Annotated in this window: 44 protein-coding genes and 1 tRNA gene; 16 read left to right on the top strand and 29 right to left on the bottom strand. The window is 42.2% G+C overall.

The window, feature by feature from the left end:
- Nucleotides 1-187 precede the first annotated feature (187 nt).
- The 7 genes from tuf to PN447_RS16430 form a co-directional block, all read right to left on the bottom strand.
- Nucleotides 188-1,417: an elongation factor Tu gene (gene tuf / locus PN447_RS16460; RefSeq protein WP_271764090.1), complete on the bottom strand. Its 1,230-nt coding sequence runs from the start codon at nucleotides 1,415-1,417 to the stop codon at nucleotides 188-190.
- Between the two features lie 22 nt (nucleotides 1,418-1,439).
- The gene (gene fusA, locus PN447_RS16455) at nucleotides 1,440-3,518 is read right to left on the bottom strand and encodes an elongation factor G (RefSeq protein ID WP_271764089.1); all 2,079 of its coding nucleotides are present in this window, start codon (nucleotides 3,516-3,518) and stop codon (nucleotides 1,440-1,442) included.
- A 141-nt stretch (nucleotides 3,519-3,659) separates the two neighbouring features.
- Complete coding sequence (rpsG, locus tag PN447_RS16450) at nucleotides 3,660-4,130, bottom strand: 30S ribosomal protein S7 (protein ID WP_271733706.1); 471 nt, start codon at nucleotides 4,128-4,130, stop codon at nucleotides 3,660-3,662.
- Nucleotides 4,131-4,492: 362 nt separating this feature from the next.
- Entirely contained in the window at nucleotides 4,493-4,876 is a 384-nt protein-coding gene (gene rpsL / locus PN447_RS16445; protein ID WP_271733705.1) for a 30S ribosomal protein S12, read from the bottom strand.
- A 96-nt stretch (nucleotides 4,877-4,972) separates the two neighbouring features.
- Nucleotides 4,973-5,308 carry a HesB/IscA family protein gene (locus tag PN447_RS16440; protein ID WP_271764088.1) on the bottom strand — a complete coding sequence of 112 codons (336 nt, stop codon included), beginning with the start codon at nucleotides 5,306-5,308 and terminating at the stop codon, nucleotides 4,973-4,975.
- Between the two features lie 323 nt (nucleotides 5,309-5,631).
- Complete coding sequence (locus PN447_RS16435) at nucleotides 5,632-6,051, bottom strand: phosphomannose isomerase type II C-terminal cupin domain (protein WP_271733703.1); 420 nt, start codon at nucleotides 6,049-6,051, stop codon at nucleotides 5,632-5,634.
- A gap of 251 nt (nucleotides 6,052-6,302) precedes the next feature.
- The gene (locus PN447_RS16430) at nucleotides 6,303-8,330 is read right to left on the bottom strand and encodes a phosphodiester glycosidase family protein (protein ID WP_271764087.1); all 2,028 of its coding nucleotides are present in this window, start codon (nucleotides 8,328-8,330) and stop codon (nucleotides 6,303-6,305) included.
- 798 nt (nucleotides 8,331-9,128) lie between these two features.
- Here PN447_RS16430 and PN447_RS16425 point away from each other — a divergent pair.
- Nucleotides 9,129-13,796, top strand: a complete 4,668-nt coding sequence (locus tag PN447_RS16425) for a glutamate synthase-related protein (RefSeq protein WP_271764086.1) — start codon at nucleotides 9,129-9,131, stop codon at nucleotides 13,794-13,796.
- A 211-nt stretch (nucleotides 13,797-14,007) separates the two neighbouring features.
- Here PN447_RS16425 and PN447_RS16420 read toward each other — a convergent pair whose 3' ends face one another.
- Complete coding sequence (locus PN447_RS16420) at nucleotides 14,008-14,940, bottom strand: polysaccharide deacetylase family protein (RefSeq protein WP_271764085.1); 933 nt, start codon at nucleotides 14,938-14,940, stop codon at nucleotides 14,008-14,010.
- 931 nt (nucleotides 14,941-15,871) lie between these two features.
- Here PN447_RS16420 and PN447_RS16415 point away from each other — a divergent pair.
- The gene (locus PN447_RS16415; protein WP_271764084.1) at nucleotides 15,872-17,185 is read left to right on the top strand and encodes a hypothetical protein; all 1,314 of its coding nucleotides are present in this window, start codon (nucleotides 15,872-15,874) and stop codon (nucleotides 17,183-17,185) included.
- Nucleotides 17,186-17,399: 214 nt separating this feature from the next.
- Entirely contained in the window at nucleotides 17,400-18,746 is a 1,347-nt protein-coding gene (locus tag PN447_RS16410; RefSeq protein WP_271764083.1) for an ArnT family glycosyltransferase, read from the top strand.
- Between the two features lie 246 nt (nucleotides 18,747-18,992).
- Here the strand turns inward: PN447_RS16410 and PN447_RS16405 are convergent, their stop codons facing one another.
- Nucleotides 18,993-20,408 carry a DUF2079 domain-containing protein gene (locus PN447_RS16405; RefSeq protein ID WP_271764082.1) on the bottom strand — a complete coding sequence of 472 codons (1,416 nt, stop codon included), beginning with the start codon at nucleotides 20,406-20,408 and terminating at the stop codon, nucleotides 18,993-18,995.
- A 177-nt stretch (nucleotides 20,409-20,585) separates the two neighbouring features.
- Here PN447_RS16405 and dxr point away from each other — a divergent pair, with 177 nt between their 5' ends.
- Together dxr and PN447_RS16395 are read left to right on the top strand one after the other, a co-directional pair.
- The gene (gene dxr / locus PN447_RS16400) at nucleotides 20,586-21,794 is read left to right on the top strand and encodes a 1-deoxy-D-xylulose-5-phosphate reductoisomerase (protein WP_271764081.1); all 1,209 of its coding nucleotides are present in this window, start codon (nucleotides 20,586-20,588) and stop codon (nucleotides 21,792-21,794) included.
- A gap of 411 nt (nucleotides 21,795-22,205) precedes the next feature.
- The gene (locus tag PN447_RS16395) at nucleotides 22,206-22,394 is read left to right on the top strand and encodes a hypothetical protein (RefSeq protein WP_271764080.1); all 189 of its coding nucleotides are present in this window, start codon (nucleotides 22,206-22,208) and stop codon (nucleotides 22,392-22,394) included.
- Nucleotides 22,395-22,431: 37 nt separating this feature from the next.
- On the opposite strand, the gene PN447_RS16390 is transcribed toward PN447_RS16395, so the two are convergent.
- The 4 genes from PN447_RS16390 to PN447_RS16375 all read right to left on the bottom strand — a co-directional run bounded on the left by PN447_RS16390 (nucleotide 22,432) and on the right by PN447_RS16375 (nucleotide 26,056).
- Nucleotides 22,432-22,929 (bottom strand): acyl-CoA thioesterase, encoded by a 498-nt coding sequence (locus PN447_RS16390; RefSeq protein ID WP_271764079.1) that lies wholly within the window; start codon nucleotides 22,927-22,929, stop codon nucleotides 22,432-22,434.
- Nucleotides 22,930-23,150: 221 nt separating this feature from the next.
- Nucleotides 23,151-23,492, bottom strand: a complete 342-nt coding sequence (locus PN447_RS16385; RefSeq protein WP_271733692.1) for a DUF1815 family protein — start codon at nucleotides 23,490-23,492, stop codon at nucleotides 23,151-23,153.
- A gap of 694 nt (nucleotides 23,493-24,186) precedes the next feature.
- A complete protein-coding gene (locus tag PN447_RS16380) occupies nucleotides 24,187-24,402 on the bottom strand; it encodes a DUF2839 domain-containing protein (RefSeq protein WP_271764078.1) in 216 nt (71 codons plus the stop codon).
- Between the two features lie 103 nt (nucleotides 24,403-24,505).
- Entirely contained in the window at nucleotides 24,506-26,056 is a 1,551-nt protein-coding gene (locus PN447_RS16375) for a helicase C-terminal domain-containing protein (RefSeq protein ID WP_271764077.1), read from the bottom strand.
- Nucleotides 26,057-26,173: 117 nt separating this feature from the next.
- Here PN447_RS16375 and PN447_RS16370 point away from each other — a divergent pair, with 117 nt between their 5' ends.
- The 3 genes from PN447_RS16370 (at nucleotide 26,174) to lysS (ending at nucleotide 29,311) form a co-directional block, all read left to right on the top strand.
- A complete protein-coding gene (locus tag PN447_RS16370) occupies nucleotides 26,174-27,136 on the top strand; it encodes a M48 family metallopeptidase (protein WP_271764076.1) in 963 nt (320 codons plus the stop codon).
- Nucleotides 27,137-27,298: 162 nt separating this feature from the next.
- Entirely contained in the window at nucleotides 27,299-27,730 is a 432-nt protein-coding gene (locus PN447_RS16365) for a hypothetical protein (protein WP_271764075.1), read from the top strand.
- A 63-nt stretch (nucleotides 27,731-27,793) separates the two neighbouring features.
- Nucleotides 27,794-29,311, top strand: coding sequence for a lysine--tRNA ligase (lysS, locus tag PN447_RS16360; RefSeq protein ID WP_271764074.1), 1,518 nt, complete (start codon nucleotides 27,794-27,796; stop codon nucleotides 29,309-29,311).
- Between the two features lie 174 nt (nucleotides 29,312-29,485).
- Here the strand turns inward: lysS and PN447_RS16355 are convergent, their stop codons facing one another.
- The 3 genes from PN447_RS16355 to PN447_RS16345 all read right to left on the bottom strand — a co-directional run bounded on the left by PN447_RS16355 (nucleotide 29,486) and on the right by PN447_RS16345 (nucleotide 33,012).
- A complete protein-coding gene (locus tag PN447_RS16355; RefSeq protein ID WP_271764072.1) occupies nucleotides 29,486-30,082 on the bottom strand; it encodes a glyoxalase-like domain protein in 597 nt (198 codons plus the stop codon).
- A gap of 207 nt (nucleotides 30,083-30,289) precedes the next feature.
- The gene (locus PN447_RS16350) at nucleotides 30,290-31,111 is read right to left on the bottom strand and encodes a hypothetical protein (RefSeq protein WP_271764071.1); all 822 of its coding nucleotides are present in this window, start codon (nucleotides 31,109-31,111) and stop codon (nucleotides 30,290-30,292) included.
- Between the two features lie 467 nt (nucleotides 31,112-31,578).
- A complete protein-coding gene (locus tag PN447_RS16345; protein WP_271764070.1) occupies nucleotides 31,579-33,012 on the bottom strand; it encodes a sensor histidine kinase in 1,434 nt (477 codons plus the stop codon).
- Nucleotides 33,013-33,154: 142 nt separating this feature from the next.
- On the opposite strand from PN447_RS16345, the gene ppk1 reads away from it, so the two are divergent.
- Both ppk1 and PN447_RS16335 read left to right on the top strand, forming a co-directional pair.
- Entirely contained in the window at nucleotides 33,155-35,365 is a 2,211-nt protein-coding gene (gene ppk1 / locus PN447_RS16340; protein ID WP_271764069.1) for a polyphosphate kinase 1, read from the top strand.
- 157 nt (nucleotides 35,366-35,522) lie between these two features.
- On the top strand, nucleotides 35,523-35,927 hold the full coding sequence (locus PN447_RS16335) for a response regulator (RefSeq protein ID WP_271764121.1): 405 nt from the start codon (nucleotides 35,523-35,525) through the stop codon (nucleotides 35,925-35,927).
- 288 nt (nucleotides 35,928-36,215) lie between these two features.
- On the opposite strand, the gene PN447_RS16330 is transcribed toward PN447_RS16335, so the two are convergent.
- Nucleotides 36,216-36,398, bottom strand: a complete 183-nt coding sequence (locus PN447_RS16330; RefSeq protein ID WP_271733679.1) for a hypothetical protein — start codon at nucleotides 36,396-36,398, stop codon at nucleotides 36,216-36,218.
- Between the two features lie 227 nt (nucleotides 36,399-36,625).
- Here PN447_RS16330 and PN447_RS16325 point away from each other — a divergent pair, with 227 nt between their 5' ends.
- Nucleotides 36,626-37,177 (top strand): DUF2854 domain-containing protein, encoded by a 552-nt coding sequence (locus PN447_RS16325; RefSeq protein WP_271764068.1) that lies wholly within the window; start codon nucleotides 36,626-36,628, stop codon nucleotides 37,175-37,177.
- A 49-nt stretch (nucleotides 37,178-37,226) separates the two neighbouring features.
- On the opposite strand, the gene PN447_RS16320 is transcribed toward PN447_RS16325, so the two are convergent.
- The gene (locus PN447_RS16320) at nucleotides 37,227-37,487 is read right to left on the bottom strand and encodes a chlororespiratory reduction protein 7 (RefSeq protein WP_271764120.1); all 261 of its coding nucleotides are present in this window, start codon (nucleotides 37,485-37,487) and stop codon (nucleotides 37,227-37,229) included.
- A 133-nt stretch (nucleotides 37,488-37,620) separates the two neighbouring features.
- Nucleotides 37,621-38,826 (bottom strand): histidine kinase, encoded by a 1,206-nt coding sequence (locus PN447_RS16315; protein ID WP_271764067.1) that lies wholly within the window; start codon nucleotides 38,824-38,826, stop codon nucleotides 37,621-37,623.
- 1,204 nt (nucleotides 38,827-40,030) lie between these two features.
- Between PN447_RS16315 and PN447_RS16310 the strand changes: the two genes are divergently transcribed.
- Nucleotides 40,031-41,401, top strand: coding sequence for an S-layer homology domain-containing protein (locus tag PN447_RS16310; protein WP_271764066.1), 1,371 nt, complete (start codon nucleotides 40,031-40,033; stop codon nucleotides 41,399-41,401).
- Between the two features lie 48 nt (nucleotides 41,402-41,449).
- On the opposite strand, the gene PN447_RS16305 is transcribed toward PN447_RS16310, so the two are convergent.
- Nucleotides 41,450-41,521 (bottom strand) — tRNA-Thr (locus PN447_RS16305).
- Nucleotides 41,522-41,554: 33 nt separating this feature from the next.
- Here PN447_RS16305 and PN447_RS16300 point away from each other — a divergent pair.
- Nucleotides 41,555-41,812 (top strand): DUF3493 domain-containing protein, encoded by a 258-nt coding sequence (locus PN447_RS16300; RefSeq protein ID WP_271764065.1) that lies wholly within the window; start codon nucleotides 41,555-41,557, stop codon nucleotides 41,810-41,812.
- Between the two features lie 288 nt (nucleotides 41,813-42,100).
- On the opposite strand, the gene PN447_RS16295 is transcribed toward PN447_RS16300, so the two are convergent.
- The 7 genes from PN447_RS16295 to radA form a co-directional block, all read right to left on the bottom strand.
- Nucleotides 42,101-42,373, bottom strand: coding sequence for a hypothetical protein (locus tag PN447_RS16295; RefSeq protein WP_271764124.1), 273 nt, complete (start codon nucleotides 42,371-42,373; stop codon nucleotides 42,101-42,103).
- A gap of 922 nt (nucleotides 42,374-43,295) precedes the next feature.
- Nucleotides 43,296-46,460, bottom strand: a complete 3,165-nt coding sequence (infB, locus tag PN447_RS16290) for a translation initiation factor IF-2 (protein WP_271764064.1) — start codon at nucleotides 46,458-46,460, stop codon at nucleotides 43,296-43,298.
- Between the two features lie 418 nt (nucleotides 46,461-46,878).
- Nucleotides 46,879-47,148, bottom strand: coding sequence for a YlxR family protein (locus tag PN447_RS16285; RefSeq protein ID WP_271764063.1), 270 nt, complete (start codon nucleotides 47,146-47,148; stop codon nucleotides 46,879-46,881).
- A 150-nt stretch (nucleotides 47,149-47,298) separates the two neighbouring features.
- The gene (nusA, locus tag PN447_RS16280) at nucleotides 47,299-48,576 is read right to left on the bottom strand and encodes a transcription termination factor NusA (RefSeq protein WP_271764062.1); all 1,278 of its coding nucleotides are present in this window, start codon (nucleotides 48,574-48,576) and stop codon (nucleotides 47,299-47,301) included.
- A 253-nt stretch (nucleotides 48,577-48,829) separates the two neighbouring features.
- On the bottom strand, nucleotides 48,830-49,291 hold the full coding sequence (gene rimP / locus PN447_RS16275; RefSeq protein ID WP_271764061.1) for a ribosome maturation factor RimP: 462 nt from the start codon (nucleotides 49,289-49,291) through the stop codon (nucleotides 48,830-48,832).
- 575 nt (nucleotides 49,292-49,866) lie between these two features.
- Complete coding sequence (locus tag PN447_RS16270) at nucleotides 49,867-51,300, bottom strand: hypothetical protein (protein ID WP_271764060.1); 1,434 nt, start codon at nucleotides 51,298-51,300, stop codon at nucleotides 49,867-49,869.
- A 202-nt stretch (nucleotides 51,301-51,502) separates the two neighbouring features.
- Nucleotides 51,503-53,026, bottom strand: coding sequence for a DNA repair protein RadA (gene radA / locus PN447_RS16265; RefSeq protein WP_271764059.1), 1,524 nt, complete (start codon nucleotides 53,024-53,026; stop codon nucleotides 51,503-51,505).
- Nucleotides 53,027-53,196: 170 nt separating this feature from the next.
- Here radA and rpaB point away from each other — a divergent pair, with 170 nt between their 5' ends.
- From rpaB to PN447_RS16250, 3 genes are all read left to right on the top strand, one after another.
- Nucleotides 53,197-53,925, top strand: a complete 729-nt coding sequence (gene rpaB, locus PN447_RS16260) for a response regulator transcription factor RpaB (RefSeq protein WP_200989741.1) — start codon at nucleotides 53,197-53,199, stop codon at nucleotides 53,923-53,925.
- 68 nt (nucleotides 53,926-53,993) lie between these two features.
- Nucleotides 53,994-54,656 (top strand): cofactor assembly of complex C subunit B, encoded by a 663-nt coding sequence (locus PN447_RS16255; RefSeq protein ID WP_271764058.1) that lies wholly within the window; start codon nucleotides 53,994-53,996, stop codon nucleotides 54,654-54,656.
- A 6-nt stretch (nucleotides 54,657-54,662) separates the two neighbouring features.
- The gene (locus tag PN447_RS16250; RefSeq protein ID WP_271764057.1) at nucleotides 54,663-55,181 is read left to right on the top strand and encodes a DUF456 domain-containing protein; all 519 of its coding nucleotides are present in this window, start codon (nucleotides 54,663-54,665) and stop codon (nucleotides 55,179-55,181) included.
- 5 nt (nucleotides 55,182-55,186) lie between these two features.
- Here the strand turns inward: PN447_RS16250 and nblB are convergent, their stop codons facing one another.
- Both nblB and ltrA read right to left on the bottom strand, forming a co-directional pair.
- Complete coding sequence (gene nblB, locus PN447_RS16245; RefSeq protein ID WP_271764056.1) at nucleotides 55,187-55,849, bottom strand: phycobilisome degradation protein NblB; 663 nt, start codon at nucleotides 55,847-55,849, stop codon at nucleotides 55,187-55,189.
- Nucleotides 55,850-55,907: 58 nt separating this feature from the next.
- Nucleotides 55,908-57,671: group II intron reverse transcriptase/maturase (gene ltrA, locus PN447_RS16240; RefSeq protein ID WP_271764055.1), on the bottom strand; the 1,764-nt coding region annotated here is incomplete at its 5' end.

Raw genomic sequence — 57,671 nt, 5'->3', positions numbered from 1 at the left:
ATTATCGGGGATAGTGACTTTTTCTGCCCGGCCTGGCGAAGGCTTTGGGGTGAGACTCTCACAATTCCCCTTCTGCTGAGATTAGCCGCAGCATAGGTGATTACTTGAACAAGCAATCAAAGAAGGAAGATAAAGGAGCACCGATAGATTATCTACCAGCGCTCCTTGCTTATAGAACAAAAAGGTGTTACTTCAGAATTTTGGATACGACACCGGCACCAATAGTGCGTCCACCTTCACGAATTGCGAAGCGCATTCCTTGCTCAATAGCAATCGGGTTGATCAATTCTACTGTCATTTTGATGCGATCGCCCGGCATCACCATTTCTGCGTCGCTACCATCATCAGAAGTAAAGGATTTGATAGTGCCGGTTACATCAGTTGTCCGTACGTAAAACTGAGGACGATAGCCGGAGAAAAATGGGGTTTTACGGCCGCCTTCTTTCTCTGTCAAGACGTATACTTCACCTTCAAATTGAGTGTGAGGAGTAATAGAACCTGGTTTGGCAATTACCATCCCGCGCTCGATGTCAGTTTTTTGGATACCGCGCAGGAGCACACCGGCGTTATCACCAGCCATACCTTCTTCGAGACTCTTCTTAAACATCTCGATCCCAGTTACAGTGGTGTTGCGAGTGTCTCTAATGCCCACTAGTTCAACATTATCACCGACCTTAACTTTACCACGCTCAATCCGACCAGTGGCCACAGTACCACGACCTGTGATCGAGAATACGTCTTCCACTGCCATCAGGAAGGGTTTATCTACAGCACGGTCGGGAGTAGGAATGTAGGAATCTACTGCTTCCATGAGCGCGTAGATTTTGTCCACCCACTCATCTTCTCCCCGTTGAGTCTTGGGGTTAGCCGTCATTTTTTCCAATGCTTTGAGACCGGAGCCTGTGACGATGGGGATATCGTCACCAGGGAAATCGTAGCTAGATAATAGCTCCCGGACTTCTAGTTCTACCAACTCTAGTAGTTCTGGGTCATCTACCATGTCTTCCTTGTTCAGGAACACCACCAGACTGGGTACACCTACCTGCTTTGCCAATAGGATGTGTTCACGGGTTTGGGGCATGGGGCCATCTGCAGCGGAAACTACGAGAATACCACCATCCATTTGAGCCGCACCAGTGATCATGTTTTTCACATAATCAGCGTGTCCTGGGCAATCTACGTGAGCATAGTGCCGATCGCCGGTTTCATACTCAACGTGAGCCGTATTGATGGTAATCCCCCGTGCTTTTTCCTCTGGGGCATTATCAATTTGATCGTAGCCTTTACCTGTAGCTTGACCCAGCGCTGCCAGAGTCATAGTAATGGCTGCTGTTAAAGTAGTTTTACCATGATCAACGTGACCAACTGTACCGATATTAACGTGGGGTTTCGTCCTTTCAAACTTTGCGCGTGCCATGAATGCTCGTTTCCTTTTTTAATTAAGCGTTCCCTTTGCTTTTCGCTATGATTGCTTCAGCCACGTTGCGAGGTACTTCTTCGTAGTGGCTAAATTCCATCGAGAAGATACCCCGACCTTGGGTCTTCGAGCGGATATCAGTAGCGTAGCCAAACATTTCTGCCAATGGGACTTTAGCAGTTACCTTGGCTAAACCATCATCAGATCCCATACCTTCAATTTGTCCACGACGAGAGTTAAGGTCGCCCATCACATCCCCAAGGAAGTTTTCGGGTACTTCAACCTCAACTTTCATCATAGGTTCTAATAGTACAGGAGAAGCTTTCAATACTGCCTCTTTCATTGCCATTGAGCCAGCGATTTTGAAAGCCATTTCTGAAGAGTCTACATCGTGGTATGACCCATCCACCAGAGTTGCTTTGACATCAATTAGTGGATATCCAGCTAATACACCGGATTCGCAGCTTTCTTTCATTCCTTGTTCTGCGGGTCCGACATATTCTTTTGGTACGACACCACCCACAATTTTAGAAACAAATTCAAAGCCCGTACCCGGTTCGCCTGGTTCCAAATCGATCACAACGTGACCATATTGACCTTTCCCACCACTTTGGCGAATGAATTTCCCTTCAATTTTGGAGACTGATTTCCGAATCGTTTCGCGGTAAGCTACCTGCGGCGCGCCGACATTCGCTTCTACTTTGAATTCACGTAACATCCTGTCTACCAGAATTTCCAGGTGTAGTTCTCCCATTCCCGCGATTACGGTTTGGTTGGTTTCTGGATCTACACTGACACGGAAAGTGGGGTCCTCTTCAGACAGAGATTGCAGAGCTTTAGAAAGCTTGTCCATGTCATTCTTGGTTTTGGGTTCAACCGCTACCGAGATTACCGGCTCAGGAATGAATAGAGATTCCAGGATTACTGGCGATCCCTCATCCGTTATGGTATCACCCGTCAAGGTCTCTTTTAATCCCAATGCGGCTCCCAAATCCCCAGCCCGCATTTCATCCACATCCATGCGCTCATCTGCTTTTAGAACCACCAGACGGGAAATACGCTCCTTCTTGTTCTTGGTAGCGTTGAGAACATAACTACCTTTCTTCAGAACACCAGAATAAACCCGAACAAAGGTGAGACGACCGTAGGGATCAGCCATAATCTTAAAGGCTAGAGCTGATAGAGGTTCTTGGTCATCAGCTCTACGCTCAACAACCTCACCTGTAGGTAATGTACCTTGGATAGCTGGTACTTCAGTTGGTGCTGGTAGATAATCTACCACTGCATCCAGCATCAACTGCACACCTTTGTTTTTAAATGCCGAGCCGCACAGTACTGGCACAATCGTACCGGCAATTGTCCCTTGACGCAGCGCACCACGAATTTCATCTTCTGTAAGTTCTTCTCCCTCGAAGTACTTACTCATCAGAGTGTCATTGGTTTCTGCCACAGCTTCTACAAGCTTGGTGCGGTACTCTTCTACCTGGTCTTGCATTTCGGCGGGGATATCTGTTTCTTCGATATCTGTTCCCTCGTCGTTGTTGTAAATATAGGCACGCTGGCGTACCAGATCAACGATTCCTCTCAAGTCATTTTCACTACCAATTGGTAGTTGAATGGCAATGGCATTAGTCCGCAGGCGATCGCGCATTTGTTCGTGAACTCTGTAAAAGTTCGCCCCTGTGCGATCCATTTTGTTTATGAAAGCTATGCGGGGGACTTTGTAGCGGTCTGCTTGTCGCCAAACTGTTTCCGACTGCGGTTGTACGCCACCCACAGAACAAAATACCGCGATTACACCATCCAACACGCGCATAGAACGTTCTACTTCGATTGTGAAGTCAACGTGTCCGGGAGTATCGATAATGTTAATTTGATGATCTTTCCAACTGGTACTGATAGCAGCAGCAGTGATGGTAATTCCCCGTTCACGCTCCTGCGCCATCCAGTCTGTCACGGCTGTTCCTTCATGAACCTCGCCAATTTTATGAATTATGCCAGAGTAAAACAATATTCTCTCGGTTGTCGTTGTCTTGCCCGCATCTATATGCGCCGCAATACCGATATTGCGTACTCTCTCTAGCGGGATCGTACGTGCCACAGTAGCCTCCTATTATAGTTTTTGCCTCATGATATCTTGTATATTACTCTTTGTTAAGGTTCTATACTTCTACGGAAAACCGTATTTTTTTGTGCGTAGGCGATATACCGCTGTTATATCCACGATATACCCCTACTTTTCTTAGTAACGATAGTGTGCAAAAGCCTTGTTGGCTTCTGCCATCCGGTGTGTTTCTTCCCGTTTGCGAATTGCATTCCCGGTCTCGTTGGCAGCATCCATTAACTCATTAGCTAATTTACTTGCCATTGTGCGTCCGGGCCTAGACCTGGAAAATTTAACTAGCCAGCGCAAAGCTAGGGTTGTACCCCTGTCTGAACGGACTTCCATCGGTACTTGATAGGTGGCTCCGCCTACTCGACGCGCTTTTACTTCTACCAAAGGCGTGGCGTTGCGTACTGCTCTTTCAAAAGTTTCCAGTGGCGGAGCGCCAGTGCGATCTTCAATAGTTTTCATGGCATCATAAACCAGCCTAGCAGCCAGTGATTTCTTTCCATGACGCATCACCCGCCGGATTATCATGCTGACCAGGCGACTGTTATATACGGAATCAGGCGGAACTGGACGCCTTTGAATAACACCACGACGAGACATACTTCACCTTTACTTCGGATTTGGCAACGAAATTATATGCTATCAGACACTAGGTATATGGGCGGTTAAAGCCGCCGTTTTAACTTTGTCTTTTTTTCTCCACGCCAGATTAGGCGACGACATCATAAACTTTAATATTTTAGATGCAACCGCTGCAATTGCCTACGGCACTGGCGATAGGGTAGCGCGGCTTAGGCTATAGCCAATCGCTTGGCAGGATAATGGTTTAAATTACCTAATTTTCACTGCTTAATACAGGGTTTAGCAAGACTTTGTGGCCACATAAATCACCACTATTTAGCTATCGCACCCTTTCAACCTATAGGATGAATCATCATCCTCGACGATTAATTGCCTATTTCCTATTTCTTCGTTCCTTTCGGGAGCTTGGTTCCGTACTTGGAACGCCCTTGCTTACGGTCTTTAACTCCAGCTGTATCTAATGTTCCACGGATAATGTGGTATCTCACACCTGGTAAGTCTTTCACCCGACCGCCACGAATCATTACTACTGAATGTTCTTGCAAGTTATGACCGATACCTGGAATATAGGCTGTGACCTCAAATCCTGATGTCAGTCTTACCCTTGCTACTTTACGTAGAGCGGAGTTGGGCTTTTTCGGTGTAGTTGTATATACCCTTGTACAAACACCCCGACGTTGTGGGCATTGCTTTAGAGCTGGAGACTTAGTTTTCTGACGCGCTTTTTCGCGTTCGGTACGTATGAGTTGCTGTATTGTTGGCATGAGTTACAGCGCGTAAAGCTGCTTAGAGGTCTAACTTTTAACAAATCCTGATTATATCTTTTTTTGGGTTTTTATGTCAAACTGATATTTTTCTATTTAAAATCTGGCCGTAATCATGGAGAAGGACATACCACAGCCACAGGTGGCTATGGACTGAGGATTGTGGAAGCGAAAACCACCACCCATTAAATCTTCTGAATAATCTAATGCCAACCCATTTAAATAATTCAAGCTTTCATGATCTATGACAACCTGAATACCGCTCACGTCAAAAACGCGATCGTTCATCGTGACATTTTGCTCAAAAGACATATCATAAAACCATCCTGAACAGCCCCCTACCTTAATTGCTAATCTGAATAAAGAATTTGGCTGCTGTTTTAACTGTAATCGCCCAATTTCACTGATTGCGGCTGGACTCAGATGAATCATGGAATTAGTTATGGCTTACGCCAGGCTAAGTTATCGACAGTAAAAAACCCCATTTTAAAATATTACAGACAGTTGAAGTCTAAAAATCACGATGACAAAAAATTTTGGTTTGATTTTTTGCTGGGCTAAAATCAGCCTATAGGTGACTGGGCAGTGCTACTGGTGTATGTCTTCTTAATTCGTGAATTAATATTAACATCCTGTGTATCTCACTGAAAAGATTAGTCCCCGCCAAACGGGGAGTAATCTCAGTCTAATCGGTACTGAGGTATGAGGAAAATACTGAGTATACTATACCTACAGCTTTTGCAGTCGTTACAATTTTAACCATCATTACGAGCATAGTCGTCTTGATAGCGAATAATATCATCCTCGCCTAAATATTCACCATTTTGGACTTCAATTAACACCAAAGGAATCACTCCCGGATTTTCCAGACGGTGGGATGTACATTGGGGTACATAGGTTGACTCATTGTTCCTCAGTAGCACCTCCTTATCTCCACAAAGAACCCTAGCAGTACCAGAAACAACAATCCAGTGTTCACTGCGGTGATGGTGCATTTGCAGGCTGAGACGGTGTCCCGGTTTGACCTCTATGCGTTTAATTTTATATCCCCGCCCTTCCTCCAACACTGTAAAAGAACCCCAAGGGCGCAGCTCGGTTGCAGCAATCCCTTTATTAGAGATGGACACGGGTAGAGATAGATTATTAGTTTGTGTGGTTTCTGGAAATTGCGCCATAGTTACCTCAGTTGGTCTACAAACAAACCGTTACTAATCGTTGGATGAAGGGTAAAACTGATCCTTGAGATTTGCACCTTGCTAAACATAACAAAATTAAAACAGGAGGGTGCAAAAATAAGTCCTTCAACCAAAACTTCTATACCAACTCTTCACACCACAAGAGTGGCGATGACCTGAGCTTAAAAAACATGAGCCCGACTGCATTAATCATTCCAAACCTAGAATCCTCACCCTTAGCTTCTTACTCCCTACTCTTGTTCTAAGAAAACCCCAATACCGTTGTGGACACGTGCAGCAGTATTACTCGAACGGTCCAGTAGTTGTCCTCCCAGATAAAGACCAGTAGAACTCCCACCGTCTAAATTCAGAGCGTTCACACAACCAATATTCTTCATTAATTGGGCGTGTTCGGCTAGGGTGGGGCCTAGTCCACCAGCACGATTGTGTACAGCAGCAATGATTACTGATCCGCTTGCTGTGGTGCAAATACCACTACGAGCAGCTTTTTGTCTACTAAAAGCTGGACTGAACTTTTCCCCAGCAGCATCCAGGACAATTTGATTATTTTGTACTAATAGGGGACCGGCTCCCATAATGTGGGGATAGCGGTTAAAGTTGGGGGAATTTGTTGTGCTGGTAATGCTAACTGGTGTACCAATAGGTAATTGTGACGCCCCTAAATACGCACGTAAGGTTAGTAGGTAGCCGTCTTGGGGAATGGTAAATGTTGTTTCACCAGCCTTACCACCTGGTAGCTGATTTGTGACTCGGTTTTGTTGGACAATAACAATGATTTCGTTATCCGTTAGGGGGGTGTAGCTAGTTCCCCATGTGTTGGTGTAACGAGCAATACCACTCTGCACATAACCACTATTTAAAAATAGAATCGGCAACTTTTGATTATTGTCAATGATTAACGTTTCTTCTAAAGTGAGACGACCGAAGTAAAACTCCCCGGAGTCATTCCAGGCGATCGCCCCCCGGTTAAGAATTGGACCTGATAGCCACTGACCACCCCGACGAATTGCCCCCAAAGGTAATCGATTATTGCGGTTGAAATAACCAGCATTAATTGCGGCCACAGCTGAAGACTGCTCTGCCATTTGGATGAGTGGTGCTGTACCGGTTTGACTGGTGGTGTCAGTCCCAATGGGTTGTAAACGTAACCCACTTTGACGGGGATTAATATCTAACCAAACTACGGGAAAGCGTTCTGTACCTAAAGTGACAAATTGCTGCCGCCAGCGCAATCCTGTAGCCCAGTTAATATCTCGTTGTACCAAGGCATCGGGACGAAGATCAATGACCAGGCGGTTGGGGTTTGCTAAGGTCATAATCTGGGGAGCCATACCAAAGGGTACACTCAGACTGATAATTGTGCGATTGTTAACTACCTCTAATTTTCTCACTATTGATCTGTCCACCTTACCCCCATGAGGATTTTCCGGGGTTGCTGATGTTGATGGGGCATAGCGTTGGCTTAAAGCAGCATCGGCGATCGCATCTAGAGCCACTACCCACTCTCTATTGGGTGGTGCTGTAGATTCTGCTTCTGTTTCACTGGTTATAGTTCCCCCTGGGGAGACTTGCCAAGGTGATGGACGATCTAAATCCAAGACAATGCGAGCTGAATGAAAGGGAGGAAGACTAACCCCTGGAAGCTTGCGTGGCGTAGCTATAGATTGTTGACTTTGACGAATATTTTTTATTTGAGCTTTTGGCGTGGCGATTGCCATGAGATTACCATTAGCTTGTAACACCCAACCTACTGTTTGAGTAAAATCAGTAATATCCATATAGCGATGGCCTTGCAGCAGCCTTGTAGCTAAAACCGATGGTTTCTGGTTTGATGAGAACCATTCTATTGGTTGGCTAGCAGCACTGTTGCTGCTCAAAAAATCAACTCCAACGATCTGCCTCAGAGCACCGTCACTCAAAAAAGTTTTCACTCGCCCATCTGTTCCTCTCTCCTGTAACCAAGCCCCTGGTAAGGTACGACCATTGAGGATAATTTGCTTACCAGACGCTAACACACCACTGGTGCTGGTGCAGCAAGGTATGTTTTGCGTCACCGGGCTGGTATTAATCCAGGATTCCTCAGCTCTACTAGACCATTTAGTACATAAGCAGAATATAATAATTACTACTGCTGTTGGTGCTATAGACCGGAACATCCTCGAAGGCAACCGATAGCTTGCGTGGCGTAGCCATAGCCACCTTTGATTACTGCTGTTGGTGAGAGCACAATAATGTTTTTTACTATGATGTTGTGACATTTTTACCTCAATACTATTGATAGCTTAGGTGGCTTAGGCATAGACTACTTGCAGCACAGTAAGTTTCACGGGAATCTTAAGAAATAGTGATTGAATTTTTGCATAAATGTGATAATATATAAATTGGATATCTATCTCTTGTCAACTTAAAAAGTAATCACACCATTAAAAACACTATTACTGAGTGTTTTAAGTATCACTTTATCCAGTCAAGCTGTATAAAAAACTAGTTTGGCTGCTGCCAAGCCAGTGAAGATATCTAAACATTCACGGATGGTTGCTATTTGAGTGAGGTCTGTCTTGTAGCAAGATGGATCAAATCATCATCAAACAATGAAATATATACAACAGATATTTTGAGTAATTGTCAAATGTGTATGTTGTATAATACGCTGATTTTGGGGATGAATCAGGATTATTCCGCACTTGAAAACTAAGTTGTGTTATGGGTAAGCCAAACAAGTTTTACTTGAACTCTAATTTTTTTTCATCTGGGAATAGAAAGTTGAACCAAAAAATAGCTTGAGAATATCAACCAAAAGTATAAAAAAAAACCGCAGGTATTTGCAAAAGGTTAAACAAGAAAAAACCGAAGTGAAAAATTTTCTCTAAATTTATTTCGGTGATTTATATATTTTCCAGGTAAAACGATTTTTCCCACAGTCTAAGCTTGGTTCTGCTAGAGCGGGGCTACGTCAAAGACTAGGGTAATTGCTTACGCTAGGGTAGCGTGGCGTAAGCCATATTCTTCTCACAAATATTGGCAACATTTGTGACTAACCATCTCAAGAACAGTCTATGAAAGATAAAGCGATGCATCAATCACAAACACAGAAAATTTCAGATATTCAAACTGTCAAACCATTAGATGGACCAAGGTGGTTAGTAGAAGAACGAGATGCTTGTGGTGTAGGTTTTATTGCTCATCGCCGCAATTATGCCAGTCACGAAATTGTCACAAAAGCTTTAGATGCTTTAACCTGTTTAGAACACCGCGGTGGTTGTAGCGCTGACCAAGATTCTGGTGATGGTGCAGGAATATTGACAGCCATCCCCTGGGAGCTATTTGAAAAAGACTATTCCCGGGAAAATGTGGGGGTAGGAATGTTATTTCTACCACAAAGTAGCGAAATAGCGGCAAAAATTAGAGGTATAGTCGAGGAAATAGCGGCAGCAGAAAAATTAACCGTACTGGGTTGGCGAGTAGTACCAGTGCAAGCTAATTTACTGGGGATACAAGCAAGAGAAAATCAACCCCAGATAGAACAGGTTTTTCTAGGATCAGCAGATAAAAGTGGGGATGAACTAGAAAGAGAACTATATATCACCCGCCGGCGAATTTTCAAGGCTACTCAGCATATTTCCGCAGAATTCTATATTTGCTCTTTGTCTAATCGGACAATAGTCTATAAAGGCATGGTGCGCTCTGCTATCTTGGGAGAATTTTATCTCGATTTAAAGAATCCAGCCTACAAAAGCGCCTTTGCCGTTTACCATCGCCGATTTAGCACTAATACCATGCCGAAGTGGCCTCTGGCTCAACCCATGCGTTTATTGGGTCACAACGGCGAAATTAACACTTTGTTGGGTAATATTAACTGGATGATGGCACGGGAATCTAGCCTGAATCATCCAGTATGGGGCGATCGCTCCAACGAATTTAAGCCCCTAGTTCATATCGACAACAGCGACTCAGCCACCTTAGATAACGTTCTGGAATTAATGGTACGTTCAGGACGTAGCCCCTTGGAAGCCTTAATGATTATGGTGCCAGAGGCATACCAAAATCAACCTTCTTTGCGTCAATATCCCGAAATTATCGATTTTTACGAATATTACAGCGGACTGCAAGAAGCATGGGACGGACCAGCACTGTTAGTATTTAGTGATGGTGAAAAAGTTGGCGCCACACTAGACCGTAACGGATTAAGACCCGCTCGTTATCTAATTACCAAAGATGATTACATCCTTGTCGCTTCCGAAGCTGGAGTAGTAGAAATTCCTGAAGCCAATATTCTGGAAAAAGGTAGACTCGGACCAGGACAAATGATTGCTGTGGATCTGGTCAACCATGAAATCCTCAAAAATTGGGAAATTAAACAATACATCGCCCAGCAGCATCCCTATGGAGAATGGTTAAAACAATATCGCCAAGAACTCAAACAGCTAGTACATCAAACTCCCAGCAATGGGAATAGTCATTCCAGCACCCCCCAAAATATCAGCGGTGTAGCCATAGGAAGCTATGAACAAACCCTACTGCGTCATCAATTGGCCTTTGGCTATACCACAGAAGATGTAGAAATGGTAATTCAACCCATGGCCGCTGAGGGTAAAGAACCGACTTTCTGCATGGGGGATGATATTCCTTTAGCTGTGCTGTCGGAAAAACCCCACCTACTGTATGACTACTTCAAGCAGCGTTTTGCTCAAGTGACAAATCCAGCCATTGACCCCTTACGGGAAAGGTTGGTAATGTCCTTAAATGTGGAACTGGGAGAACGGGGAAACTTATTAGAAGTTAAACCAGAACACGCCCGCAAACTCAAGTTAGAATCCCCTGTGTTGATGGAGACAGAACTAGAAGCGATTCGGCTATCAGGGTTTGCAACGGCGGAATTATCAACCTTATTTGCGATCGCCCAAGGACCAGAAGGATTAAAAGATGCTGTACAGTCTTTAAATGCACAAGCTGCCGCATCTGTCAAGGCTGGAGCAAAGATTTTGATCCTCAGCGATTGCCCAGAAGGAGATAATGGCATTAGTGCTGAATATACTTACATTCCTCCCTTACTAGCAGTAGGGGCAGTACATCATCACCTCATACAGCAAGGTCTACGAACTAAAACCTCCTTGATTGTGAAAACAGCCCAGTGCTGGAGTACACATCACTTCGCTTGTTTGATTGGCTATGGAGTTGATGCGGTTTGTCCTTACACAGCTTTGGATACTGTCCGCGACTGGTGGTGGAAACCCAAAACCCAAAACTTTATGGACAGGGGTAAAATCGCCAAGCTCACCCTAGAAGAAGCTTTAGGAAATTATCGCCAAGCGGTAAACTCCGGTTTACTAAAAATTCTCTCAAAAATGGGAATATCCTTACTGTCCAGTTATCAAGCGGCGCAAATTTTTGAAGCCATTGGTATCGGTGGGGATTTATTAGCATTGGGATTCTGTGGTACAACTTCCCGCATCGGTGGGTTAAGCGTCAAGGAATTAGCAGAAGAAGTGCTTTCTTTCCATCGCAAAGCTTTCCCGGAACTGACCGCGAAGAAGTTAGAAAATTTGGGTTTTGTTCAGTATTTCCCTAAGGGAGAATACCATATGAATAACCCAGAAATGGCCAAGGCGCTCCATAAAGCCGTGGATGGTAAACAATATGACCACTACGAAGTTTACAAGCAGCACCTACAAGGACGACCAGTAACAGCTTTGCGTGATTTGTTGGACTTCCAAAGCGATCGCGCACCCATCCCTTTAGAAGAAGTAGAATCAGTCAGTGAGATTGTCAAACGCTTCTGTACTGGTGGGATGTCTTTAGGTGCATTATCAAGAGAAGCCCATGAGACTTTGGCTATAGCCATGAACCGCATTGGTGGCAAATCTAACTCTGGGGAGGGTGGCGAAGATCCAGTACGGTATAAAGTCCTCAATGATGTAGACCCATCCGGTAAATCACCGACTTTACCTCATTTGCATGGACTGCGCAATGGTGACACAGCTTCTAGTTCCATAAAGCAAGTAGCATCCGGACGCTTTGGGGTCACACCAGGATATTTAAGCAGCGCCCAACAAATTGAAATCAAAATCGCCCAAGGGGCAAAACCCGGGGAAGGTGGACAACTACCAGGAGCAAAAGTTAGTCCTTACATTGCTATGTTAAGGCGATCTAAGCCCGGTGTAACCTTGATTTCACCCCCACCCCACCATGATATTTATTCCATTGAGGATTTAGCACAGCTAATTTTTGACCTGCACCAAATTAATCCCACAGCACAGGTATCTGTAAAGCTGGTGGCGGAAATTGGGATTGGGACTATTGCGGCGGGTGTAGCTAAAGCTAACGCCGATATTATTCAGATATCTGGTCATGACGGTGGTACTGGAGCCTCACCACTGAGTTCTATTAAACACGCAGGTTCACCCTGGGAACTAGGGTTAACTGAAGTACATCGTGTATTAATGCAAAATGCCCTGCGCGATCGCGTGATTTTGCGTGTAGACGGTGGGCTAAAATCTGGTTGGGATGTGGTCATGGGCGCTTTGATGGGCGGTGAAGAATTTGGTTTTGGTTCCATCGCCATGATTGCCGAAGGTTGTATTATGGCGCGCATCTGCCACACTAATAACTGTCCTGTGGGTGTTGCTTCTCAAAAAGAAGAACTCCGCAAACGGTTTACAGGAATGCCAGAACATGTAGTCAATTTCTTCTATTTCATCGCTGAAGAAGTTCGCCATTTACTAGCAAGACTCGGCTACCGCTCTTTATTAGAAATTGTCGGACGAGGTGATTTGTTGACCACACGAGATGGGGCAAAAGTTAGCAAAACCCAAGCACTCAACCTCGACTGTTTACTACATCTCCCTGATGTTAAAAATAACCGTACCTGGTTACTACATGAAGAAGTCCACAGTAACGGTGTGGTGCTAGATGAGCAATTCCTGGCTGACCCGGATATTCAAAGGGCGATAACCCAAAATACCACTGCTACCAAAACCCTGGCGGTAGTTAACACAGATAGAACAGTGGGAGCACGGTTAGCCGGTGCGATCGCTTCTCGCTATGGTGACAGTGGTTTTCAAGGACAAATTAACCTCAATTTCCAAGGTAGTGTGGGGCAAAGCTTTGGTGCTTTCAACCTCCCGGGCATGATTTTGACCTTGACAGGAGAAGCTAACGACTATGTGGGTAAGGGGATGCACGGTGGTGAAATCATCATCAAACCCCCAGGGGATGCTACCTACGCAGCATCACAAAATGTCATAGTTGGTAACACCTGCCTTTATGGTGCCACGGGTGGTACATTATTCGCCAACGGTTTAGCCGGTGAACGCTTCGCTGTACGTAACTCCAAAGGTATGGCAGTTATTGAAGGTGCGGGAGACCACTGCTGTGAGTACATGACCGGTGGTGTGATTGTTGTCTTGGGGAAAGTAGGACGTAACGTGGGCGCAGGGATGACTGGCGGACTAGCATACTTCCTAGATGAAGACAATTCTTTCCCAGAGTTAGTCAATCCAGAAATTGTCAAAGTCCAGCGAGTGCTGACAGAAGCAGGCGCAAAACAATTGCAAGAATTAATCAGAAATCATGGCGATCGCACTGGTTCTGCAAAAGCAAAAATGATTCTGCAAAATTGGTCAGAATACTTGCCTAAATTCTGGCAACTAGTACCACCTTCTGAAGCCGAGAATCCAGAAGCAAATCCCCAAGCTATTGTGGAAAAACAGTTAAGTTCAGTTTAGTTGCTCACCACAAGGTACCCAACTTTTCTGTACAGTTTTTTAACTGTAGAGACGTTAGTTATTAACGTCTCTACAACTCATACAGCACCTTGCACCGAATCTGAAGTACAGATATGAATGGTAAAACTTTTTTGGGGTGGCCATCTTACCCGCCCTTGGGTATCTCACTCAGATGAAATGTCCTGTAATTTCCATGGACTAGCCATAAGCATTATTTTTTGTTTGCGAGCAAAGTTTGATTTTTGTCTTCCATCACTAGAAGTTCTGGAATAGTCACAAAACTATAACCTTGCTCTCGAAACTTACTAATAATTTCCGGTAAAGCTTGCACAGTTTGGGAACGATTTCCACCCCCATCATGCAACAACACAATACCGCCAGGTTGTGCGTTCCGAAAAACATTATTGACCAAGTTCGGAACACTGGGTAGGGAATAGTCTAATGAATCCGACGACCACAGAACAATGGCATACTGATTATTTCTAGCATAAGCAGCTAATCCATTGTGCATAATTCCCCCTGGCGGTCTAAACAAATTTGTTTTGACACCAGTAACTTGATAAATTATCTCCGTTGTGTGCTTAACTTCATAGGCTGCTGCATTGGGATTCATATAATGATACCAATGATGCCAAGTATGATTACCAATGGCGTGACCTTCAGCAATCACCCTCTGCACTAGAGTGGGATAATTCTTAACATTCTGTCCAACAACAAAAAATGTAGCTTTAATATTATTTTGTTTAAGAATATCCAGCACTTGTGAAGTGGTTTCCCTCCAAGGTCCATCATCAAAAGTCAGAGCAATCACTTTTTGATCTTGATTCACTTTACCCGCCTTAATAGTTGCTCCTTGAAAGCGTGCTGGTGCACCAGAGGTAACACCCTTAGTGTTTGCTTCTTGCTCCCAACTGGTGAGCATCGCCGCCTTTAACTGCTCAATGCGCTGCTGAGTACTGACCTTGGCCGCAGGTAAATTATTTATATTTATACTTCGTCTCCCCTGAGAAATGGCTACGCCACGCGAGCTATCAGATGCATTGGGCTTGATGAATAACATTAAGCTAATGCTCAAACTAGCACTCAAGAAAAGCAATGCAATTAGTATTCCTTGCGGCCACAAAAAAGTCTTAGTTTTTGCCACTTCATAGCTCCTTCAACGGTAGAACTATCAGTTATAGTTGTGACATTGGTTTCATAACACACTGAGTCATAAATACTATATACGCAGATTTTTGATCGTATCCATAATTTTTGATAGAAACACAAATGCAGCACTTTTGGTGGTAAATAAAATACACATCTTGATATCATAAATCTTGTGAGGTGGGCAATAACTTACGCCACACTACACTACCCTATCAGTACCCGTCCCTTTGTACCTAACTCAGATGAAATACACATATATTTCGGAAATATTAGATTGTAGCTTGTAAGGCTTCAAATCTAACTAAAAAATCTGGTCTTGGATAAAAAATAGCCCCATGATCTTGGTATGTCTCTGACAATAACACTTAAATTATTTAAGTGATAATTTTTATACTATTGTTGATGTATAAAAAGTTATCATAATTATCTGAGGACTTACACATACTGGAAAATTTGCCGACTAGCATTGAAAATTTTAGTCCTCTCTCATATTGCCAGACAGTAATTACAACAAATAGCAACTTACCATTTTCCCTGATATTTAAGTAAATCTTATCCGCTCTTCAATCACCTGATATTTTTCTCCTGATAGCCTAGCCTAGCGTTAGCCATTTGTCATTACTATTTCTGGAAGAAAAAGTTAAATTTTCAACTGAATAATTATGGATTAGCTAAAACAATTAAGTTCATAGATTGTGCCATTAATAATGTAGAAAAAGCAGTCAATTATTATACTGTTTGTAGATTTATTGGCAACAATTGCCTGCAATATTTCAGGTTTTCCATAAATGCTAATAATTAAGCATTTCCCGAGTATTATCACTTTGCTCTCTTGGTGCTGTATATTATGTATTCACAGCTTCCACACCAGAGAAATTTTCTACCACCTCCGCGACTTTTCAAACTTTTACATATAAGAATTATCTATGATTATTTGCTTCTTAGTTGGCGTGATCTATTTTTTGCTCCAAACTTCACTCCTCTTAGCCACAGGTGAAGGATGGACAAAGTTTTGGCTTTTGGATCACATAGAAAATTTTCAGTATTGGGACGCAAGTATTTATGCACAACTAGCTGTAAATCCTACGTATAGTGCTTTTTATCCCTTATGGCCGAGTTTGGTGCGAGTACTGACAAACCCTGACACAGTAGAGCAAGCATTAAAGGTGATGATTGTCACCTCTGAGATCCTCTTTTTAGCCTCACTACCTCTGGCTCGACTAACATTTGATCGCATCATCAAAAACACAAATGTTTCACGTATAGTATTTATACTATATGCCCTCGGACCAAATGCAATTTTTCATTCTATAGGTTATACCGAAAGCCTTTTTAGCCTTTTGAGCCTCCTGTTTCTACTGAGCTTACACACTGCGGAGCAAAAAGAAATTTCTCCGGTGACAACCTTGAGTTTATATGTAGCCATTTTTGTGCTTTCGGTTTTACTAAATCTCCTGCGCCCAGTTTTACTACAGTCCTGGTTTGCAATCACGTTCATACTGATAATCTTATCCATTATCCGCGGGATCTCTTCATCTAATGGCGATGATCTAGCATTAACAGCAAAAACCACGCCCCTAACTATTTTAGTTGGCATTGGGAGTATTGTTGGCTACAGCATTTATGGATTCTTCTGTCTGAACACTGCAGGAAATTTCCTCGCGCCTTTTCAAGCCCAACAGTCATGGGGAAGAACCATAGCTTTTCGTCCTTGGTTGCTAGTTTTTCCCCGGTCTTTACTGATGGATATCCACGCCCTCTATACATCTATTCTAGTTTTTGCCGTATTGGGCTACCTGTTATACGCCATCTATCGAGGTTGGAGGGAAATCATTATTAATCTTCCATCTAAACCATGGATATACATTTTTTTATTCCATCCCCTATTGTTTATAGCTATTCTTACAGGATTAAGTTATTTTGCCAAGGGCTGGATCCAGTCTATACCCATCCACCACCCCAGACAGGTTCTCAATAATTGGAGATCGTTTACTGTGCTTTACGCAGTAGCACTTTCTGGCGTTCATTGCATCATTAACTTCTTGGCTAATTCTGGATACCTGTATAGCAATGCTCGTCATTACTTTGGTACACCCTATGGTTTTGTATCTATTGGTGTCATGTTAACATCATTATCTATACCTAAGTTAAATCGGCTGATGTGGGTAATTGCCGCCGTTGGCGTGGTTTGGTTGGGATCACAATGGTTCAACTATGGTAGTGGTGGTTGGCTAGGATAAATTTGATTTCAGCCACTGAATTACCTATCTTTTGTGCAGTGAAATATCTCCTGACAGGGTAGTAATTATGTTTCTTTTAATTAATTACATAGAATATCAATTCAAGAAGTCACCAGTATTATTTCTACTTGGTATAGCTCTAAGCGTGAGGTTGTATAATATTAACTAACCAATTATAAGTATTCATTCCTGGCGACAAGCAGATACAGCAGCAATGGCGAGGAATTTCTATGAGAATAGGTTTAACTTATTTTGTCCACAAATTGACTGGGGTGGTAATTCACCTGGTTATTGTGAAACGGAATTTCCAATTTATTCATTTATTGTCTCTATATTTTATAAATTTTTCGGTTTACATGAAATATTCGGCAGATTGATATCTGTTATTTTTTCTTTATTTACAATATTTTTTCTATATCAACCGATTAGAACTTACTTTAATGATGCAACAGCTTTTTGGTCTTGCTTATGGTTTAGTATTTTGCCTGTTAGTATCTATTACAGTCGAACTTTCCAACCAGAATCGATGCTTTTAATGTGTTCTGTTGGAGGTATATACTATTTTAATAAATGGTTAGAATCACAGAAATTACATCTTTTGTGTATATCAGCATTATTCGTGTCTTTGGCTTGTCTTATTAAAGTTCTGCCAATCATATATGTAGGTTTACCATTATTATTTTTGGCTTATCATAAATTCTCTCACAAGATTTTTACTAAAATCTATCTTTGTCTATATAGTTTATTTATTATAATAACTGTTGCTTTGTGGTATTACCACGCCCATCAAATATTTTTAGAATATGGTAATACCTTTGGTTTTTGGGGTGGTTCATCCGACAGATACAAATACGATTTAATATTAAAGTCTAATTTTTGGTTACAAATAAGTTTTAGAACTATTGTAAGACAATTTGCTGTCCTTATGTTTCCTATATTTATAGCTGGCTTATTAATGAAAAGGAAAACCCAACAGGAGTACTTATTTGATATTTGGTTATTGTCAGTAGTATTAACTTGGATTTTAGCACCTACGACTAGCTTAGTACATGAATATTATCAATTACCTTTTATGTTACCTGGCGTTGTATTTATAGGAAAATTCTTTAGTAAATATTTCAACAAAAATCATCAGGGAAAAAATATCAAGAAGTTTTTAGCAATTTGTTTATCCTTATCTATACTCACTAGTTTTACTATTTATTCTATAGATTATATGTCTAAGGAAAGGGCAAATAAATCAAAAGTGTTCCAATTAGCAGAAATAGTTAAAGACAAAATACCATCTGATACATTAACAATTTTTACAACAGGTGGTGATCCTACTTTACTATATTTATCCCATAGAAAAGGATGGATGATCAATCCTAGAGACTTAAATGAAGAATATATTATGTCTAAAATACAGTTAGGTGCTGATTATTTAGTAGGTAGCTTTGATTTTATTCAGAGCTATAAATCTTCGTTAGATGATATGCAAAAAAACAGAATTAATACTGTTCTCAGTAAATATCCCAATATCCTACATGATGGAAGTTTCTTTATTGCTGACTTAAAATAATTCATCTTAGGCAGTTAGTTTACCCTTAGAGGATGTTTAATAACTTTTTTACAGGTAATTTTTATCTTAGGGAACAGGGAATGAGGAATGGGGAATGGGGAATGGGGAACCGAAACAATCAAATCCAATCCCCTCCCCTTACAAGGGGAGGGTTAGGGTGGGGTCAAAGAATATTCGACACACTAATCATGACTTGACAAACATCCTCTTAGGATAGCAGGATAAATATAAATACAATCCACTGTATTATAAGTTTTTCCTAAATAAGTACACATCTTCCTCCTGAAACTCTAATTTAAATTCGGGATTAGAAGTGATTTGCTTAACCAGAGAATTGGCAAAATCTTGATTACTTCCCCAACCAGGATGACGAACATTTAACAAGATATACTCGAAAATCTTGAAGTCATGGGTAAAATTACCATCCGTAAACTTAATTATTTGTCGATGGCTTAAATGTGGGGAAATTTGTGAGGTTGTGTAAACGCCTCCTTTGGTCTTTATTTGTGATACTGCTTTATGGGTAGCTTGCAAATTGTCTACAGAACTTAAATATCTCCCACCAAAGTAAGTAAATTTTGCCAACCAAAGAAATCCTATCAATGACCAGATAATCATCCCACGTCTATTTTGGATCCATCCCTTACCCAAAGACAGACTAGCAATTACAGCCAATATTAGAAAAGGTAAAGCTGGTAATGAATATTGGTGAACCAAGTCCTTTTGTGCGGGATAGTCTGCTAGTAGATTGAGAAAAATACAAGGAATAGCTGGTATTAATGATTGAAAACTAGCAGAAGAAAGACCCCAAATAATTGGTGACAATAATAAAACTAAATAGACTAAATTATCTATATAAAAAAGTTTTTCTAAGATTAGCTGTGGTTGGAAAAATAAGTTTTGAGCAATCTCTAGAACTGAATTACCTAAATAACTGTAACGTCCAACTGCTGCTGCTTCTGCTCCACTAAAGGAGGGAATCACTAACTGAGTCGCTATTAAAAACCAAGCTGTTCCTAAAAAAAGAGCGATCGCACCAGCAAAACGCCGTTTCTCAAAAAACAGTAACCATAGTCCCATCCCAGCAACAGTCAAAGATAACACAGCTTTACAGCTTAAAATTAAGATTACACAAACAGAAAACCAAGTTATTTTTCCCAGACGCGCTGTCAAAACTGCACTCAACAGTAAGGTTACAGCAATAACTTCCGGGTGGAAATCAAATAAGTTAGCATTAAATATCAGTGGATATAACAAATACACACCAGCCATACCAATTGCTTGGCTCTCTTTTAGTCCTGCTATCATACCTAAATGATATGTAGGTAAAGCACCTAACGATAAAGCTAGCGCTTGGACAACAAATAACCAATAAACGCTGGGGTAGACCTTATATAACAAAGCTAAAGGATAAAAAATTCCAGCACCATGATCCCCAATAATATGAAACCCTAAAAAGGAAGATATAGGGTTTTCACCTTGACTAATTAAGTAAATCGCCTGGTCGAAAATACCTAAATCAAACCCATCTGATTGAAATAAAAAGTGTCTTAAAGTACTAGCGGTAAATAAAATTAAAGTACCCACCCCAATCATCCAACCAATAGCACCAGGTCGAATTAGGCTTTGTTTCCATAGTGCCAACCAACTATTTTCAGTCATAATTAACTACCTGTTTTCCGCTAATTAATGCTTCAGACTACCTAAACTATAGTCCCCAGTATTATCTCAAAATTTCGGTTTAATTCTCTCAGGTATAAACGACAAAAATTAAAATTCCCAACAATCTGGTACGAGAGAGTGTCAAACTAGAAGTTGTCTGTAAATTCTTAAGCAATTATGAAGGCTATTACCCTTCTTGGTTCTACCGGCTCCATCGGTACTCAAACTTTAGATATCGTCACTCAGTATCCAGACCAATTTCGGATCGTGGGATTGGCTGCGGGGAATAATGTAGAGATGTTAGCGGCTCAAATTCGCCAGTTTCGTCCCAGTATAGCGGCGATTTCTGCCCAGGAGAAATTACCAGAACTGCAAGCAGCCATCAAAGACCTTGATCCCCAACCTATTTTACTCGCTGGTACTTCTGGAGTCATCGAAGTGGCCCGTTATGGTGATGCGGAAACCGTAGTTACGGGTATTGTCGGTTGTGCTGGTTTATTACCGACTATCGCTGCTATTGAAGCTGGTAAAGATATTGCTTTAGCAAATAAAGAAACTTTAATCGCAGGCGGTCCGGTGGTTTTACCTCTGGTAGAAAAACACGGCGTCAAACTCTTACCCGCTGATTCTGAGCATTCCGCAATCTTTCAGTGTCTCCAAGGTGTCCCCAAGAATGGCTTACGGCGAATTTTACTCACTGCTTCTGGTGGGGCTTTCCGTGATTGGGATGTAGCCAAGTTAGCAGAGGTGACGGTTGCTGATGCTCTCAAGCATCCCAATTGGTCTATGGGGCGGAAAATTACCGTAGACTCGGCTACTTTAATGAATAAGGGATTAGAGGTAATTGAGGCTCATTTCCTTTTTGGCTTAGATTATCAAGATATTGATATTGTCATTCATCCCCAAAGTATTATTCACTCACTTATTGAGTTACAAGATACATCGGTTTTGGCTCAACTGGGTTGGCCGGATATGCGGTTACCGTTACTTTATGCTTTGTCTTGGCCTGAGCGCATCTACACGGACTGGGAAAGGCTAGATTTGGTTAAGGCTGGTAATTTGACTTTCCGTGAACCAGACCACCAGAAGTATCCTTGTATGCAGTTGGCTTATGCTGCTGGTAAAGCTGGGGGTTCCATGCCCGCTGTATTAAATGCTGCCAATGAGCAGGTTGTGGCTTTATTTTTAGATGAGAAAATTCAATTTTTAGATATTCCCCGATGTATCGAATTAGTCTGCGATCGCCATCAAAATCATAACTGTAGCAATCCATCTTTAAATGACATTTTGGCAGCAGATAAATGGGCTAGGCAAGAAGTTGTAACATTAGCTCACCAGTTAAAATCTCCTACCAAGGTAATTCCCCTGTCCCCTACAAGTCGATAGTATCAAAATATTTAGTGAGGTCGGTTATTGAGGCTAACCCTCCTCACTGGCTTTATAAATCATTGTGGCTGAGTCATAAAATTTAGATATACTTAAGCGGCAATTCTTAAAAATTACTAATATTGATTCAAATATCACGGATTGATCACAAGCATATGGAATATATAGGGTAGAGTCCCCAGATAAGAATTAGTGCGAAAATATACGACCAATAATATTATTAAGCTGCGTGCAACTTCTACAAGACTATTTTCTATCAGCTTTCAGTGAGTTACCAATCCTGTAACCAAAATATAGCCAGTATTTTCAGTCCTACTGTTTTGTGCATCTTTCAAGGAAAATAATATTAAACACATACATCAATATTCACGCTCACCATTAAAAATAGGACATATTCAGGAATTAACATTTATGATTCCCATCCTCATTCTTGCTTGGATAGTCTTTGTTATCTTGTTAAAAGTTCTCAAAACTACTTTTAAGAACGCATTAACAATTGCAGCTATAGTAATTTTATTAAATGTCGGCTTTGGAATCACACCCGAAGATATTTGGCAACAGATTATGCAAATTGCTCAAACAATTTCGCCACCGCAGTAGATGATATCACCTATTAGCAACCTATCTGTATTGCGGATCATTTTTCTAACCTAGGAAGCTTCTCTAACGCATCCTTAATACTTGCAGGTAGCTGACGCATGATCTTACCTCTTTCGCGATCCAATCCTACTAATGTGACCTTAGCTGTGGTGTATAACTGCTGTCCATCTGTGGAAACAATTCCATAATCCCAGTTCATGCGGACACCGCTTACTTCAGCAATACGCGTTTTGACAATTACAGCCATTCCTAACTGAATTGCACGGTGATAACGTACTGAAAGTTCTACTACCGGTAAATCACAGCCTAATAACACTAAATCAGCAAAATCAATACCGATGGAGCGCAAACATTCTACCCTTGCTTCTTCCATCCAAGTTAAATAAGTACCATGCCAAACCACACCCCCATAGTCAGTATGATGGGGTTGTACTCTTACCGGATATTCAAACCAACTCTCAAATTTGCCGTTTGATGGTACATCAATGGCACTATTTGCTGGTGATTCCCCTGGAATCGCTTGTTTTTCAGACATTTTTCAGTTTGTTAACAGTTATCAAGGTTTCACATCTCACAGAATTGTCTACCGGGACTCACTGCTATGTAAACACCAATGTTTCCAAGTGCGTTAGGAGCATAGTCCATAACGCACCCTAGCAAATGAAAATAAATGTGTATCAGGTTTTTTCACTTGTGTTTACACTGTCAACCCGCAATCAGAACAAACATTTTAGTTAGTGCACATGGTCAAACCTATCACTTTTTAGCCAGAGTTTTGTTGCCCGAACCATTTGGCGTAGATTGTTTGACAAGATTAGCCAGTTCTTGTAACTGATTAATGGCTTCTGCACCCTCTAACTTCATTAATTCACGATCATCTCGCATTTCAGTCCAAGTAATCCCATAATCGGATACTAAGAATCTAATCAAGTGATTGTCGCCTAAGCTTACCATAAATGAAGCACTATTCATCTGGTCGCCACAGGTATAACATGACGCGGGGTATCCACGTCGTTCTAGTACAATTGCCAAGGCTTGTAGATTCATTACCAAGTCTTGAACGAATTGTTGGTGTTGATGCGCTAGTCTCAGAAACACTTTTTTCCTCCAGACACCACAGTGATTTCAGTCGTCTTTATATTTTCTTTAGCTTTTTGCATCCACTGGTATTGTAAACTAAACATTACCTTTACCAAAGTCCTGTAAGATTATTAATTAATTACCTTGCTTAGGGTAGTAAATAAATTTACAGCTTGCTGTATCAAACTATTCAATTTCAGGGATTGACTGCTCGGACGTATTTCATAAACTTCACCTCGACAGGAATTTCTACTTGCTTGAGGTACAGTTAGATGGTCAGGATGACCAAATATTTTTAACCTTCATATAGTATCTATCTATCACCTAATCTGCTGTATACTGCCAAAATTGTCTGACAACAACAATTGAAACTACTGGCGTATTTTTCGTAGACAATCCTCTAGGGCATTCCACTTGAATCTAATACTCATCTAAACTATTTTCCCATGGGACGAAGCAGCAATCGGTATATGTGGGAGTAGTGCTGAATCTGTGTTTTATTATTGTCAACAATACTACCAAATACCTAACCTACGTATCCATGGCTTATGACTGAGAATAACTGAATACAGGATAGTTATGGTGCCATTTTGTCAGTATTTTCTAATTCTTGAGGTATTACCGCCCACAGTAAGTAAAATTAGAATTTAGGAATCACCCTAATATCCCAACCCCCGCTATACCCGATAAGTTAAGTATAGCGGTGGATATTTTAATCGACTACTTGCCACCAACCGAAAGCCGGACCGATAAAACGGATAGTTATCCAAGCTACTACCATAACACCAATACAGAACCAGGTTCCGCGAGTAGTCCAGTTCATAAACTGTTCAGACTGAGTTTTGGTGATGGGAACCCAAGGTAAGATTCGAGATTCTTGACCGTAGTTCTCTGCGAGTGTAGTTTTACGACGCTTTGCTTCACCCATAATCAACAATTCTTGAATGAGGTTTTAATATGCTTGCACCAAAGTTGATAATAGCGCTTGCTATGAGGCGATCTCATGGTAATTGATAAAAGTCAATACTCACCTAGCCAGAACTCTCTCCATCAGGATGAGAAAACAGACTGGGATCAAGATAGTTAATACGTGCTAGAGGACTGAGGACAGCCAGTACTTGTGCGCCATAACTGCGGTTAACTACACGACTGTCGAGTAAAGCTACAATACCTTGACTTTCTCGGACTGGTGCGATGGCTCGTTGTAATTCATTCAAAGCCGCTGGTAATAAGAATAAACGAAACCAATCCTGATGCGATCGCTTATAGTAAGCAACCCTACCAGCTACAAGGGGACTTTCTAAAGATGGTAACGGTAAAGTAGCAATAATTAACAGATGGGGGGCTGGTAAAACCGACTGATGCGATCGCCAAAATTCCCAACCACTAATTAAAATCCCATTATCATCCAAGCAAGTTTTTTCCACCTGAACCCGTGAACCAAATTCCGAGGCCAGAATAGCACCCACTCGAGCCTTTAGTGGCACATCTCCCACCAATACAACCGTCAAACCAGGGGCCGTAGCGCTCAGACAAACCAGTGTCCGCACTTTGTGAATAAATGCTCCTTGAAACTCTGGGGTATTCGGTAGAGGCAATTTATGAGGTATATACAATTGAATTGCTGTCCCTTGACTCTCATTAGAGAACTTCAAGCAAGTTACCTCATTTAAACCCAAACGCTCACGAAACAAAGGGGCTTCAGTTTCCGGTTCTAAAGCGCTACCCACTAACACCACTGGTTGTCTCAGCCAAATAGGCGCGATGCTTTTTCCTAATTCTATGGGAGCAGAGTGTAAATAAAACACCCCTTGGCGACGATCAAGTGTTGCCCATAATAGAGAATATGCGCCCATATTTTCTTTACTATTAACCAATTGCACACCAAAATTTTCCCATGGTTTCGTTAGTGTTTTTACATAGCTTATCTGCTCATATAAATCACATAATATTTTTTGTTCTAAGGTAGAAATAAGATAACACTCATAGGGATTAACTGGGTGCTGGAACAGAACGCGAGTTAGTTGCGCCCGTGCCGAGCGAATCACGTCCGCCTTGTCAGGACAAGCTAACATCAGTTGATCCCAATCATGGGGTGTAATATCTTGGGTCAGGTGATCCCGTACCCAATCTTCTAAATCATCCACCCCATCAATAATTGTAGGAATCCCAGGAGGAAAAACATCAGCAGATGCAAACTGCCCCTTTAACCAAGCCTGGGGAGATATCAGCAGTACTCCAGGAAAATCAGATCCCGGCCAAACTTCACCTGTCCTAATCGGTTTATTAGCTGGTAGCCACTGCTGTAGACGGGGAATTTCCACCTGTAGTAACCGCTGCTGTACTGCTTCGGGGGCGACAATAATTACCGGACCATACCACATCAAAGCCGATGCCACAAAACTAGTGCGATAGCGACCTTGATAGCCAGAAACGGCCCCAACTTGAATTAAGGCGCTACGTCCTAGGCGCAAGGCACGCGCTACCAACCTTGCCATCGTTAAATGATGGGGCCAGGAAGGAAACCCCGACTGCGATCGCAGGAAGTTATGTAGTGACAAATGAACTTCAGCCTCAATCACAAGCTTTTAATCCCATACAAAGTGATTTCTAATTTCCGTCGCCCCATTTCCATTATCTTGTAATTAGTCCTTAGCGACTACTCAACACCCATCACCCATCATCCATTACCCTCAATTATGCCAACTTACACAGGAATATCCAGTGAAGCCTTCAGACATCCACTTGATCGCCAAGCCGAGAAAGCTTTACGAAATTTGCCAGGATTTGATTTAATAGCTCGTAAATTTGTAGAATTGTTCTACGAACGCCCCCAATTAGTCTATCTGATGGGTAACACCATCCAAGTAAGTACGCGTCAATACCCCAGTATTTACCATATGTTCCGGGAATGTGTCCGCGATTTGGACGTTTACCCAGAACCTGCATTGTTTGTCGTACAGAATCCCCAAGCTAATAGCTATGCCCTGGGGCAGGAAAATCCCTACGTAGTCATCAACACAGGAACCTTAGACTTACTTGATCCCTCCGAGATTAGGGCAGTCTTAGCCCATGAACTGGGTCATATTAAATGTGGTCATACCATTCTAATTCAAATGGCCATGTGGGCTATGAGTGCCGCTTCTGCCCTAGGGGAATTAACCTTCGGTCTTGGCAATTTCGTCTCTCAAGCTTTGATTTATGCCTTTTTTGAATGGCGACGTAAGGCCGAGTTAACCGCAGACCGGGCTGCTTTGTTAGTCATAGATGACTTAAACACTGTTATGTCATCCATGATGAAAGTTTCCGGCGGTAGTATTAAATATGCTCATGAATGTAGCTTAGAAGAATTTGTTAAACAGTCAGAAGATTATCATTTACTAGATGAAAATAGACTGAATCAGGTTTATAAGTTCTTGCTGTATAATGGCTTTCAAGGCACTATGTTGAGCCATCCTTTCCCAGTCGAACGATTACGGTATTTGCAAGAGTGGTCTGTATCTGAACAATATCAACAAATTCGCGCAGGAAATTATCAGCGATCGCCTGGATCAGGAGAAGTAGATGTTACCTCCGAAACTTCCTCACAGGAAGCCGAAATTTTGCGACAACAAATTGAAGAATTGCAACAACAAATTAACAAAATGAAAAAATATGACTAGCCAAATCATGACTAATTTTTAGCAAAATTCAACCACTCCGACTTGAAAATTCCTTAAATCTTCAGAATGAAGATGAGACCTACCCCATAACTTAGTCTCATAGCCATTAGATATTGATTTGTTTAACTTTGGCAATGCATCTAAATAAGAATTTTTTTTAATATGGCAGTTCATCTGATCAAACGACTATCAATACTCGCCACTATTTGCGCCTTTGTAATCTTAATTCCGGGAATTGCCTTGGCCCAACCCCTCCAAAACAAGTCTATCCCTAGTATCATTATTGCCCAAACCACTAAAAATACTGATCCTAGCTTATTTTGGGATACTAACATCTATCCCACACACTCCATGAACACACCACAGCAGCAACAACAAGTCCAGGCTGTACGTCAGAGAAGAAATAAAGACATAGTGGCAATATTAAATACCTCCCAGCGAGCAAAACTGGCTGAAAATATGCGCTCTGGTGACGACATCAATCAGGGTTTAAAAAAACTGAATTTACCACCAGAACAAAAAGACCTGATAAATAGGATCCTAGAGTTGGCTGACCTGAAGATGCAGTCCATTTCCTCTCGGTATTCACTATAAATATCTATGACTGTGAACTTTTCCAGCATCTATAATATATGTTGCCCTATTTAGTCCCTTACCATGTCCGAAGAAGATATCCGTGCCGCCAGGCTGGAAAAAGTCAACCAACTCAAGCAGCTAGGAGCTAACCCCTACGCCTATCGTTGGGAGTCCACCCATCACACAGCAGAATTACAAGAAAAATTTGCCGACTTACCCAATGGTGAAGAAGTTGATTTAGATGTTGCCGTTGCTGGCCGTATTATGGCGCGTCGGGTTTTCGGTAAACTGGCTTTCTTCACCCTACAAGATGAAACTGGCGCTATTCAACTTTATCTCGAAAAAAATCGTATCCAAGAATGGATGGCAGATGTTGATGGCGAAGCTTTCACCCATCTCAAACAACTCATAGATGCAGGTGACATTTTGGGAGCCAGAGGTACTATTAAACGGACTGAAAAGGGCGAATTATCTGTCTACGTCAAAGAATACAGCATCCTCACCAAATCCCTGTTACCCCTACCGGACAAGTGGCATGGTTTAACCGATGTTGCTAAACGCTACCGTCAACGCTATGTAGATTTAATTGTCAACCCCGAAGTGCGGCAAACTTTCCGCCGTCGCGCCCAAATTACCGCGGGAATTCGCCGCTACCTAGAAGAACGGGATTTTCTGGAAATTGAAACTCCGGTTTTACAAAGTGAGGCTGGCGGTGCTGATGCGCGTCCCTTTATCACTTACCACAACACCTTAGAAATGGAGTTGTATCTGCGAATTGCTACCGAACTTCATTTAAAACGGTTGATTGTCGGTGGTTTTGAAAAGGTATTTGAATTAGGACGCATTTTCCGGAATGAGGGAGTATCGACTCGCCATAATCCCGAATTTACCTCTGTTGAAGTTTACCAAGCCTACGCGGATTACCATGATATGATGGCCCTCACAGAGGGAATTATTACCACCGTAGCCCAAGAAGTTCTCGGAACATTACAAATTACTTACCAAGGCACACAGATAGATTTATCACTACCTTGGCGACGGGTGACAATGCATGATTTAGTCAGAGAACATACAGGCTTAGATTTCAATTCTTTTTCTACATTGGAAGAAGCGAAAGCTGCAAGTAAAAATGCTGCGCTTCAAGGTATAGAAGATGCGCAGACAATCGGTAAACTTTTAAACCAAGCCTTTGAACAAAAAATAGAAGAAAAATTAATTCAGCCTACCTTTGTCATAGATTATCCAGTGGAAATTTCACCCCTAGCTAAACCCCATCGTTCTCAGCCGGGTTTAGTAGAACGGTTTGAATTATTTATCGTGGGGCGTGAAACTGCTAACAGCTTCTCAGAACTTACAGACCCCATAGACCAAAGAGAACGTTTAGAAGCTCAAGCAGCGTTAAAAGCTGCTGGTAACTTAGAAGCTCAAGGTATAGATGAAGACTTTATCACGGCTTTAGAATATGGAATGCCGCCTACTGGTGGTTTGGGGATTGGCATTGATCGGTTGGTGATGTTATTGACTGATTGTGCCAGTATACGCGATGCGATCGCCTTTCCCCTACTTAAGCCAGAATCAGCTAAATCAGGAACGGACTAGAAGAACTGGCAATATCTCCACCCATGTAGGCATCTTTTTGATCTGTGTTCATCTGTGTTCATCTGTGGATAATTAATTTAGTTAAATTTCTGGCTTACGCCAGGCTACACTATCGGTGACCAACCACAGAGGCACAGAGAACACAGAGAAAATGATGTTTTGCCTAATTCCTGATTAATTTGCTACTTCCGCTATTTCAATAACCCGCCCCTCATAGTCCTTCACTAAAAAATTCAGGGGCTTTTGGTTGCGAATCTTCAACTTTAAACCGCGCATTTCCACCCGCAATAGAATCATATCCAAGCAATCCCGGTCGAAACAAACATGACGCTGCTGATTCTTACTACCCAAACTAGCCCCCCTAATGACATGTAACTGAGTATTTTTCTTCATCTGATACCACAGCCCCTCATTAGCATTGTTCATAGCCTTGTTAGACCAGCTGGGACTAGTAGACATATACAATGGGTCAATCCCAGTTGTACCAAGAGTTTGTTCGTAGTTGTAGTAATAGTGCAAAGGTACTTCCGCCGCAGGTAAATCTAGCAGCCCTTCATAAAACTGTCGAGCAATTTCCAAGTCAGACACCATAATTGTGTGTACTTTTGGCGCACTAGTGAGAAACATCCACATAGCGCCCGCATAAGCAGCCAGTAACATCACCATAATGCCTTGGGTGGAAAATAAGCTATCCAAAGGCAGAGAAGACAAAAAAGAGCCTAAAGTCAGAGGGGTGAACAAGAAAGGCATCACGTTAGCTACTATAACCATGAATAAACCAAAGATTATATAAGGGAGCGGCTTGTATTATTCTCGCTGAGAACTAAATTTAAGTCTTAGTTTCTAGTTTATCAGCTGCTATCATAGACGCAAAACTCCATATTGTTAACTGGCGGGCAGAGCTTTAATATGGTGAGATTTGCCACATTTGACCAAAAAAAGCCTAGCATCCCTGAATCAGTGGTTTAGTTCAACATTTTAGTTCAACATTACAGTACCGTCGTCTTGAATCCGCACTGTATTCTTATCTTCTCCTAGATCAGTGGTTTCATTAAATGTCAGCTGCATTACCCCTTCTTTCCTAGAGGGTTCAGGTGTTACTTCCAGCAGTCCCCCATCCTCGCGGAAAAATGTCACAGTCACTGGCGCAGCCAAATCTTGTAATGTTACCTCTGATTGACCTTCAAGCGATCGCGGTGGAGTATCACCAATTACTTCATAAGTGATATTAGCCCCAGTATCATTCACCAATGTGATCTCAACCATACCATTAGCCAGACTAATCTCGGCGCTCGGTGGTTGTTGTTCTTCTGATGGAGGTGGTTCAACAGCGATCATTGGTGGACGGGCCAGTACAGCTGACTCTGGCGGAATACCCTGTACTAAAAGTTGTTGCGTGATAGCATTTGGCGGACATCCCGGAGGCACAACATTTCTAGTATTATATGGTTCTTCGTAATAAATACCCGGGCAAGGATTAAGTGCTAAAGTATCCGAATCCGGTGCTTCTCCCCCAACACCTAGAGGCATTTCACTAGGTGGAAGAGTTGGAGGGATAAAGGGAAGCTGCCCTTCGGCTTGTAGTTTCCGGGTAAAGGCATTGGGAGGACATCCCTGTGGTACTACAACCCGGTTGTTGTGTGGTTCTTCGTAGTAAATACTGGGACAAGGGTTAACCTGAGAGGTCGGTTGCTGTGCTACTACCCTGGTAGAAATCAGCGGCGCACCAATGAGGAATCCGCTGCAAATAACCCCGAAAAGTCCAGTATATTTGCGAGTTGGTTGCTTATTTTTATTCATGATTAACTCCTAAAAAATCCGCACTTTTTGCTATAAAATCTTATTGGGTAATTTAGGTAAACTTTGCCTGATGGCTTGCGTGGGGTAGCTATACCCAAAATAATATTTTTAAAATCACCAAAAAAATATATCAATGGCAATTCATCAATGATTCCAATTTAACAATTAACTTTAGTTGCTTACTCTAACTAGAGGATAGAAATAAAAATGAAATCACACCATCATTTAAACCCCAGGAGTGATGTAATGAAATAATTAATAAATAATTGACGTTCTAAGAGGTTGTTAGGAAAGTCATGATTAGTGTATCAAATATTGTTTAACCCCACCCTAACCTCCCCTTGTAAGGGGAGGAGACTGGATTTTATTGTTTCGGTGTGTTCCCCCATCCTTCCCTCCCTGTTCCCTGTTCCCTGTTGAAAAGTTATAAAACAACCTCTGTTTCTCAGACAAAATACATTGACCATTCATAAGTCATGAGTCATAAGACTGATTGGTAAAGTGACAGTAAAAATTGTACCTTTACCAATATTGCTTTCAACCTGTAGATGACCTTGATGATGTTCGACAATCGCCGCTGCGATCGCTAATCCCAATCCTGAACCGGTAGAAGTCTCTGTATTTGTCTTTGCTGTCTTATGGGTACGTGCTGGATCTACCCGATAAAAACGGTCAAATAAACGGGGTAGGGCTTCGGACGGAATACCAATTCCCGTATCAATAACTTTAATTTGTAATACCGCTGTTCCATGACGAATTTTAGAGACCCGATTGCTTCCCTCTAGACGCGACAACTGTACAGATACCTGTCCCTTAGATGGGGTGTATTGCAAAGCATTACTAATCAAATTTGTAAATAACCGTACGAGTTGATCCCATTGTCCCGGAAATGTAAACCAATTTTCCAGTAATTCCAGGGAGATTTCCGCACTGGGGGGATCAACCAAATCCAACGTTAAAGTAATTTTTTTTTCCCTAGCTAATAATTGTTGTTCTTCCACTACCTCCATCAGCAAAGCATCCAAAGGACAAGACGAAAAAACATTATCACTCATACGACTGTCTTGTCTGGCTAAGAACAATAAATCATTGACTAGCTTACCCAAGCGCTGGGTAAGACCTTCCACTACTTTTAAGTGGTGGCGATAGTTGACAATAGTCGTAGTTTGTGTATCTGCTAGTTCTAAATCAGCTAGGGCAACCTGGACATTAGTTTGAATCAAAGTAATGGGACTTCGGAGTTCGTGAGAAGCATCAGCAGTGAATTGTTTGAGGCGTTGGTAGGATTCCCCCACCGGTTCCATCGCTTTACCTGAAAGAAACCAGCCACTTGCTGCTACAGACAAAACCATAAACCAAGTACCTAAAGCCAAATCAATAATTAACTGGCGACTAGGTTTAGTGACTTCAAACCAGGGGTGACTAACACGCAGATATCCTAATACTTGCCTTCCTCTTTCTACACGCTGGGTAACTTGTCGCAGCAAGACTACTGAGTGATCGGTGTCCCCTTCTCCCCAGATATCCTGTTTAATTACCCGGACGGTTTCACCAAGATGGTTACCATGAATGGGAATGTTTAGGGGTGATGATAGGGTTGACCAGATTAATTGACCGGTGGGACTAAACCACTCTAGGTCAATGTGGTCATCTTCCACCGTCATAGCATTATCGCGAAAACTTGCTTCTACATTAATCTGAAATTGTCCAGCTTCCCCATTCACAGTTGAAATCACAAGCGATCGCTCGACAATTTCCACCACGTGATTGAGGGTATCATCAATGCGCTCAATTAATGTATTGCGGAAATATAAATATACACCACTGGCAAATAGTAACAATAATACCGCAGTGACGGCAGTGTACCAGAGTGCCAGACGGCGGCGAGTAGCTTGAAACATTTGGCAAAGCAAAGAGAGTCTGTAGTTCTTCTATTTGAATCTTAAATTATCCCTAACTAGATAGTTTCACTTATGCCCTAATTAATCTAATATATTTATTGTCCCTAGATGTAGAGCTTAATCTACCTAAACTGAGATCGTTATGCCGAAATCAAAAAAGAGCGCTCATCCCATTGATTTAAACGATCCACAATATTACATTAACCGTGAGTTAAGCTGGCTAGAATTTAACAGTCGTGTACTGCACGAAGCCTGTGACCCCCGGACACTGCTTCTAGAACGATTAAAATTTTTGGCCATCTTCAGCGCCAACTTAGATGAATTCTTCATGGTGCGGGTTGCAGCTTTAAAGCAACAGGTAGAAGCAAAAGTTTCTCAGTTAACTCCCGATGGTCGCACACCGCAACAACAACTAGACGATATTCGCTTAACTCTCACTCCCGAGGTGACAAGACAGCACCAACAATTTCAACAGGTTCTACAACCTTTGCTAGCTAGTCACGGTATTCACATACTAGACTACATCAACTTAAATCACAAACAACGGACTTACTTAGATAACTACTTTGAAGAACAAATCTTTCCGGTTCTCACTCCCTTAGCTGTTGACCCTAGCCATCCTTTCCCTTTTATTTCTAATCTCAGCCTAAATTTAGCGGTTGTAGTCCAAAATCCGGACAGTGAGGAAGAATTTTTTGCCCGGGTAAAAGTCCCCAGTGTCTTACCGCGATTTTTGCCCATACCACCAGAGTTAGGGATTTCTGAAACTGGAGAAACTGCTCACTGGACTGGTGTACCCCTAGAACAGGCGATCGCCCATAACCTGGAATTTCTATTTCCAGGCATGAATATACAAGAATACCACCCCTTCCGTATTACCCGCGATGCTGATTTGGCTTTAGAAGAGGATGAAGCCGATGACCTGCTATTAGCCATTGAACAGGAACTACGCAAACGGCGCATGGGGGGGACGACTGTCAGACTAGAAATTAAATCCCACACTCCTGAGCCAATACGTTCTCGATTGCTGCAAGATTTGGAGTTAACCGAAAATGATCTTTATGAGGTTGATGGTCTTTTAGGACTTCGGGATTTAATGTATTTTATGGCTTTACCATTAGCCGAACTTAAAGAACCCCCACGTCAGTCTGTAGTACCTTCACGCCTCCAAAGGTTAAAAGAACCCAGTTTAAACTCAGAGTCCTTGGAACTAGAAGAAGGTCAAGACTTTTTTGCGGTGATTCGGGAAAAAGACTTGTTGGTACACCATCCATATCAATCCTTTTCCTCAACAGTGGTTAACTTTATTACCCATGCAGCCTATGACCAGAATGTCCTAGCAATCAAGATGACCCTTTACCGCACTTCTGGCGACTCCCCCATAGTAAAAGCCTTAATTGCAGCTGCAGAAAATGGCAAGCAAGTATCTGTACTAGTGGAATTAAAAGCGCGGTTTGATGAGGAAAATAATATCTACTGGGCCAGGAGTTTAGAAAGAGTCGGTGTACATGTTGTCTACGGTTTAGTAGGGCTAAAAACCCATTGCAAAACCGTGATGGTCGTACGACGAGAAAAAGACCGGATGCGCCGGTATATACATATAGGTACCGGTAACTATAATCCTAAAACAGCCCGCTTGTATACCGATTTGGGATTATTTAGCTGTCGGGAAGAATTAGGCGCGGATATCACAGACTTATTTAACTTTTTAACAGGCTATTCTCGCCAAAAATCTTACCGGGAAGTACTAGTCGCACCTGTGAATATGCGCGATCGCTTTTTAGCCTTAATTCATCGGGAAATAGAAAATGTTCAAAATGGTTTTTCCGGGCGCATTGTCGCCAAAATGAATTCCCTTGTAGATCCGCAAATCATCGCTACTTTATACGCAGCTTCCGGCGCTGGAGTCGAAATTGATCTGATTATTCGAGGTATTTGCTGTTTGCGTCCAGGACTAAAAAACGTCAGTGAAAATATTCGCGTGATTAGCATTATCGGCCGCTTCTTAGAACATTCTCGCATTTATTATTTCCATAACAATGGACAGGAGGAAATTTACATTGGTAGTGCCGATTGGATGAGCCGCAACTTAGATCGCCGAGTAGAAGTAATTACTCCAATTAAAGACCCGGATATTGCTAAAGATTTGCAAGAAATTTTGGGAATTATGTTAGCAGATAATCGTCAAGCCTGGGAATTACAATCTGATGGTACTTATATCCAACGCCGCCCTGGTGATGACTGTCCAGCCACCAGTTCCCAAACAACTTTGCTAAATATGGCATTAAGTTCAAGTAGTATAGCGTCAAACCTGATTGATTCCAAAAAAAGTTACTATTACACAGACAAATAGTCAACTTTATTTCCTACTTATGAAACCTAATTTGTGAATAAATAGACTCATGAATTACTATGGACAACAAATCTTCTTCAACCATAAGATAGAGTGATTTCTCTTGCATCTTACCGTAAACTATAGGGGATGTTGCCAGTATTTTTCATTACCTTAAATTTTAACTTTTTTTTGTGAATCTGTGACATTGCGTGTTCTGATAGTTGATGATCACGAACTTACACGGTTAAGTCTAAAATTGGCTTTTTCTAACCAGGAAAATCTCCAGGTAGTGGGGTTAGCCTGCAATGGTCAAGAAGCTATAGAAATGCTGAAAAGCTACCAAACTGATGTAATTATTCTAGATTTACAAATGCCAGTTATGGATGGTTGGCGTGCTTCTAGTCATATTAAAGCAATATCTCCTAAAACTCAGATACTGGCTTATTCTTCAGTGGAAGATGCAAGTTGTTTCAACGCTAAAACCACAGCAAATTTTGACTATGTTTCTCCCAAAGATATTCCTACTAATAAACTTATTGCTCTGGTTACGCAGTTAGGAGAACGTGCCAGAAATGCATAAGTTAGAATAAATCATCTTGTCAAGTTGTTTGCAAACTAACCGGGACTTAGTAAGATATAGCATTTCCCATGCTCGTGAGGTACAAAGTTGTTTAGTTTCAGGGAACGGGGAACAGGGAACAGGGAATAGGGAATAGGGAATTGATGTGTACTTCATTAGCCTGAAAAAGGCTTCATATATATGTAGAATACAGCAAAAAGATTGTGGTTATAGGCAAACAGCGCCAGTTTATCCGTTAACTCACGGTTTAACTAACGCCGCTCTATTTTTTCATCTAGTCACTTTAGCCTAATTATTATCGGTTTCCGGAAAAGTCCGCTTAAATTCATCAATTAAATCATCCATTTCTTCCAAAGCCTGGTTAACATCAATTCTCAGAGTTCCTAAGTTTGGCTGCTCCAAAAGGCTTAGTAGGTACTCGCGTTTGTTAGTAACCACAGCAATTCGTTCTTTTATCGTCTGTAAGTCCATAATTTTTTTCTGACCTTTAAATAGCCTCATATTTAAACTTAACCCAAAATGGAGTAGACAGGTGATTAGTCCCGCATATGGAATATCATCAGCAATGGCGAACCGTTAGACGCAAAAGATATGAGTTATGATTGTCAGGGACTCAACTTAGTTGGGGTAGTTCACTTGTGACCAATAACCGATGATAATAAAACAGAGATGTTAAAAATCTATAATATCCTAAGCTTATGTTACGTAAAATTTCTTTGGGGACTATCGGTTTAAGCGTTGGTGGTATATTAATCATTGTTGGTTTCGTAGCCTACGCTGCTGACAATGCCACACTTAATCTTGTCGGGTTTTTCTATGGGTTTCCTCTTTTCTTGGGAGGATTGGCACTCAAAGCCAACGAAATTCTGCCTATACCCTTTAGCCAAGATACAACGGCAGATGTATTACGCCTACGGGAGCTGCAAGCAACTATTACTCAAAATAAAATTCGTAAGGACATCACTCGATACTGTTATGGTCAAGAGGCTCATTTAGATGAGGCTCTCTCTTATCTAGGTCTGAGTCCTACAGATGAAGACCGTCCAGTGCTCACAGGTTTACGAGAAACAGAAATTAATGGGGCTTATGCCTTGATTTTAGAATTTTATTCCCCGTTTATTTCATTTGATGTTTGGCAGGAAAAACAGGAGAAAATGACCCGGTATTTTGGACCTGGAGTAGATATTAAAATTACACAAGTCGGTGAAGATATGATTGAATTAACAATTTTTACTATCCTTGATAAATAATATCTCTACCTATAATTCGGTCATACCCGCGGGGAGTGTCAGTATAAAGCTACTTCTCTAATCGTATTGCATACCACTGTAAATATTTGCCCAGACCAACATCTAATTCACAACTTGTATCAATTAAATATTGAGCTTGAGCACTGGCGGAATCAAACCTTTGTAAGTCTGTGGGTAATTCCTCTCCAGTCATTGTTTGTAACACAAGCTCAAGCTTTTCTAATAATTCGTCTGCTGTGAGAAATTGTTCCGGTTGGTCTGTTTCTAAAACAACAAAGTTGTCCTGCTGATACATTAATGACTGTGGCATTTGAAAAATCTGACTAACTAATAGGTTGTGGTTTTTAGCCAAAATGATTAAATTAACTTTTATCGCTATTTTTGGTGAAATTAAGCGGGTATTCGTCATCCATAAGAACTCTTACCTAGTCACCAGTGGCTAACTAAGATGGGTACACTGGTAATGTAAAATGGAACCAAGCGCCGCCATTGGGGGCAGAATCCACCCAAATTTGTCCATAATGGGACTGTATGATGCGTTGGCATAAACACAGACCAATGCCGTAGCCATCAATAGCTTGATCACGTTGTAATCGATAGTGATGTTCAAAAATGCGTGTGCGGTTTTCTAGGGGAATTCCCGGTCCCGTATCACCAATAGTGATTTGAACTTTTTGGGTGGTACGGTGTAATCCGGCAATAGTAATTTTGCCACCTTCTGGCGTGTATTTGATGGCATTATCTAACAAATTAATTAGCACTTGGCGCACACGTTCTGGATCTGCATATATTTTTGGTAAGTCCTGGGGAATATCAGTTTCTATTTGTTGGGATTTGGCAATGTAGCGATCGCGCAATTCTGCCAACACATCGAAACATATCTCGCCAATTTCCATTTTTTGTGGTACGATTGGTATGCTTGTATCGTAACTACGCCCTACCTGCAACAGATCAGCAATCATTCTGTCAATAGTCTTAGTTTGATTCCGAGCTTGTTTTAATAAATGTGCTGCCATAGCTGGTTTAAGCCGCTTAAATGCACCAATATCTATATTGTAATTAGACTGTAGAGTTTCTATGGCGATAGCCGCGGCAGTGAGAGGATTGCGGATGTCGTGAGCCAGCATAGCTATGACTCTATCTTTAAATAATAGGTGCTCTTGCAGTTTCTCTTTTTCCTGTTTTAACCGAAAAACTTCGTCAGAAAGTTTGATGAGTTCTGCAGAAAAAGCCACAGAATGAATTGTTGATTGCGGTGATGATACCCCACTATTATCATCTATTTGTTCTGGTAAGTCTTCTTGTAATTTTAAGTAAGTATCAACAGCCACCTGCCAGCGAGGCCACCAGTCCTTCAATTGGGCGATGATATTACTTCCAGCTATAACTTGTCGCGGTTCTGGCTGAATTTTGACTAAAGCCGGTGTGGCAACTAATTTAAAATGTTCTGCTAAATAGGGTTGTTCCCCGACGTCTATGATTTGCAGTTCAAAATTATACTCAATTCGTAATTCTTTTAAGTAAGCACGGATACGCTGCACTTGTTGTCGAGACTTTGGTCGTCCATCGACAAATAGTAACAGTTGGAGTGGAGCCTCAGAATAAATAGGCTGATCCTGGGAAACTTGCATGTAATCGTGTTTCAGCACTGGTAACAACCCGGCGATGCTTCGCTTAACAGAAATGAGAATGGATTGACGGTTGTCGATGGTCGTTGATTGTCTTCAACTTAATATCTATCTTAGGTTTTTCATACTCCTATCTGCTGAATATTATTAACATGAGATACTGATTTTTGAGATTTGACCGGCTTTTGACTGAGCTTTCATTCCAACAAGCATACTGGAGTAGTGAATCTCATTCCCCATCGCCTCTAAATCTAAATCTTACATTAAAGCCAGCAAATATAGAATTTCATACTGATGCAAAATTACTGTTGTAGCTTCAGATACATTTGATTGCTCCTGTTGGGGAAGAACTTACAAGAGTAATAGTCGAGTCCCAATATGAAAATGAGATGATAAACGGTTAACGACCCTAAGTGAAAATATCCTCAAATTTACCAAAACTTACTTAAACTTTAGCAGAAATATGGCTAGAAAATACCTTAACAAGGGCAATTCATTCATTTACAATAGATCCTAGGCAACAACCACGCCTAAAACTCTCATTGTTTCAAGCTAGCTCAGAGAGTTTCTCTGTCCAATCCTGTAGATACTTTCAATGGAATTTCTCTACATTTTAAATAAGCGTGGTTTCTCTTAAAGTGAATCAGTAAGGCAATTCCAGATGGTTAGGTGAGTGTGAGTAACTTTAGTGGAGATACAATTAACAATTCAAGTAAAGAGCCTACAAAGTTATCCGAATCCTCAGTAAAAATAATCTCAAAACTCTGTGTAATTTCAAGACAGATTGACAGAGAAACCCCGTGACCTTACCTGAATAATTAACTGTAGCCGTAAATCAAATTTATGGCTGTTTATGCCATTCTAGTTAGGAATCATTCAAACCGTTCCCAGTGGGAGACAGACTCTAATCTACACTGATGCATATTAGGACTGGTACATTATCTCTATCTGGCAACGACTTACCTGACTGTACAAGAGAACCAAATTTATGCGCTGACATTTAAGCAACAGTAACGAAAGTTTTTCGGCTCCATTCCGGATAGATTGCAATCTAATTTGATTGGGTGTTATCTTTTCCCCTCTTTGAGGGATGCTAAAAATAAATTTAACCTTAGTTTAGCACTTCAGTTGGTGCAAGAATATTTTCAATTCTCGGAGTCATTTTCCCTCCTAGTCGTGACAGTCTGCGCTAGTGTAGGAATTGAAACCCCATTTGTAGTTTCCCGTGTTGTTGTCTAAACATCCAGCTGTATTATTGAGCTTGGCTATTCTATTCACTTCTTTAACAGCTTGTGCTAACAGTCCAACCGCCAAAACCCTAGAACAGTCTTTGGCTGCTGATCCTAGATTAAAAGATCACCCCGGAATATTTGGTGAATCTCAGATAAATCAGGCGAAACCCAGGCAGAACCAAAACCAACCCAAGGTGGACTTACCATCTGATTTTCCCCCAGATATCCCTTTGTATCCTAATGCTAAATTAGAGTCAGTCACACCTGCCATATCTGAAAAAAACAGCATAGTCACTCGCTGGCTAAGTTCTGACCCCAGCAATTTTATTGCTAGCTTTTACAGTGAACAGTTTCAGAAAAACAAATGGCAGATTTTACAACAGCCCACAGATAATTTAGAAGATACCTTTGAAGCACACCGTCAAGGTGTGCAGGTTAAGGTATCTATTCAGCCACAATCAGTTACTCAACCCAAACCTAATCAACCACAAACAGCTACCGCATTAGTTATTGAGTACATACCTAATAAAGGTATACAAACTGCTAAGACTGAAGATTTGCAAACTAATAATTCTACTTTTATTGGTCCGGCAGTATCTGATAGTCTATCCACGCAGCCGGGTAAGACATCTGTTAGCCAAATGGCTACAGCAAGCTCTCAGCAATTCCATGATCTCAACCAAGCACCGGTAGAACTACGTCAATTCATTCAAGACTTAGCATCTTTGGGTGTTTTGTCTTTACAGTCTCAAGAAGTCAAGACCCGCTCTAATGCTGTCACCAGTAAATCATTTGAACCCAGTAAACATATTACTCGCCGAGAATATGCCCGCTGGCTAGTTGCTGCCAACAATGCTGTGTATTTTAATAATCCTGCTAAACAGATTCGCTTGGCAACCCAAAATACTCAATCGACTTTTACTGATGTAGCGCCCACTGATCCTGATTTTCCAGTCATTCAAGGGTTAGCTGAAACCGGTTTAATCCCTAGTCCTTTGTCTGGTAATTCCAGTGCAGTTTTGTTTCGTCCTGATGCACCACTAACACGAGAACAGTTGATTTTGTGGAAAATCCCCCTAGATACTCGTCAAGCCTTACCGGACGCTAGTCTAGAAGCAGTGAATCAAACGTGGGGTTTTCAAGATGCGGGAAAAATTGACCCGAAGGCTTTACGCGCAGTACTGGCTGATTTCCAAAATGGCGAAAAATCGAATATTCGTCGGGTGTTTGGCTATACAACCTTGTTCCAACCTCAAAGACCAGTGTCTCGGGCTGAAGCTGCCGCAGCTTTGGGATATTTTGGCAATCTGTCCGAGGGGATATCTGCTGCTGAAGCTGTCAGTGTCAAGGAAGTTGGTAACTGAGCTTGATATAGCTAAGGCGTGTAAAGTATTGTTAATTAACCTGACCCAAGCCGATGACGGGATTTGAACCCGTGGCCTGCTGATTACGAATCAGCTGCTCTACCACTGAGCCACATCGGCGTATACAGTGTAGTATTATAGCATTATTTACTCATGATCAAACCAAATCCTCAAAATCCCATCAACCCAGAGCAATATGCCCGTCTCAAAGCTGAAATGGCAGCCCCCTATAGGGGTTTACGCCAATTTCTGTATCTAGGTTTTGCTGCATCTGCTTTAATTGGGGCGTTTATATTCTTTTTTCAAGTCCTTGCAGGCAGAAATATTGACACAGCAGCACCTAATTTAGCGCTGCAGATGGGAATTTTTGCCCTCATGATCCTCCTTTGGCGCTGGGAGCAACGTCGGTGAAGCGGTTATTAGGTAAATTAATGTTAAATTAATGTGATTTTTGGATTACTGTTGTGGCAAAAATATGCAAATTATTAACTTTTAGTTAGTCTGGCGCTTTGAAGTTGCTGGCTAAAAGCTGAACTAGTCCTGGAGGATCCCCCACCACAGCTTCATCTGGGCAGCAAGGATAATCTGGGTATCAAAAATACATCCATTTTGGGTAAGCAACTTCCGGCGAGAGCGCCATCAAATGGGCAAATCACCTTCAAAATGTTTGAGCCGACCTGTAGAAGATTTCCTTGATTTTTAATACGCTAAAGTTTCTAAAGTTTCTCGTAAATATCTCCTTACTTGTTTCTCGATATGAAGTCCCTGCAATTGGGGATAGTGTTCTAGTCGCCAGCTTTTAAACCCTGAACTGGTGGATATCGCACATTTTAGGCTATACCAAATGTCGGACTCAGCAGAAAATTGACCATTGCCTTCGACACTGCGCTGATCGCAATCGCGTTCGCCAAGTGCCTGCTTTGCAATCAGCCCACCGTAGGAATCGCTACTAGATAATGGAATTTGAGCCATAGTTCTTCATTCCTCAGTTTTAATTTCAATATGGCAGTATTCAGTTTCGCTAATTACGACATTGCCCACATCAGAAACTACATAATTCCTTTAACAGTTATCAGGGTTTACTTTAGGGTTGATGGTCGGTTTATTTTAATTTCTACTTTTGGGATTTAAATCGCCACAGTAGAATTTGATTGACCAGCACACCTTACATACTCCCATAGGGACGCCACCATACAGTCTCAGCTTGCCACTATCACTACCCGGTTATTCATTCCACTCTGGGCTTCGCCTGATTTATGGGGCTTCTGCCGGAAAGAGCTAAATTTGTTCTTAATATTATAGTACTTACAACCAAAAATTCTGTCTTATTAGTCACTAAAACAAGTGATAGACTCACTGGCAGTGTGAAAATTAATGTTAAATCTTTCTATAACACCTATCTAAACCTACCTAAGCAGATTGATTGTTTACTTATTGCTTGACCCTAGAGGATATAGCTTGCATGGCTTATACACAGAGTTAGTGGAGGGTGATAGGGCAATTCATGAATGCCCCTTATGGAAATTAGTTTGCACTGATTCTGATTAACTCCATAAACCTTTATGTCCCTATTTCCAGTGCGCAACTGGTATATGAGCAACATGTGAAATGATTCTAAACTGATTGCAAGCAATACAGTATAGGCTTCTCATCTAATCCACCTATTGCTATGCCTATCCCTCCCAGGCTATCGGAGGCGATAAGCTTTGCTTTAAGTCTATTCAATGCTCTACCGCCGATATAAATCTCTTACCTTTCTGAGGAAACTACAAAATACCGAGACAATTCATCAAGGAAGTAGAAGGCATTGATGAGTTTTGAAGTTTGAGTTGTGCACTCATTTCATCTCAAAACTCATCATTTTCACTCACGACCCGGAAATGAGTAACCAGCACTATTTCGTCAATGTGAGTGTACGACGCTTAGTTACCATTTGGAAGGCTTCAATCAAGTCACCTTCTGCCCAGTCATGGAACTTATCAATGTTGATACCGCATTCATAACCGGAGTTAACTTCTCGTGCATCTTCCTTCATCCGCTTGAGGGAGTCAAGGACACCTTCATAAACAACCTTACCGGCACGACGCACTCGCACCTTGCAGTTGCGAACCAATTTGCCCGACTGTACATAACAACCAGCCACGGCTCCACGACCCACAGGGAAGACGGCACGGACTTCGGTTTGACCAAGGGGTTCTTCCACCAACTCTGGTTCCAGCAGACCTTCTAAAGCTCCTTGGATATCTTCCAAAAGTTTGTAGATGATATTGTATTCCCTCACATCCACCCCAGCTTCGTCGGCCGCTTGTCTAGCGCCACTAGCATAGGTAGTATTGAAACCAATGATCACAGCGCCACTAGCTGCGGCTAGGTCAATATCGGTTTCAGTTATTTCCCCAGCGGTTGCCAATAGCATACGAATTTGAACTTCGTTTTGGGGGATTTGTCTGAGAGATCCCACAATAGCTTCCACAGAACCTTGTACGTCTGCCTTCAAGATTAAGTTGAGTTCTTTCAACTCTCCTTCTTGTGCTTGGGCGGAGAGCGTGGTCAAAGTGACACGTCCTTGTAACAGACGGGATAGACGTTGTTTGTCAGCGCGATTGCTAGCCAGGGTTCTGGCTTCTTTTTCGTTAGCGAAGACCTCGAATTCATCGCCAGCGGCTGGGACATCACTTAAACCGAGTACTTCCACAGCAAAGGAAGGACTAGCAACCTCTACTCGTTTGCCTCGGTCATCTACCATTGCCCGAACTTTACCAAACGCCGAGCCAGCCACTAACATATCTCCCACATGGAGGGTGCCATTCTGAATCAGCAGGGTAGCAACTGCGCCTTTTGCCTTATCCAGATGTGCTTCAATCACTGTGCCCTTAGCAGACCTATCTGGATTGGCACAGAGTTCTCCCACTTCTGCTACTAGCAAAATCATATCCAGGAGCGTATCGAGGTTTTCGCCCTTCATGGCACTTACAGCAACCATGATTGTTTCTCCGCCCCACTCTTCAGGTGTGAGACCATACTGAGTGAGTTCTTGTTTAACTCGGTCTGGTTGTGCGCCTTCCTTATCAATTTTGTTAATGGCAACAACAATTGGTACTCCGGCAGCTTGGGCGTGACTAATAGCCTCTACCGTTTGGGGACGAACACCGTCATCAGCAGCCACTACTAAAATTGCAATATCAGTTACCCTTGCTCCCCGTGCCCGCATAGCTGTAAATGCCTCGTGTCCGGGAGTATCAAGAAAAACTATCTGCTGTTCTTTTCCCTCATGTTGCACATCCACATGGTATGCACCAATGTGTTGGGTAATACCACCTGCTTCCCCAGCAGCAACCTTAGTTTTCCGAATGGAGTCAAGCAGAGTTGTCTTCCCATGGTCTACGTGACCCATAATTGTCACTACAGGCGGACGCCGCTGGAGTAGATCCATATCTGCCACATCCAACATTTCCGTGACTTTACGGGCTTCTGCTTCTGGTTGAGCAGTTTCGACCTCTATCTCCAGATCTTTTCCTATTAAGGTAATGGTGGGGATATCCAAATTCTGGGTGATACTTACAGCCATACCTTTGAGGAAAAGGATTTTCACAATCTCTGTATCGGCAATAGTAAAAACATCAGCCAGTTCTTGGACTGTCATTGGCCCTGTGATCACTACTTTTTCAGGACGTTCACGCTTTGTCTCCACTTCTTGGCGACGGTTTTGGTCGCGACGAGAGAAGGATTTTTTCTTTCTAGCAGTTGGGGCGCTAATAACTGCTGCTGCAGGTGACTGTGTACCTCGAGCAGCTTTTGGTTTAGGAGGACGGGCGATGGAAAGACTAACCTGGACTGTAGCTGGTGAGTCTTGATCCTCATCATCGAGTAAATCGTCTTCTTCAAAGTCATCTTCAACGATTGGTTTAACCCGCTTGCCTTTAGGTCCTACTTTACCGGCCTTTTCCTTGATTTCGTCAATAATTTCTTCCTCTTGCCACCTTTTACCACCTTTAGCTAGACGCGGTGGTGTGGGGCGTTTCAAATCAAGTAGTTCCGGTGCGATCACATCAGTATCAAGGTCTGGTTTTACCTGTCCCCCTGACATGGGTTTTGGCGGAGTAGCAATTGGCATTGCGGCTGCAACTTCTGACGGACGTACTGGACGACTAGGTCTTGTCCCGTCTGCCATTGGTGCACTTCGTAACCGCTGATCGGGGTGTCCTTGTCCGGGCGGTCGATTGCCTTTTTGTTCTGCTCTGACTGGATTTGCGGGAGTAGGACGATGCTGTTTTGCCGCCGGGGCTTGTGGGCTGTCAGTGCCAGTGCCTCTTTGGGGCTTCTGCTTGACTTGATCGCGCTTGAGTACTGGTTTTTCCGCGGGACTCTGGCCCAGTCCTACACGGGAATTTCCCGCCACTGGTCTGGCTGGCGGCTCCGCCAGATGGGGTTTTTGCGGTTTTTCCACTTTTGGTTTAGGGGAAACCCCACTTCGGCTGCGTTCAGTTCCAGCTTTTTCAGGTTTTGCGGCTGCTCTTGTTTCTAGCGCCTGTGTATTAGAAACTGGATCTACTGGTTTGATTGCAGGTTCTGGTGAGGTCTCAGATTGATTCCGGGGTACAGGTCGAATTGGTGCCGTCGGCTTCATGGGTGAGACTGGTGTATCGATTGGCTCTGATTGTGAAGAAGAATGAACTTCTGAGGAAGCAAGTTGGCTATCATTAGCCACTGAAGCTTGGGGGGCGTTTCGGGTATTATTTCTCAATATTTTGGGTTTGCGAATTTCCAAAATTTGTGGTTTGTGAGGTGGTGTAGGTCGATTGCGATTGCCTCCGGCACTGCGCTCCGCGCCATCGCCAGGTTGTGATGTATTTAGTTTACTAGATGTATTGTTGCCTTTCAAATTATTAGCCGTCAGTTTTTCGGCAGCCGTGCGTATACGTTCTGCCTCAGATTCGGAAATAGTGCTGCTATGGCTTTTAACCGCGATTTCGAGCTGATCGCAAATAGCTAATAGCTCTTTGTTATCCAAATTCAATTCCTTTGATAATTCGTAGATTCTAACTTTGCCGTTGTTCATCCACTCTTCCCCTTTAATTTACAGTTTTTTAGCGGATGGTTGCCTGGTTTCGGACATCTCCATCCTTCGATTACTGTTTTAGGTTGCCCTTGGTGATTTTGCCGGTGCCTCCAGTCAGGAAAGAGAGATATTTTGGTTTAACTCTGACATCTCCACCAATAATCATGATGGTTGATGCCCAGCTGCCCCTGATCGCTACCAGGTTGCCATTCTTTAGTTTTTTGTTTTGCTGATTCTGAGTCTTCCACAACACAATCGAGTAAAACTTTTTGGGGGTATTGCCCTGCCACTCGTCTTGTAAAAAAGCCGCTGGTTACTACACCCATTTACTATTTTGGCATTCACCCCATTAATTGCAGAGTCGGCTTTATGCACAAAGACTCTGGGGATTACCGCCTCCAGGTTTTTCCACCCGTTGTTAATTTTGATTTTGGGCATGGGCTTGGCCTAGACGTTGCCACAATGTTTGATACAGTGTTTCAGGCACTGATGCATGTAGCGATCGCCCCAGTCTATTTTTTTTCTGAGCCGCTTGTAGGCAACTCATTTGGGGGCAGATATAGGCAGAACGCCCCATGCCCTGATCTAATTGTACCCTTCCGGATGGAAAAACGCGGACAACCCGCCAAAAGTCTTCTTTCCAGCCGACTTGACGGCAACTAATACAACGTCGATAATTCGGTTTCATTGGTCTTATTTGACTACAGGGGAGCAATCTGGTTGTGAAAATAAAGTTGGCTTTACCAATCTTTACTTAATAGTGGCATGATTGATTCTGTGGTAGTCATTAAGACTAGTAATCTTGTCAATAGTATAAGAACTCCATCAGACTCATAAGTTAATCTTGATCACTCATCTCAAAAATTCCTTCCTCCTGTTCTAGTTCCTCTTGATTTTCATAATCTAGCTCCTCCAATTCCAGATCATCTGCCTCTGGTTTATATTGGGCTCGTGCAGCCGCGAACTTAGTATCCTCTCCCGTATAATCGTACTTAGCTTTGTCTTTGATGTCGATTTTCCAACCAGTGAGACGGGCTGCTAAACGAACATTTTGTCCTTCCTTACCAATAGCTAAACTCAGTTGATCTTCAGCTACAAGTACGTGAGTTTGGCGGGTTTCAGGATCCATGAGACGGACTTCATCCACCCGGGCTGGACTCAAAGCGTTAGCAATATATGTAGATGGATCTGGAGACCAACGAATCACATCTATTTTTTCCCCACGTAATTCGTTGACTACTACTTGAATGCGTGACCCCCGTGCACCAATACAAGCGCCAACTGGGTCTACATCCCGCTCAAGGGTATCTACTGCGATTTTAGTCCTAGGACCCACATAACGGGAAGGCGGATTAGCTTCTCGTGCTACGGCAACAATTCTGACTACCTCATCTTCAATTTCTGGGACTTCGTTAGCAAACAGATAAACAACCAAACCAGCATCAGCACGGGATACTAGCAACTGAGGACCCCGTTGTTGCCCTTGGGAAACCTTTTTGAGATACACCTTAAAAGTAGCATTAGCCCGATAATTATCATTGGGGAGTTGTTCTCGCTTTGGTAATTCAGCTTCCACTTCCGGCTGACCAAAGCCACTGGCCACTGCCAAAATCACCGATTGTCTTTCAAACCGTAAAACTCTAGCTTGTAGGACAGTTCCTTCTAAGTCTTGGAATTCTTCTTGCACCATTTGGCGTTGCTGATCCCGGAGTTTCTGCGCCAGCACTTGCTTGGTTTGCATGGCTGCCATGCGACCAAATTCTCGCTGATCTGGTGTGACATCCAGCACTACAGAGTCTCCCAATTGTGCTTCAGGAGCGACCTGTTGCACTTCCTCCAGGGATATCTGATGGTCGGAGTTCTCCACTGATTGCACAATGCTTTTCGTCGAAAGAACGCGAAATCCTTCTCCTTCGATGTCAAGTTCTACCTCGAAATTCTCAAAATACTCTTCATCAAATTGTCTTCGTTCTAAGTTTTGGGCGCGACGATAACGTTCGTAGCCTTTAAGCAATGCTTCTCTAATAGCTGACTGAACTGCTAGACGTGGCAAATTGCGCTCACGACTGATACTTTCAATTAATTCTTTTAATCCTGGTAAACTAACCATTGACATAAGTAATCTCCTTTAAAATCGAGTCTAAAAAAAATAGGGATAAGGAAAATTAGAGGCGCGATTAATCAACCTGCGCCCTGTCAACTTTCCCAAGTTAGAGATAATTCATCAATTACCCCTAATAAACTCTCCTCTATACAAAGGGGTGGAGAGTGAGAAACTACAGATTAGAGGCTTGGGATTAAAGAAAAGTGTGACTCTACTCCCTAGCCTTTTACTTCCAGTTAGTGTTACCGAGCTCTGAGTCCGTCACCTATGGGTGCTCATCTAGTTGCACCCTAGTAATCAGAATGCGGGGAATTTCGATCACACGACCTTTTTGGTTTAAGTAAACAGTGACTTCATCCCGCCGAATCAACTGACCAATCCACTCTTGTTGTCCATCGTAAGGTTGGGAAGTGGAGATAATCACAGGAAATCCCTTGAAGGAAATAAATTCCCTGTCTGTAATTAATTGTCGTGAAATTCCAGGACTGGACACTTCCAAGACATAAGCATCTGGAATGATCTCTGCCGCATCTAAGGAAGCTTCTAAAGCGCGACTCATAAGCTCACAATCATTCAGTCCAGTGTCTTTTTGAGGGTTGCGGATGTCTACCCTTAATACTGGAGGACGCTGGTTAGTCTGAAAAACTATGCCAACGAGTTCCAAGCCCAGTTCTGCTGCTACTGGTATTGCCAAATCGATAATTTGTGAAACTAAAGGATGAGTCATGCGAAATTTCAATAAAAAAAGTGGGCATCGACCCACTTCCTGCGATAGGGATATCTTCCAAGAAGTCTTGTGACGAATCAATAATGGTTCGTCTCTCTTCCGAGTTTAGCGCATTTCTTTAAGATTCTTTGACATCTCCCCCGGTTGAAACACAGGGGATTCTAAACTGATGTTGCTACGCAGACTGAAGCCTTGCTACGCAACGTTTACGATATGATTTACTTAATCACTTAAATAAATCAACTCCTCTTGGGAGTGTCAAAGCTCCCCTACTCACCTTGGCTAAGGTCATACTCAGCTGTGTGGCTACTTAAGTTGGCCTCTTTTGGGTTTTTCACCATATTTGTGGATGCTTTTTCTTATTTTAACTGAACAAAAATGCTTTGTTAATACCTGTTAAAACCTTTTTGTTAAGGATACGACAGGATAAGTCCTGTGGAGTCTCATTTCACCCCTACGCTAAAGCGTAGAGGTTCTCACGCTCCCACTATGTTTTGACGGTCATTGGTCACTGGTGATTAGTCAATCTCTTGTGCCCTTATCCTCCTCATTGCACTGATATACATCATTTTGAGCTAATTTTTGTTCTTGACCTGGAGAATGTGATTGTTATCTACTGATGCTTGTATTTTTAGCTGTCTGGTTTGTTCCATAATCTGCTCTATGTCTTCTTGGGATAACTGCTGGACATAGTTGAGCTTAAGTTCTTCGAGGTAGTCAGACATTAAGCTTTGAATTTCGGCAATTACGTGTTTTTGCTGTACTTCTTCGGACAATATTTTGCTAAAGCTTTGGGCTAGTTGACTAGAAAGTTTGCCTCCTACAGGGTCTTTCATAGCTGTAGTGACCGCGCTGTAAAGGTTTCTGGTAATTTGAGTTGCTAGTTGCTCACTGAGTTGGGCTTGTACATTACCTAATCCCCAAGGTACAAGGTGGCGATAAAGAGGGACTTGATTAATGGTAGTGGCAATATTGTGACTTAAAATGGCAATGATTTCTGGTTGAACTTTCGGCAGTACTTGATAGACTACAGTTTGCACTAAAATATTCGTGATCGCTTCTATTTCATTGATATTGTTAATATTTATATAGGGGCGCGCATTTTGTTTTTGCGTCAGCCATCTGATGAAATCGCCGCTGCGAATTGAACCTTGAAGCTGGTTAATGACTCTGACTACCACTATTTCTGTGAGGTCTTCGGCAAAATTCGCTAGTATTGATTGGTTTATTTGCTGCTGCAATGGCTGAAGATTTAATAACCTGACTTGGTGCAGGCGCACTGTTACCGGTATTACCCGTAACCAACGCCAAAAAGGGAATACTAAGAACAAGTCGTACCAGCGCCACAATATAGCATTTACCCAGGTAAAATTGGGATGACGACGGCGCAAATAAAAGGAGCGCCCCAACAATTCTATACCAAATAGCAAGATAAAGGGTAAATCAATCTGCCAAAAGTTATCAAGCAATTCCCCATTTTCCCCGATGCGGCGGAAATAGTTGCTGGCTATTAAAGGTCGGATTTGTCTGTTAAAAAAGTTAATCTCTTGGTTCCATCCTTGTCTCGATAAATACTCTCGACTCCAGAAGGTATTAAAAGACTGTTTTGCAGATTCTTGACCGATGCGATCGCGCATCCGATTTTTAGCTTTTTCAAAATTACCACCTTTATTCACTGCTGCAAAGGGGTTACCGTCCACCATCTCATTACTGAGACGACCAAGTTCTTCTAACTTAATTTTGGCTTCTGGGGAAGTTAACCCTGTTTGACTCACCTGGTCTTGGAGTGCGTCTACTTTATTTAAATAATTTCTCGTTTCTCTATGGTCTTCAATACCCTTAACAGGGTCATAAACTCGGGTAATTTGGGGTAAATTCCGTAAATAGAAATCCCGCCACGGTATGTAAGTTAAGTTAAAAAATACTAAACATAAATTAACCGTGGCCATCATTGCCATGAACCTTTCAAAAAGCAGGTTTGATGATTTTAAAGGCTTTTGTTTACTCATTGACTGTGATTATTTGCTCACTGCTTGGGCTAGTGCGGATATAATACGGATATATATACAGCACCTGTCCAGTCAATGAACTACACAGATATTAATATAGTAAATCTCATGGGACAGGCAGGCAAGCCCGTCTTCTACGCAGATGAGATATGCTGTATATTTACGGTGCTAGTTTCGGGAAAAACTTGTCAATGAGTCACCCCTACTGTGAGGTGTATTCCTCCTCCAGTTCTAAATCGCTGTCCTCTAGGGTTTGGTGGGGAATGGCGGCAATAATTGCGTCCATCACTTTAGATACTGCTAATATCTCGATGTTAAAATCAGGGTATTTTTGCCCTTTAGGAACAATTGCTCGTTTAAATCCCAGTTTAGCAGCTTCTTTTAATCGTAGTTCCATTTGAGACACAGATCGCACTTGTCCCCCTAATCCCACTTCACCAATTAATATTGTACCCGGCTCAACTATGCGATCGCGGAAACTGGCAACAATAGCGACAGCTATTCCTAAATCCACCGCTGGTTCCTCCACATTTAAACCACCCGCTGAGGCCACGTAAGAATCTAATTTCGACATGGGAATCCCAACCCGCTTCTCTAAAACAGCCAGAATCTGCACCAGGCGGTTATAGTCTATCCCTGTACCTGCACGGCGGGGAGAAGGGTAACTAGTAGGACTGACCAAAGCCTGTAATTCTACTACAATGGGGCGAGTACCCTCACAAGCTACTACAATAGCTGTTCCCGGTGCTGGTTCATCACGGTTACCTAAAAATAACTCTGAAGGATTAGGCACTTCGCGCAGTCCGTTCTCTACCATTTCAAAGATACCAATTTCGTGAGTGGCACCGAAACGGTTCTTGACAGTTCTTAATAATCTGTGGGAGGCAAAGCGATCGCCCTCAAAATATAATACTGTATCTACTAAATGTTCTAAGACCTTCGGACCGGCGATGGCTCCTTCCTTAGTGACGTGTCCGACAATTAACATCGTAATATCTTCATGTTTTGCCACCTTCATCAAAGCTGCTGTACACTCCCTCACCTGGGCCACAGAACCGGGTGCAGAGGTCAGCGCCGGAAAAAATACTGTTTGAATACTGTCAATTACCGCCAGATTCGGCCTTAGTGAGTCCATCTCCTTTAATATTTCTTCTAAGTCTGTTTCGGGTAATACATATAAATCAGCATTTATACTCTCTTCTCCTACCTCGGTTGCTGTGGCTTCTGATTGCTCACTGGTGACATGCTGGGTTTTTGATACTCCCAAGCGAGAAGCTCGCAATTTTACCTGTTGTCCTGATTCTTCTCCTGTGACGTACAGAATGCGGTATTTTTGCGCTAACTGGTTTGATACTTGTAGTAGTAAAGTAGATTTACCAATTCCCGGATCACCACCAATTAGCACCATGGAACCAGGCACAACACCACCACCTAGCACCCGATCAAGTTCACCATACCCAGATTCCCAACGGGCGATTTGGCGATCGCTAATTTGATCAAATGTCAGGGAAGCTCTGGGTTTTGCTGGTTTAACGGTAGATTTACCAGGATTGTGAGTTCCTTGCCAACCAGTTATCCCACCCCTAGTCAGCACATCTACTGATGATTGAATCGTAATTTGCTCTTCTAAAGAATTATATGTACCACAAGCTGGACACTTACCAAACCACTGGGGAGATTCTGCTCCACACTCGTTACAAATGTAAAAGGTTTTAGGCTTTGCCATTCTTTAAAGTTGTTCAAAAATCTTAATGTTTTCTTAATTGTTGGTCAAAACTAAAATCAAATAGGAATAAGAGTTAGAGCTTTTTCCCAATCAATTGATGGAATGATATCTTAATATTATGGTATTAAAAATTAATCATGTTAAATTTTAGTTAAGGAGCATAGAGAAACTTGGAAAGCCATAAAGAAAAAATCTTGGTGGTAGACGACGAAGCCAGTATTCGCCGGATTTTGGAAACGCGCCTTTCCATGATTGGCTACGATGTGGTGACTGCGGGAGATGGAGAAGAAGCCTTGGAAACCTTTCGCAAATCAGAGCCTGACCTAGTAGTGTTAGATGTGATGATGCCAAAGCTGGATGGCTACGGCGTATGTCAAGAATTGCGTAAAGAATCCGATGTTCCCATTATCATGCTAACAGCCTTGGGGGACGTTGCCGATCGCATCACCGGTCTAGAATTAGGTGCTGATGACTATGTTGTCAAACCATTTTCCCCCAAAGAGCTAGAAGCTCGCATTCGCTCAGTACTCAGACGAGTAGACAAAACAGGGGCTTCTGGTATTCCTAGCTCCGGCGTGATTCATGTTGGTAACATTAGAATAGACACCAACAAACGCCAAGTCTACAAAGGGGATGAGCGCATTCGCTTGACAGGTATGGAATTTAGTCTCCTAGAGTTACTAGTTAGCCGTTCGGGAGAAGCATTTTCTCGCTCAGAAATCTTACAGGAAGTATGGGGTTACACACCAGAACGCCATGTAGATACCCGTGTCGTAGACGTACATATTTCCCGTTTGCGGGCTAAATTAGAAGATGATCCTAGTAATCCAGAATTAATTCTCACAGCTAGAGGTACTGGTTATTTGTTTCAGAGGATAATTGAACCAGGCGAGGAATAAGGACGGTTGTAAAAAGTCAATAGTTGTATTCTCACAACTAATGACTAACCACTAATGACTAACCACTAATGGACAAATCTGACCCCAATAAAATTTTACGCCGTTTACCCTTAGCTGTGGGTGGGTTAGGCGCTGTACTTTTACTAATTAACCGGCTGCTGACTCCAGAACTAACGCAGTCTCAAGCACGTGGGGATGTAGTGGGCGTAATTTTGAGTGCAGTTTTGATTTTAACAGGTTTAATATGGCAGCAAGTACAGCCGCGATCGCCTGATTCTGTAGAATTAATTGGGGAAGAAGGTTTTGTACTTGCACCAGACTTACCAGAGACCGTCAAAACAGAACTAGCCTGGGCATCTCGTTTATTATTAACTAATACAGTCACCCGCTCACTGGTAGTAGTCTATAAAAACCAAGTTCTACTGCGTCGTGGTATTCTGGCTGCTAAATCAAAAGTAATACCAGGCCCCATCCTCAAACGAGTATTGGAAACACAAAAGCCAATTTATCTCGTAGCTTTGAAAGTATACCCCGGGAGAATTGAATTTGACTACTTACCAGAAAACACACAAGGTGTAATTTGTCAACCAATTGGTAAGGAAGGAGTGATGATTTTAGGAGCCAATGCACCCCGCAGCTACACCAAACAAGATGAACAATGGATTGCGGGAATTGCTGATAAATTAGCAGTAACTTTGCATTCCTCCTTGCTAGCTAATATGGAGATTTAAAACTTTATGCAAATTACTTATTGGCTACTAATTACCGTCATGGTAGTGGGGGTAATTGGTTCGGTGGTTCCCGGTATACCCGGAAGCAGTTTAATTCTAACTTCTATTATTATTTGGGGTATACTGGGTAGTTCCTTTGCAGCCATCAAAATACCACTGATTGTCACAATTGTAGTTTTAATTCTCAGCATCGCCGTAGATTTTCTAGCTAGCTACTTAGGAGCAAAAAAAGCCGGTGCTAGTAAGTGGGGACAAATCGGCGCTATCCTAGGGTTGATATTAGGCTTTTTTGGCTTACTACCAACCTTACCCTTCGGCGGACCTCTGTTAGGAATCTTATTAGGTCCGCTACTAGGCGCAATTATCGCTGAGTTTATTTACCGACGCGAACTATGGCCAGCAGTTAAGGCTGGTGTAGGCATTATAGTGGGTTCGGTAATTGGAAACTTAATTCAAGGAGTTTTAGCGATCGCAGCAGTTGTGGTTTTTATAGTCACAACTTGGCCTCAAGTATATGGAAGTTGAGACAATCAAGCCAAACTTAAAGATTTTTTAGCTTCATTAGCTACTGCTTCCACTTGGTCATCAGTAAGAGTTTGTATAAGCAAGTGAGCATCAGCACCACCTAAACGACTCAAAGCTTGAACAACCCTATAACGGATTTGCCAGTCGGAGCTAGTAATAAAGGGAGCTAAAAGGGGAACTGCTTGCATATCTCCCAACTCACCCAAGGAACTAATGGCAGCTGTTTGGACTAATTCATTATTTGATGATAGTGCTTCCTTGAGTAGTTCAAAGCCTCGTGGATCACCCAACTCTCCCAATGTCGCAATAACACTAAACTGCACCAGCCATTCAGGACTTGTATTGTAAAGTTGGTGTAAATCTTCAAAAGCATCTTCGAGTTTTAAAGCACCCAAGCAATCAGCCGCAGCAGCTTGGACATCAGGTTCAGGGTCATTGAGCATACCGCGCAATACATCCAAAGATAACTTCAAATTTTGCCTTCCCAGAGTATCCATCTGACTTACTGCTGAGTATCGTACTCGCGAGTTACTGTCACCCATAGCAACTTGAATCAGTTCAAAAGCTGTTGCTGGTTCCAGTTCACGAACTTGATTAACACCACGCAACCGATCGCCCAGATTGTCAGAACTGAGCAACTGCTTGATAGACTCAGAAGTAATATTCATTTATTTGTCCTAATTTTGTAAATTGTTTAAAAAAGCTTTGAATATTAAACTAAGCCGGTCAGTCACCTGACCGACTCGTCTTCAAAACCGTACGTGAAACTTTCGCTTCATACGGCTCCTCAATGATATGGTTCTTGTCATGAATACCTGTAAGACTTCCATCATTGGCTGTCTTCTTGTCGTGGCAATGTCTGTGTAATAGTTGTAGATTTTTGTATTCATCCTTACCACCTTTGGAAAGGGGTAAGATGTGGTCTACTTCCATTACATCACCGTCTCTAAAGTAATGCCCACATTCTGGACATTTACCCTTTTGCCTTTTGAGTAAGGTCGCTACTCTTTTATTGGCTTCGGGATGGTTTGTCATTCTTGAACTCCAGTATACCCAATCACCATCAAATGGTGAGGCATAGCCTTTAACCTTGATGTGACGTACAATGGGGGTTTCTGGGTGTCTATACAGTTTGATAAACTTATCATCCATCTTTGCTGCAAACTCCCAGTTATTGTCTCCGATTGTATGCCAGTATTTATTGGTTATCCACTTACCGGTTTTATTGGGGTGTCGGCGCTTTGCCCATCTGTAAAATCGTTGATAGACCTGCATAGAGATACTACTGAAGGTTTCTTTACTTACTACGGATGAGTAGTAGTTACACCATCCCCTAATAATAGGGTTAAGATGTCTTATCAATCCCAATTGTGGTACTGGTAATTGTCTTTTAATGGTGTTAGAAACCTTTTCGTAATGATTCCTAACCGATTTCTTGGATGGGGTGATGATGGTTTTAAATCCTAGTATTTCCTTCTTTGTGTTCAATCCTGAATTGTATTTACCAAGTGAGTATTGTCTCACGTTGAAGCCAAGAAAATCAAATCCTGGTTTCTCTGATTGGTGTTCATACAGAGTATGAGCCAGTCTGGTCTTACTAGGTTTTAATTCCAATCCCATTTCATTTAGCCATTTAACTAGGATTTCCCTGCATTGTTCAATAACTGTGAGATCTTCATGCAGAATGACAAAATCATCTGCATATCTAATGATTGATATTGCTTTAGCCTTATCTTTTTTAGAACTTTTACCTTTACCTGGTAATTTTGAAGCATATTCTTTAAGAATTTCTTCCATACCGTGTAAGGCTATATTTGCGAGTAAGGGGGATATTACACCGCCTTGCGGTGTACCTTCTTCTGTAGGAAATAGGACTTTGCTATCAACCACACCTGCTTTTAACCACGCTTTGATTTGACGGCGTAGTTTAGGATAGGTGTTCAGTTTCTTTAACAATGCTTGATGGTTAATCTTGTCAAAACACTTAGCGATATCGGCATGTAATACAAATTTTGGTTTGTATCTAATGGCACTGAATATTGCTTCTATGGCATCATGACATGAGCGCCCTGGTCTAAATCCGTATGAGTTGGGTTCAAACTTTGCCTCCCATTCTGGCTCTAGAGCCAATTTGACAAGCGCTTGTAGTGCCCTATCATACATTGTAGGTATTCCTAGAGGTCTTTTCTCATCCCTACCTGGTTTGTCTATCCAAACTCTTCTGGTTGGTTTGGGTTTTGACCCTAGTTTTAACTCTTCTACCAATTCTAGTCTTTCATTAGGTGATAAAGCTTTCACCCCGTCAACTCCGGCAGTTTTCTTTCCTTGGTTATCTTGAGTTACCCTACGTGTTGCCAAAACTTTGGCTGACCAAGACTTCATCAGCACCTTTTGGAGTCCACGAACAACCTTGACATCACCACGGGCTGAGGCTTGATAAATTCGTTTTTGGATTTTGTAAACGCGACGTTCTAACTGTTTCCAGTTAAT

Source organism: Anabaena sp. CS-542/02, from assembly GCF_028331085.1.
Lineage (GTDB): Bacteria > Cyanobacteriota > Cyanobacteriia > Cyanobacteriales > Nostocaceae > Anabaenopsis > Anabaenopsis arnoldii.
Note: the sequence above shows the minus strand (reverse complement) of the source record. Positions and strands in the feature narration are given on the sequence as shown.

Excerpts from the sequence above, each read along its gene's own strand:
- PN447_RS16330 (WP_271733679.1), bottom strand. The coding sequence starts at position 36,398 with ATGGACTTACAGACGATAAAAGAACGAATTGCTGTGGTTACTAACAAA.
- PN447_RS16300 (WP_271764065.1), top strand. The coding sequence starts at position 41,555 with ATGATCAAACCAAATCCTCAAAATCCCATCAACCCAGAGCAATATGCC.
- rpsL (WP_271733705.1), bottom strand. The coding sequence starts at position 4,876 with ATGCCAACAATACAGCAACTCATACGTACCGAACGCGAAAAAGCGCGT.
- rimP (WP_271764061.1), bottom strand. The coding sequence starts at position 49,291 with ATGACTCATCCTTTAGTTTCACAAATTATCGATTTGGCAATACCAGTA.
- PN447_RS16345 (WP_271764070.1), bottom strand. The coding sequence starts at position 33,012 with ATGTTTCAAGCTACTCGCCGCCGTCTGGCACTCTGGTACACTGCCGTC.
- PN447_RS16405 (WP_271764082.1), bottom strand. The coding sequence starts at position 20,408 with ATGACTGAAAATAGTTGGTTGGCACTATGGAAACAAAGCCTAATTCGA.
- PN447_RS16250 (WP_271764057.1), top strand. The coding sequence starts at position 54,663 with ATGCAAATTACTTATTGGCTACTAATTACCGTCATGGTAGTGGGGGTA.
- PN447_RS16370 (WP_271764076.1), top strand. The coding sequence starts at position 26,174 with ATGCCAACTTACACAGGAATATCCAGTGAAGCCTTCAGACATCCACTT.
- PN447_RS16390 (WP_271764079.1), bottom strand. The coding sequence starts at position 22,929 with ATGTCTGAAAAACAAGCGATTCCAGGGGAATCACCAGCAAATAGTGCC.
- PN447_RS16415 (WP_271764084.1), top strand. The coding sequence starts at position 15,872 with ATGATTATTTGCTTCTTAGTTGGCGTGATCTATTTTTTGCTCCAAACT.
- PN447_RS16270 (WP_271764060.1), bottom strand. The coding sequence starts at position 51,300 with ATGAGTAAACAAAAGCCTTTAAAATCATCAAACCTGCTTTTTGAAAGG.
- PN447_RS16355 (WP_271764072.1), bottom strand. The coding sequence starts at position 30,082 with ATGGTTATAGTAGCTAACGTGATGCCTTTCTTGTTCACCCCTCTGACT.
- PN447_RS16425 (WP_271764086.1), top strand. The coding sequence starts at position 9,129 with ATGAAAGATAAAGCGATGCATCAATCACAAACACAGAAAATTTCAGAT.
- PN447_RS16325 (WP_271764068.1), top strand. The coding sequence starts at position 36,626 with ATGTTACGTAAAATTTCTTTGGGGACTATCGGTTTAAGCGTTGGTGGT.
- lysS (WP_271764074.1), top strand. The coding sequence starts at position 27,794 with ATGTCCGAAGAAGATATCCGTGCCGCCAGGCTGGAAAAAGTCAACCAA.
- PN447_RS16285 (WP_271764063.1), bottom strand. The coding sequence starts at position 47,148 with ATGAAACCGAATTATCGACGTTGTATTAGTTGCCGTCAAGTCGGCTGG.
- PN447_RS16380 (WP_271764078.1), bottom strand. The coding sequence starts at position 24,402 with ATGGGTGAAGCAAAGCGTCGTAAAACTACACTCGCAGAGAACTACGGT.
- PN447_RS16350 (WP_271764071.1), bottom strand. The coding sequence starts at position 31,111 with ATGAATAAAAATAAGCAACCAACTCGCAAATATACTGGACTTTTCGGG.
- infB (WP_271764064.1), bottom strand. The coding sequence starts at position 46,460 with ATGAACAACGGCAAAGTTAGAATCTACGAATTATCAAAGGAATTGAAT.
- PN447_RS16255 (WP_271764058.1), top strand. The coding sequence starts at position 53,994 with ATGGACAAATCTGACCCCAATAAAATTTTACGCCGTTTACCCTTAGCT.
- PN447_RS16320 (WP_271764120.1), bottom strand. The coding sequence starts at position 37,487 with ATGCCACAGTCATTAATGTATCAGCAGGACAACTTTGTTGTTTTAGAA.
- PN447_RS16440 (WP_271764088.1), bottom strand. The coding sequence starts at position 5,308 with ATGATTCATCTGAGTCCAGCCGCAATCAGTGAAATTGGGCGATTACAG.
- PN447_RS16435 (WP_271733703.1), bottom strand. The coding sequence starts at position 6,051 with ATGGCGCAATTTCCAGAAACCACACAAACTAATAATCTATCTCTACCC.
- nusA (WP_271764062.1), bottom strand. The coding sequence starts at position 48,576 with ATGTCAATGGTTAGTTTACCAGGATTAAAAGAATTAATTGAAAGTATC.
- nblB (WP_271764056.1), bottom strand. The coding sequence starts at position 55,849 with ATGAATATTACTTCTGAGTCTATCAAGCAGTTGCTCAGTTCTGACAAT.
- rpsG (WP_271733706.1), bottom strand. The coding sequence starts at position 4,130 with ATGTCTCGTCGTGGTGTTATTCAAAGGCGTCCAGTTCCGCCTGATTCC.
- PN447_RS16430 (WP_271764087.1), bottom strand. The coding sequence starts at position 8,330 with ATGTCACAACATCATAGTAAAAAACATTATTGTGCTCTCACCAACAGC.
- PN447_RS16410 (WP_271764083.1), top strand. The coding sequence starts at position 17,400 with ATGGCGAGGAATTTCTATGAGAATAGGTTTAACTTATTTTGTCCACAA.
- dxr (WP_271764081.1), top strand. The coding sequence starts at position 20,586 with ATGAAGGCTATTACCCTTCTTGGTTCTACCGGCTCCATCGGTACTCAA.
- PN447_RS16395 (WP_271764080.1), top strand. The coding sequence starts at position 22,206 with ATGATTCCCATCCTCATTCTTGCTTGGATAGTCTTTGTTATCTTGTTA.
- PN447_RS16295 (WP_271764124.1), bottom strand. The coding sequence starts at position 42,373 with ATGGCTCAAATTCCATTATCTAGTAGCGATTCCTACGGTGGGCTGATT.
- radA (WP_271764059.1), bottom strand. The coding sequence starts at position 53,026 with ATGGCAAAGCCTAAAACCTTTTACATTTGTAACGAGTGTGGAGCAGAA.
- PN447_RS16365 (WP_271764075.1), top strand. The coding sequence starts at position 27,299 with ATGGCAGTTCATCTGATCAAACGACTATCAATACTCGCCACTATTTGC.
- ppk1 (WP_271764069.1), top strand. The coding sequence starts at position 33,155 with ATGCCGAAATCAAAAAAGAGCGCTCATCCCATTGATTTAAACGATCCA.
- tuf (WP_271764090.1), bottom strand. The coding sequence starts at position 1,417 with ATGGCACGCGCAAAGTTTGAAAGGACGAAACCCCACGTTAATATCGGT.